This is a genomic window from Achromobacter aloeverae (genome assembly GCF_004121055.1).
GTDB lineage: Bacteria > Pseudomonadota > Gammaproteobacteria > Burkholderiales > Burkholderiaceae_B > Bordetella_C > Bordetella_C aloeverae.
Genome location: NZ_PYAL01000004.1, coordinates 1 through 57,377, shown reverse-complemented (window position 1 = coordinate 57,377; position 57,377 = coordinate 1). Strand labels below are relative to the sequence as shown.

The following is a 57,377-nucleotide window of genomic DNA, read 5'->3' as shown; positions in this document are numbered from 1 at the left end:
CGATCCGGACAGGCCGGCGCCAGGGAGGCTTGCGGGCGCCAGCGCCGGAAACGGCAAGCGTCTACTCGGAATCGATGCTGATCGTGATGGACCGCGTCGGCAAGGGGAAGTTGTACTGCGCCAACATATCCATCAAGCCACGGTTCAGTCGAGCCGAGTCGGAGACGACCATCCGTGTACGGCTTTGGATCTTGACGCGCACGCCCTGCGTATCCCCTTCGGCCGGTGGCGCCGGCGCCACGACCAGGAACCGGTCAGGCTCGTCGCGCTGCACCACGCCGGCGTCGACCAGGTCCCTCAAGCAGCGGTTCATCGAGGAGACGCTCAATTCCGCCCCCGCGTCCGCCAGGCGCTGGGCCAGGTCCTCGCGGCTGGTCGGCGTCCCCTCGGCCCGCATCAAGGCGACAAGCACTTCGATACGGCCGTACGTGGGCCGGACTCGCGCAGCGCGGAGCCTCTTCTGTATGCCGGGGAAAATGGTCTCGCGTTGCATGGAGGCGCTCTAAGGCAGGAAAGCCTCCTAACTTCGCACTAAATCCGTCAAATCCTTGTCAAACAAACTTCCTCCCCGCAAGGCGCAATCCAGGCACAGGCGAGGATCGTGCGCGGATCGAAGCCGGTGACACTTTACGATCGCAGGAGCACGTCAAGATATATGAGCGGATATTGGGCAACGTAGCGACCTCCCCGCCGTAGGGCCTACGCTGCCTGCTTGTGCTCTTTCAGCCACTCACGCAAGGCATCGTTCATCCGCGATTGCCACCCTGGCCCTTCAGCTCTGAAAGCGTCCACCACATCCTGGTCGTAGCGCACCGTCAGTTGAATTTTTGGGCGTTCCGCGCGAGGGCGTCCCGCCCGCTTCATCTGCTTGAAGTCGGCTTCGCTTAGTTCGTAGGTATCCGGATCAGCCGCAATGCCACGATCAATGGCCAAATCTTCGTCCGGAGTGGGGATGATCGTCCCAGATTTAAGCTTCGGCATAGCGTTTCACCTCTCGTTCATTCGCCTTGCGCAAACTGATGATGCGACACTCGCCGGCGCGGGTCACATAGACCACAACATACAGTCGTGGGCCGATGTAGCCTATAGAAACCATACGTCGCTCGCCATAATCACGACGCAGGTCCTCGCATGTCAGTGCACCCTCCCATTCGAATTCCCTCGCTTCCCTCAACGAGACACCATGTTTGCGCTGGTTGCTGATGTCCTTAACGGGATCGAATGAGAGCTCCATCCGAATATTGTAGCTACAAAAATACAGGATGCCAAGGATCTCGCTGCTGCACTTTCCCTACTGCACCGCCCAACCTACTTGAGGGGGACCACCACTTCCTATGGATAGCCTGTATGTCAACTAGCCACCGCCGTGACATGGCAGGCCATCGCCGTGGCGCCGACCAATTTACCCGGAAATAGCGCTGAAATTCTCCTGCGAAAGCGGCGCGGCAATCCGGTATGTGAAGCACTTCGTCGACACCGACGGCGTACGCCGGCACATCCAGCAGAGAAAGCCGTGCCCCCGTCCGGCCATGACCTTGCCCTGCCGGATATCCTTCGCCCTCACCGATGGCCTAGATATCAGCTGCGTCTCGCCGCTGACAGGTAATGCAGGATGGCGAGCAAACCACAGCGCGGAACAACCATGGGAAGCCCAAGCCGGCCCCTTCGGACGAGAGGCGAATGACGAAGTCGCTATCCGGCCCGCTTAGCGCCACGCACCGAGCGCTCAGGTTGGCACATTTTTGGGCAACAGCATTTGAGCCTGCTTGAACAGTCGGTCGCCGCGCTCGGTCCAGTCACTCCAGTCTACGACCAGTCCGGCTAGACTCGGTTCTGACATGGTGAGAGTTACGGCATAGGAAAGTCCTCCGCGAGCAGGCGACGTCCTTCAAAGATCAAATTTTTGTTCGCGTCCGGTGCCGCCCCCCGTACCGACGCCCCTCATCCGTCGTAGTAGGTCTCGAAGCAGCACGACATTCGCGGCGGCTCTGCCTTTCACATCGGCAAATTGTCCCGCATCTTGTCCCGCTTTGGGGGCACATTTCCCGGAAGCGGGACGCGAAGTATTCCGCCGATGCGCCAGATACCTCGGCGGGCGTCGTGATGATGACATGCCCACTATCGATGAAGGCATCCAACACGCGACGAACGGCCTTCCGAGCTGCCTCCCGGCCTGCGTCGGTGAGCGGCCGGCCGCCTGTGGCATAGCGAACCAACTCGACAACGCGAAACGATCGCTCCGAGTAGCAGTCCATCAACTCCAGAACCTGGTGCGCGTACTGGGAGCGCCGCGCCGCGCATCGCCCCGCTCGCTCATGAATACCGTTTGCAGGGCCGCGCGCGGCCCTGCAAGGGCCGTGCTCCGATCTACTTATATTTGTCCAGCTTCGTTTCAGGACCATCCTTCACCACGGCCTGCGCCTTGCCATAGCTCTCGATCAGGCACTTGTACTCGGGGCAGACATGGTCCGCCAGGATTTCGGCGAAGCGGGATCCTTCGGGCCGATTCCAGGTTCTCATCAGCTCGGCGACAATCGCGAATGTATCGGTGGGAATGGCGCCAGCCTGCGTGACACGAGCGATACTGGTGTCGGTAGCCAACTTGCTCCAGTTGCCGGAGGCATCCACCACGCAATAGACCTTGTACCCGGCTTGTACGGCACTGACCGCGGGGAATGTCATGCAGACGCTCGTCAGCGTCCCCGCGATGATGAGCGTCTTGCGGCCCGTCTTTTCGATCGCCTGGACGAAGGGGGGATTGTCCCAGGCATTGATCTGGCCGGTGCGCGGCACGTAGACGGCATGGGGCGCGTACTGGTGTACTTCGGGAATCAAAGGGCCGTTAGGGCCATCCGGCACCGAGGCCGTGGTTATGACGGGGATATTCAGCAGCGTCGCCGTCTTCGCGATCGCGGTGACGTAGTTGCGAAGATCGGGAATCGGTAGATCCCGCACCGTGTTGAAGAGTCCGCTCTGGTGATCAATGAGCAAGATCACTGAATCATCTGGGTCCAGCATCCCGTTCGTAGAGGCCATGTCTCACTCCTTTCGTGTCATGATCAGCCCCGCTACCGTCATCAACGCGATCACGGCGCGAGGTGCGGAAACGATAGTGGACCCGGCATCCTCGGACAAGGAAGGGGATGCACTAGGGAGGAGTCACTAATGGGGGCGCTAAGGGGGGGGGGCGCTAAGGGGAGGCACTCACGGGGGAGGCACTTTCTACCCCGGACGCTGCGTAAGGCGATGGCGTAACGGGATGAAGAGAGAGATGGTGGGTTGTGCGAGACTCGAACTCGCGACCAACGGATTAAAAGTCCGCTGCTCTACCGACTGAGCTAACAACCCGACCGAAGCCCGCGATTATGACCGAAGGCTGGTCGGGTTGTCAATTAGCGCGGGCTACGCGTGGCGCGTACCATCGAAGCCCTGGTCCGCCCGCGCCTTACCACGCAGCGACAACCGAGTCCTTGTACTTCTTGGCGATGAAGTCCTTGACGGCCTGCGAGTGATAGGCGGCGACCAGCTTGGCGAATTCCGGACGATTCTTGTCCTTTTCCCGCACCACCAGCACATTGGCATAAGGGGAATCGGCCGATTCCTGCACGAGGGAGTCTTGCTTGGGATTCAGGCCAGCCTGCATGGCGAAGTTGGTGTTGATCACCGACGCGTCGGTGTCATCCAGCGAACGGGGCAGCTGGGCGGCGTCCAGTTCGATGAAGCGGATCTTCTTCGGATTTTCCACCACATCCAGGGGCGTCGCCTTCAGGCCAGCGGTCGGGTTGACCTTGATCAGGCCCTGGCTCTGCAACAACAGCAAGGCGCGACCGCCATTGGTGGGATCGTTCGGCAGGCCGATGCGGGCGCCTTCCTTCAGGTCGGCCAGGCTCTTGACCTTCTTGCTGTAGATCCCCATCGGGAAAATCACGGTCTTGGCAATGCTCACCAGCTTGTAGCCCCGATCGGCGTTGGCATTGTCCAGGTAAGGCTGGTGCTGGTAGCTGTTGGCATCCAGGTCGCCCGAGGCCAGCGCGACGTTAGGCTGGACGTAATCCGAAAATTCGATGATCTGCACATTCAGCCCCTGCTTGGCGGCCTCCTGCTTGACCACCTCGAAAATCTCGGCGTGAGGGCCGGCGGTGACGCCCACCTTGAGCGGCTTGTCCTGGGCCTGGGCGGCGGGCAACACGAAGGTGGCGCCCAGGGCGACCGTGGCCAGCACTTTGAGAAGGGTCGATTTCATTTGCACTATTCCTGTAGCCGGATCGGCTCGTCTGGATGAAAAAAACAAAAGCCGTCGCTCCCGGATCACGGGCGGCTTCCCTGAATATTCCGCTGGGTCAGCGATGGGACATGCGCCGAACCAGCCAATCGCCGAAACTCTGGATGACCTGGACCAGCAGCACCAGCACCACGACCACGGCCAGCATGACTTCCGGCAGGAAGCGCTGGTAACCGTAGCGGATGCCCATGTCGCCCAGCCCGCCGCCGCCGATGGCGCCAGCCATGGCGGAATAACCGATCAGGCTGACCACGGTGACGATGGTGGCCGCGACCAGGCCAGGCAGGGCCTCCGGCAGCAAGACCTTCAAAATGATCTGCAAGGGCGAGGCGCCCATCGCGCGCGCGGCGGTGATCAGGCCCGGATCCACCTCACGCATGGCGTTTTCGGCGATGCGGGCCATGAACGGAATGGCGGCGACCGACAAGGGCACGATGGCGGCCGTGGTGCCGATGGACGTCTGCGCGACCCAGCGCGTGAACGGGATGATGGCCACCATCAGGATGACGAAAGGCACCGAGCGCGTGGCATTGACGATCACCGCCAGCACGCGGTTGACCGGCAGGTTCTGCAGCATGGCGTCGCGCCCGGTGACGATCAGCGCGACGCCCAGCGGCACGCCCAGCAGCACGGCGAAACCGCTGGAGACGCCCACCATCAGGAGGGTCTCAAGCAGCGAGGAAAGCAGAAGATCGATCAGTTGCGGACTCATGGGCAATTTCTTGTACGGTGATTTCACGCGCGGCCAGCGTCGCCACGACTTGCTTCAAGGCCGCCGGCAGGCCTTGCGCCAGGATGAAGAGGGTGCCGACGGCGACGCCCTGTACGTCATCGACCCGCGCTTGAACGATATGCAGGTCCAGGTCGAACTGGCGCGACAGTTGCGACAGCAGCGCGCCGCCATCGTCCGCACCGCTGAGCGACAGGCGCAGCAACTGCACCGGGGCGTCAGGCTTGCGCGCCAGGGCGTCCTTCATGCGCTGGCGCACGGCCTGCAGGCTGGCGTCGCTCAGGTCGGCCGCGGTAGCGGCCGACACCATGGCGCGCGTCACGTCGTGACGCGGCGCGGCGAACACGTCCAGCGTGCGCCCCATTTCGATGATCTGCCCCTGCGACAGCACGGCCACGCGGTCGCAGACCTCGCGCACCACTTCCATCTGGTGGGTGATCATCACCACGGTGATGCCGGTCTTGCGGTTGATGTCGCGCAATAGGGCCAGGATGTTATGCGTGGTTTCCGGGTCCAGCGCCGATGTTGCCTCGTCGCTGAGCAAGACGTCCGGCGCGTTGGCCAGCGCCCGCGCAATGCCGACCCGCTGCTTCTGCCCGCCGCTGATCTGGCTGGGATAACGGTCGCGCAAGTGCTCCAGACCGACCAGCGCCAACAAGCGCTCGACACGGGCCGGGATCTCGGCCTTGGCGACGCCGGCGATTTCCAGCGGCAAGGCCACGTTGCCATAGACCGTGCGCCGCGCCAGCAGGTTGAATCCCTGGAACACCATCCCGATACGGCGGCGCTGCTGGCGCAACTGCACTTCGGAAAGTCCGGTCAGCGCCTGGCCGCCGATCGAGATCGTGCCTTCGTCCGGCCGCTCCAGCAAATTGATGCATTGGACCAAGGTGCTCTTGCCGGCCCCGCTGGGGCCGATGATTCCAAAAACCTCGCCTTGGGCAATGTCCAGGCTGATGCCGCGCAGGGCCTCGAAGCGGCCATGCGGCGTGGCATAGGTTTTATGGAGATTTTCGATATGAATCATGACGCGACATTCTGGACGATGGCCGTTCTACATAGAACGACTGTTTCTGCTATTTTTTATTACTTTCAATTATATAGAGGCGAAGCAAAAGAAAACGCCATGGCCCTTCGCGGGAAGGAACCATGGCGCGGCGTGAAATGACGTCAGCGTGCGCGCGAAATACGGACTTCGGCGCCGCGGCGCTTGACTTCCAGCCCTTCGGAGGGAAGGATGCGCAGGCCTTCCAGGCCCTTGATGTAGCTGGATCCCTGCATCTGCATGACACGGATCTTGTTGCGCATCACCACGGGGTTGTGCACGGGCATGCCGAACATCCAGACCTCGTCCAGGATACGGGCCGAATTGAATTCGCCCGTATGCTGGGCGGCGGGTCCCAGGCACAGCATATGGCCTTCACGTCCGAACACCGGATATTGGCCCAGGCCGCATTCGACGGTCCAGACACTGCCGCCTTCGTAACGATGGCCGGTATTCAGATCCCACCAGGCTTCGCCCTTGGGCAAATAAACCTGCACCTGCTGGCCCGGTCGTACGATGGGCGCCACCAGCAGGGCCGGTCCCAGCAGGTACTGCAGGTCCCAGTCATGCGCTTGCGGGTCGTTGGGGAAGGACATCGCCATCGAGCGCTGCACGGGCAGGCCGGTACGGGCGGCGTCCTCGATGGCGCCCAGGACATAAGGCACCAGGCGGTAGCGCCATTGCAGCCAGGTCCGGGCATGCGCCAGCGTTTCCTCGCCGAAGGCCCAGGGCAGCAGGCGGTCCACGCCTTCCAGACAGAAATTGGCGGAGAACACCCCGAACGTCAACCAACGCAAGTAGAGTTCCGGCGTCATGGCCTCGTGCGGCGCGGTGGCGGAACCCACGTTGTGCATCTGCACCGGAATGCCGCTGGCGCCGATGGACAGGGCCGTGCGCAGGCTGTGCTGCAACCCGTCCCAATCGTTGCTGACCGCGGGCCCCGTCTGCCACGGCAGGCGCTGCGCGCCCGGGAACAGGTCGGCACCAGGCGCCACGCCCTCGGGCGGCACCTTGAGGCCAGCCACGGCGTCATACAGCGCACGCCGCGCCAACAGCGGGTAGATGGTCCGCAGGGCCGGCCCCGACTCGCCGCCGCGCGCGGTCACGTTATCGGGAATGTCCGGCTGGGCATCGCCCGCCGGCGCATCAAGGCCATCCTCGATCAGTTGGCGATGACGCTCCACCCATAGCGAATAGGCGTCGCGATGGGTCAGGTCCAGCAGGCCGAAAGGCTTGCCGCCCGACGCCGGCGTGCCGTCGAAAACCTGGGCGCCGCCTTCGTCCTTGAGCAGCAGCCAGCCGCGATCCTCCAGTTCCTCGAACAGCGGCGTGTGCAAGAGGACGCCCGGGAAGCCGGACGCGCAGACATGCACATTGTGCTTGTGGAACAACGCGAGCATCTGCTTGGCATCGGGGAACCGCGTCGCGTCCCATTCCAGCAGCGGCTTGTCGGCCTGGAAAGACCAGGCCGCCGGTTGCGCCAGCGCCACCGCGTCCAGCGGCAGTTGCTGCTCGCGAAGGCGTTCGATCAGGGCGGCGGTCTGCGTCGGCATCTCGCCGTCGGCCTGGCGCAGCCAGACCCCCATCGCCCACAGCACGGGCTGGCCGGCCCGTCCGGTCAACGCGGTGTATTGATTGAGCACTTCGCCAGGTTCGCCGGCGAACAGGAACAGGTCCAGGACGGTATCGTCGACCGTCACGATGTATGCGTCGTCGGCCGGCGCCACGCCCGGGGCATGCTGCACGCGGCGTATGGTATTGACGTAGACGCCCCACCCCGCCGGACTCCACGCCAGCGGCAGGGCGCGATGCTCGGGATCGTCGGAAACGACGTCCTCGCCACGCCGGTCGAGGTCGCCCGGGGTTTCTCCCAGGCCATAGACGCGGTCCTGGGCGCCCAACGCGAAACCGGCGGTCCAGACCGCCTCGTTGGCCTCGTCCAGCGCGTTGTAGCCGAAACCGGGCGTATGTTCGTTGAGCGCCGACTCAAGAACGCGCTGCTCGCCCTTGAACAGCGTCACCCGGACCGGGTCGTTATGCACCTCGAGCGCCGTATCGCCCTGCGCAATGCGCCAGCCCGCAGCGTCGCCCAAGGGCGCGACGGTGGCTTCGCCCACCGCCTCCTGGCGCGCCAGTAACATTTCCGCGACCGCGCGTGCGCGTGGCGTCAGTTTGTCATCGGCAAATTGATGGGCGTAGCCGAAACGCAGGCGGAATACACCAGGCGCATGCGCCTCGACCACCAGGCGCAGACCGTCGCCCGCGTCGAAATCGATACGGCTGGGGCGGGCAGTCAGCAACTCGACCGTCTCGAGTTGGTTAGTGTGGGCAAAGTCGTACTTGGACGGCACAGAGCATCCCCCGCTGAAGCCAAAAAAGCACCAAAAGGCGCTATTTTGACGGATTTATCCGCTGAAATAAACTCGGCTCACTTTTTGGGGCCGTATGAAGGGCCCGACAGGCGCGCGTAAGTATGCGCCTGACAGGGAAAGCGGGCACTTATTTTGCGCGGGCGGTGAATGGCGCGACGCAAACAGGAAGCGAAATCGCAGGCAAATTGGCAGGCAAAAGCCGCCAATTTCATTTAACTATCAACAACGCATCCGTAGTGTGTCCTCTTAGCGGGGCTCGATCTCGGCCAGGAGGTCCGACTCCAGCGGCACAGGCTCACCGCAGACCAGGGCCGCCACGACGTCGCCGGCCAGCGCGCTCCAGCTCAGTCCCCGGGAGGCATAGCCTGTCGCCAGGAACAGGCCCGGCGCGTCCGGGACGGGTCCGACGGCCGGGAGGCGCCCGGGCAGGACGGCCCGCCAGCCCGCCCATCCGGGCAGAGGCGCTGCCTTGGCCGCATCCGCACGCAATGAGGACGCCAGCGCCGATAGCGCGGCCGCCGGCGCGCCGCCCAGCAAGGAGGCCGCCTTGGACAGGCAGACTTCCTGCCCCGCCGCCGTGATTTCGGCTGTCGCCGCGCCATGGACGTAAGTGCTACCCGCGACGCAGGCGCCCGCTACCGCGGGCAGCAGATATCCTTCCCCGCCGACGATGCAGCGCGGGCCGCCCTCCAGGCGGGCCGCCTCGATGCTGGCTACCTCGCCCGCCAGCGCGTGCATCCGGGCCAGGCGAGGCAGGCGTTCCAGCAAACCGCTGGCGGCCAACAGGGCCGGCGTGCCAGCGGCGTTGGCCAGGACCACGCCCGAAGCCGCCGGCAAGGCCCCGCCATCGGTCTCGGCTATCCACCCGCCCGCCCCTGGCCGCAGACGCAGGACGCGCGCGAAGGTCCGGCCGATGCCGGGCATGTCCATCAACGCATCGATCAGCGCTTGCGGTTGCACCAGCAGGCCATCGCCGAAATACAGCCCGCCGCGCGAGACCGGCAGGCCGGCAAGCCGCGCGGCCTCCGCGGCGTCGACGGCGCGCACCCATTCCGAAGGAAAACCCAAGGCCGCCAGCATCGCCACGTTGGCGGCATGCGCGTCTACGTCCGCATCCCTGTCCGTTGACGTGCCGCGTCCGGTGGCGGGTCCGGTGCCGCGTCCGCGATCGCGCGTCAACTGCAGGGTGCCGCAGCGCAAGGGCACGGCCGGCGCAGGCAGGTCCAGCCACCGAGCCAGGGCGCGCTGGCTGCCGGCGCGCGACAGCCGCGCGCGGGTGTTGTCGTCGCGCGAGACCAAGGGCGTCAATGCCGCCGCCACATGGCCGCCATGCGGCGTCAGGGCCCCATGCGACGCATCGACCACCGTCACGGCGACACCGCGCAGCGCCAGCGCGTGCGCGACGCCAGCGCCGGCCAGGCCCGCGCCTACCACAAGCACATGGCCGGTCGGCGCCGGCGCCCGCGGGGCATCGCCTTCTCCCCCGCCGGTCCAGCGCGCCGTCACCATATGCGTCTTGCCGCCGAACCCCGCCTCCCGGGTTACCTCGAATCCCGCCTCCCGCAAGGCGCGACGCACCGCGCCCGCGCTGCACCAGGTAGCGGCGGTCGCGCCGGGCAAGGCATGGGCCGCCAAAGCCTGCAGCAGCGCGGGGGTCCACATGGCGGGATTGCGCGCGGGCGCGAAACCGTCGAGGAAGAACGCGTCCGCACCGAAGCGCATGCGGGGCACGCAGGCCGCCGCATCGCCGAACACCAGGGTCAGCGTCACGTTTCCCTGCTCGAAATCCAGTCGATGCACGCCAGGCAGCAAGGGCGGCCATTGCCGCAGCAGCGCATCGGCCAGCGGCCGCGTGTCGTCAGCGCCGGCGTGCGCGCGCAGCTGGCGCTCCAGATCGTCGCGCCGCCAGGGATGGGCCTCGAACGACACCATGTGCAAACGGCGCGAGCGCGCGGGATCCGCGCGCCATGCCCGCCACAGGCCGAGGAAATTCAGGCCCAGGCCGAAACCGGTCTCGCAGACGGTGTAAGCGTCTCGCCCCCGCCAACGGCCAGGCAGGCCGTTGCCGCGCAGGAACACGTAATCGATCTGCCCCCACGGCCCGTGCGGCGAATGGTAGACATCGCCATAGCGTTCGCTATACGGGAGGCCGCGCGCGTCGGTGGCGGGCTCGGCGGGGATCAGCGGCTGGTAGGAAAACAACGAAGACATCGGTTGGTTGACCTCGCAATACGCGGCATGCCTATTGCGTTGAACTCGAAAGCGTAGAATCGGAGGTGATGTGGCCGGCAGATTACACCCTCTGGAGGATCCGGCGCACAGAACACCGCGGCGCTTGTACGCGGGATAAATACCGGCACACTGCCCCCTACGAACAAAGGTCACACCGCATGCCTAATACCAGCCAGACTCCGTCGACGGAAGCACCTCTCGACCTGGGCGCGGCGCTGGATGCCGCGGTGACGGCGGCCCACGCCGGCGCCGCCATCCTGCAATCGTATTCGCATCACCGCGCCGATCTCGTGATCGACCGCAAGGCCCGCAACGACCTGGTCTCGCAAGCAGATCGCGAGGCCGAGGAGGCGGTCATCCAGGAACTGCGCGAGCGCACGCCGCAATTCGGCATCGTCGCCGAGGAAACCGGCGGCAAGGTGGCCGGCCGCGCGACCTGGTATATCGATCCCCTGGACGGCACCACCAACTTCCTGCACGGCATCCCGCACTATGCCGTGTCGATCGCGCTGATCGCCCATGCGGGCACGCAGGTCGCCGCCGGCACCACGGTGGACGTGGACACGCCGGTGGTGGCCGCGATCTACGACCCCAGCCGCGAGGAGCTGTTCAACGCCGTCTACGGCATCGGCGCCTGGCTCAATGGTCATCGCATCCACTGCTCGCGCACGCAAACGCTGGACGACGCGGTCCTGGCCACCGGCTTCCCCTTCCGGGACTTCTCCTTCGCCGACCAATACATGCCCACGCTGCACCATGCCATCAACCACACGCGCGGCGTGCGGCGGCTGGGCGCGGCGGCACTGGACCTGGCGTGGACAGCCGCCGGGCGTTTCGACGGCTACTGGGAAATGGGCCTGGCGCCGTGGGACGTGGCGGCCGGCACGCTGATCCTGCGGGAAGCGGGCGGCGTGGCCGAGGACATGTACGGCGTGGACCCGTGGCCCATAGGCGGCTACGTGGTGTCGGGCAATCCGCATATCGCCCAGGCCTTGAAGGGCATGCTGGCGCCCCACATCACGGCGCCGCCCGCCAAGAAAGGCTGAACCGGCGCGATGGCCGGACGGCGCCCACCTCGCCTACGGCTCCTCGCGCGGCTCCCGTAATTCGCGGCGCAGGATCTTGCCGACATTGCTCTTGGGCAGGTCATCCCGAAACTCCACCGTGCGCGGACACTTGTACCCGGTCAGCCGCGCGCGGCACCACTCCTTCACCTGGGTCTCGGTCACCGCCGCGTCCTCGCGCACCACGAAGGCCTTGACCACCTCGCCGGAATGGACGTCGTCCACGCCCACGGCGGCCACCTCCCGCACGCCCGGCAGGGCGGCGATGGCGTCTTCGACCTCATTCGGATAGACCTTGAAGCCGGAGACGATGATCATGTCCTTCTTGCGGTCGACGATGCGGACGTAGCCCTGTTCGTCCATGACACCGATGTCGCCGGTGCGGAAAAAACCGTCCTCGGTCATGACCGCCCGCGTGTCGTCGGGCCGGCGCCAATAGCCCCGCATCACCTGCGGTCCGCGGATGCAGACCTCGCCCCGTTCGCCATACCCCAGGGGCTGGCCAGCGTCGTCGAGGATGGCGATGTCGGTCGAGGGCACCGGCAAGCCGATGCTGCCGGAGTAGCCGAGGGAATCGGTCGGATTGACGGCGGCCACCGGCGCGGTCTCCGACAGGCCGTAGCCTTCGATCACAGGCCGGCCCGTCATCTTCATCCATCGTTCCGCCACCGCGCCCTGCACGGCCATGCCGCCGCCGAACGTCAGCCGCAGGGCGGAGAAATCCAGGGCGGCGAACGACGGGTTGTGCGACAGCGCGTTGAACAGCGTATTGACGCCCGGGAAGATATTCACCGGCGTGCGGCGCCAGGCTTGCACCAGCGCCGGCTGGTCGCGCGGGTCGAGTATCAGCAGGTTGCGCATCCCCGCGTGCATGCCGTAGAGGCCGCATACCGTCATGGCGAAGACGTGATAAAGGGGCAAGGCGCTGATGATGGTCAGCTGCCCGGCGATGTCATGCAGGGCAGGCCAGGCCACCGCCTCGGTCTGCAGGATGTTGCTGGCCAGGTTGCGATGGGTCAGCATCGCGCCCTTGGGAACGCCGGTGGTGCCGCCCGTATATTGCAGCACGGCCAGGTGGTCCATCGACAGCACCGGCGGCGTGAAGCCGGCGCGCTGCCCGGCGCGCAGCACCGCCGCGAACGTGCGGGCGTCGGGAATGCGCCAGGGCGGCACCACCTTCTTGACGTGGCGCGCCACGACGTTGACCAGCGTCTCCTTCACGCCCCCCAGCAAATCGCCGATCGCCACCACGACCACGTGGCGTGGCGCATTTTTCGCGCGGGCCTCCTGCACGACGTGCGCGAAGCGCTCCAGCACCACGATGACCTCGGCGCCGCTGTCCTCCAGCTGCCGCCGCAGTTCCGGGGGCTTGTAGAGCGGATTGACGTTGACCACCACCAGGCCGGCCCGCAGCACGCCCAGCATGCACGCCAGGTAGGCGGGCACGTTGGGCATCATCAGGGCGACCCGGCTGCCCGGCGCCAGACCCAGCGATTGCAGCCATCCCGCGAAATGGCGCGCGTGCCGGTCCAATCGTCCGTAGCTGATGTCCGTCCCCAGCGCCGTGCAGGCGACGCGGCTGGCATAGCGGTCGCAGGCGCGGTCCAGCAGGTCGACCAGCGACACGTAGCCGTCGGCGGAAATATCCGCGGGCACCCCTTGCGGATAGTGGCTGAGCCATGGACGGAGCATGGTGTTAGTCTCCATTTAGTATGTTTTGGGTTTGATGATACGCTCAGACATCCGCGATCGTCCTGCCCTGCGCGCCTCGCCTGGCCGCCACGCCGCGCATCCGGGCCCCCGGGCGAGATCGCCTTCCCTTACCGGCGCGCGCCTGCCGGCACCGCCCGCGGCCGCGACCGTCCGGCACGCGCCCTTATGGTGTCTTATGAATCTGCTCGAACCCATCCTCGACTGGCAAGCCGAAATCGCCGCCATCCGCCGCGACCTGCACGCACACCCTGAACTGGCATACGAAGAACACCGCACGGCAGACGTGGTCGCCGCCCAGCTCGAAGCCTGGGGCATTCCTGTCCATCGCGGCCTGGCGGGAACCGGCGTGGTCGGCACCATCACGGGCCGTGTCGACAATGGCCGCGCCGTCGGGCTGCGGGCCGACATGGACGCGCTGCCCATGCAGGAAGCCAACACCTTCGACCACGCCAGCCGCAACCCGGGCAAGATGCACGCCTGCGGCCATGACGGCCACACCGCCATGCTGCTTGCCGCGGCGCGCTACCTGGCCGAGCGGCGCGACTTCGACGGCACCGTCTATGTGATCTTCCAGCCGGCCGAGGAAAACGGCGGCGGCGCCCAGCGCATGGTCGCCGAGGGCCTTTTCGAAAAATTCCCCATGGAAGCGGTGTTCGGGATGCACAACTGGCCCGGCATGAAGGTCGGGACGTTCGGCCTGACCGCGGGTCCCATCATGGCGTCGAGCAACGAATTCATCATCAACATCACCGGCAAGGGTACCCATGCGGGCATGCCGAACCTGGGCATCGACCCGGTGATGACCGCGGTCCAGGTGGCGCAGTCGCTGCAGACCATCATTACGCGCAACCGCAATCCGCTGGAAGCCGCGGTGCTCAGCATCACGCAGATACACACCGGCAGCGCCGACAACGTGGTGCCCACCGAGGCCGTCATGCGTGGGACCGTGCGCACGTTCACCCTGGAAACGCTGGACATGATCGAACGCCGCATGCGGGAGATCATCGAGCATACCTGCGCCGCCATGGATTGCCGGGCCGAGTTCATTTTTTCGCGCAACTACCCGCCAACCATCAACCATCCCGAGCATGCCGCCTTCTGCGCCGAGGTCATGCGGGGACTGGTCGGCGCGGAGAACGTGAATGCCAACGTCCAGCCCACCATGGGCGCGGAGGACTTTGCCTTCATGCTGCAGGCCAAGCCTGGGGCCTATGTCTGGATCGGCAACGGCGATGGCGGACACCGCGACGCCGGGCACGGCCTGGGACCCTGCATGCTGCATAACGGCAGCTATGACTTCAATGACGACCTGTTGCCGCTGGGCGGAAGTTATTGGGTGGAAGTGGCGCGGCAGTGGCTGGGACGGGAACGGCCGCGTTGAGCGGGTTGCCGGCGCTCAGGCCACCGCCACGCCCGCCGCGCGCCGGCACAGTTCCAGGAACAGCACGGCGGCGCGGGCGGGGGCGCCCGCATGGGGCAGCAGGATGCTGAGGGTGCGCGCGAGGCCTTCAGCGCCTACTCCGGTGCCTGCTCCGGTGCTTTCTGCTGTGCCTTCTCCAGTGCCGATGCGCAGGGCGCTGAGGGAGCCGTCCTCGTGCCGCATGGACATGGCCGACACGAAACCCACGCCCAGTCCGGCCCGCACCGCCTGCTTCACACCTTCCACGCCCGCCAGCTCCAGCGCGACTTCCGGCGCCAGGCCGGCTTGGGCGAACGCCTGCTCCACCAGGCGTCGCACGCCCGATCCTGGCTCCCGCATCACCAGGGAATAGCGGGCCAGTTGGGCCAGGCTGGCCGAGCGCCCGCCGCCCAGCGGATGGTCGGCGCGCACCACGGCCACCACTTCGTCCCGCCGCCAGGGGTGGGCCTGGGTATCGGCGGGCAGGCCGGCGGGCACCTCGCCTTCGATGAACGCCATGTCCAGGAGGGGCAGCCGTTGGACGATCTGGGCGGTATTGCCATCGGAGAGATGCAGGGTCACGGCCGGATAGCGCTGGCGAAATTCGGCGACCAGGGCGGGCAGCAGGTAGCTGGCGGGGGTCGTGCTGGCGCCCAGGCGCAGCGTGCCCGAGGCAACGTTGCGCCAATCGTCGCGAACGGCGCGCGCCTGGCCATAGGCCTGGCGCAGGAGCCGGGCCTGCTCGGCCAGCCGCTCGCCGGCGCTGGTCAGCACCACGCCGTGGCCGCGGCGCCGGTATAGCGGTTCGCCGAACCATTCCTGCAAGGCGCGCAATTGCCCCGACACCGCGGGCTGCGACAGGTGCAGCAGCTCGCCGGCCCGGCTGATGTTGCCGGCGTCCGCGACGTAGGCGAAGGTCAAAAGCTGTTCAGGCGTCATGTGCGTCTCGATAAGCAGGTCAGAAAACGACGTCCGCTATTTATTCAGTAATACCCGGCCCCGGCCGATACCGCGCCGCACCGCCCCCGGCGCGCTACCGCGCCAGCCCACTGCGCCGGGCACGGCCCCGCCGCGCTACCGCGCCAGCCCACTGCGCCGGGCACGGCCCCGCCGCGCTACCGCGCCAGCCCGCTGCGCCGGGCACAGCCCCGGCGCGCTACCGCGCCAGCCCGCTGCGCCGGGCATAGCCCCGCCGCGCTACCGTGCCAGCCCACTGCGCCGGGTACAGCCCCGGCGCGCGCTACCGCGCCAGCCCGCTGCGCCGGGCACAGCCCCGCCGCGCTACCGTGCCAGCCCGCTGCACCGGGCACAGCCCCGGGCACGCTACCGCGCCAGCCCACTGCGCCGGACACAGCCGCGGCGCGCTACCGTGCCAGCCCGCTGCGCCGGGCACAGCCCCCGCGCGCTACCGCGCCGCCCCGCTGCGCCGGGCGCAGCCCCGGGCGCGCGCTGCCGCGCCGGCCTGCTGCGCCGGGCGGCCCCGGCGCGCTCGACGGGCCTCGGCACCGCCACCAAGACATCGGAGTCCGTCCATGATATCGGAAACACTGATATTACATATTCAATAATGCCATTTTTCAAATATCGATGAGCGTTTTAATATTTCTCGTAGTTATTAATTTATATAGAAACCATGTCATCCACCGCGCTTCCCCTCCCCTCCCCCTGGCGCGACAAGCTCAACGGGGTGCTGTTCGTAGGCCTGATGGCCGCCGCCGTCGTCCAGCTGGCCGACCTGCCCGCCATCCGCGGCCTGGGCTTCTCCCCCCTGGTCGTGGGCATCGTCTGCGGCATGGTCTACGGCAACTTCCTGCGCGGCACCATGCCGGCGGACTGGGGCGTGGGCGTCAACTTCACCGCCCGCAAGCTGCTGCGCATCGCGGTGGCGTTCTACGGCCTGAACATCAGCATCCAGCAGATCGCCGCCGTCGGCCTGCCCGGCCTGGCGGTATCGGTGGCGGTAGTGGTCGGCACCCTGGTCCTGGGCACCGTCATCGGCCAACGCCTGCTGGGACTGGACCGCGACACGGCCATGCTGACCTCGGCCGGCAGCGCCATCTGCGGCGCCGCCGCCGTCCTGGCCTTCGAACCGACGCTGCGCGCGCAACCGCACAAGAGCGCGGTGGCGGTGGCCACGGTGGTGCTGTTCGGCACGCTGTCCATGTTCCTCTATCCGGTCTTCTACCGCGCCGGCTGGCTGCACTTCGACACCCAGGCGCTGGGCATCTATATCGGCGGCACGGTGCACGAAGTGGCCCAGGTCGTCGGCGCGGCCAGCAATATCGACCCCGCGACCACCGAAGTCGCCACCATCGTAAAGATGACCCGCGTGGCCCTGCTGGTGCCGGTGCTCCTGGTCCTGGGCCTGTGGCTGCGCGGCAGCCGCGCCAGCGCCGACGGCGCGCCCGCCGCCAAGCTGCCGGTCCCCTGGTTCGCCATCGGCTTCCTGGCGCTGGCCATCGTCAACTCCCTGCACATCCTGCCCGACGCCGTCATTACCGTGGCCAAGCGCCTGGACATCTTCGCCCTGACCATGGCCATGACCGCCTTGGGCATCGAGACCCGCTTCAGCCAGATCCGCAAGGCCGGCCCGCGGGTCATGGCCCTGGGCCTGATCATCTACGCCTGGCTGATTTTCGGCGGCTACGCCATCGTCAAGCTGGCAACCTGACGCCTGGGCGCGACGTCCGGCGGCAGGTCCCTGTCCGCCACAAACGCAAGCGCGTTTTTCCTGCATAATCGGCCGGTTCTCAGCCAGGAACCGGCCTTATGACTTCCAGCAAATCCCAACACTCGAATACCCTGCCCAAGGACCGCGAACCGGTTCTTCGCGTCATGCCCTTGCCGGCTGACGCCAACGTGCACGGGGACGTATTCGGCGGATGGATCATGGCCCAGGTGGACATCGCCGGCTCCATCCCGGCCGCCCAGCGCGCCGCCGGGCGCGTCGCCACGGTGTCGGTCAACTCTTTCGTCTTCAAGCAACCCGTATTCGTGGGCGATGTCTGCAGCTTCTATGCGGAAATCGTCAAGACCGGCACCACCTCGGTGACCGTCTCCGTCGAGGTCTATGCACAACGTCGGCGCCTGGACGCCGAGGTCGTCAAGGTCACGGAGGCCACCCTGGTCTACGTCGCCACCGACGATGCCCGTCGCAGCCGCCCCCTGCCCGCACTCTGACGGACGCCACGCATGACGGAAACCGTCGCGACCAAGCCAGCACCCGTCCGTCCCGCGCCGCGGCGCCTCGACCCCGAGGACGCCCAGCATGCGCTGGCCGAGGTGCATGAGCTGCTGCGCCGCCAGGAGGTGGTCGCCAACCTCGTCCACCGCCAGGAGGAGGGCGACGACAAGGCAGGCCTGGTCGAACAACTGGTGCAGCGCCAGCACGAAGCCGAGCTCAAGACCCTGGTCGACGGCCTGCATCCGGCCGATATCGCCTTCATCCTGGAATCGCTGCCCAAGGACGAGCGGCAGAACGTCTGGCGCCTGGTCAGCCCCGAACACGATGCCGACGTCCTGCTGGAAGTCGAGGACTGGGTCCGCGAATCGCTGATCGAGGCCATGGACCGGCAGGACCTGGTCGCCGCCACGGGCAACCTGGACGCCGACGAGCTGGCCGACCTCGCCCCAGACCTGCCGCCCGACGTGGTGGCCGAGGTGCAGAAGGGCTTGACGGAGGAAGAGCGCGCCCAATTGCTGGAGGCCCTGGGCTACCCGGAAGATAGCGTCGGCGCCATCATGGACTTCGAAATGGTCCGCGTGCGCGAGGACGTGACGCTGGAGGTGGTGCTGCGCTACCTGCGCCGCCTGCACGAACTGCCCGACCATACCGACCAGATCTTCGTGGTCGACCGACAGGACAAGCTGCAAGGCATCCTGCCCTTGTCCACGCTGCTGGTGAGCGAGCCGGAAACCGACGTACGCGAGGTCATGACCACCGACTACCTGTCGTTGGCGCCGCTGGACTCCGATGCCGATGCGGCCGGCGCCTTCGAACGCTACGACCTGGTCTCGGCCCCGGTGGTGGACGAACAGGGCCGCCTGATCGGCCGTGTCACCATCGCCGAGGTCGTCGACGTGATCCGCGAGGACTCGCAGGAGCAGGACCTGTCGCGCGCCGGCCTGCAGGAAGAAGACATCTTCGCGCCGGTCAGGATGGCCTTGCGCAACCGCGCGCCCTGGCTGCTGTTCAACCTCTGCACGGCCGCCACCGCTTCCTTCGTCGCCTCGCGGTTCGAGGACACCGTCAGCCACATCGTCATCCTGGCCTTCCTGATGTCCATCGTCGCCGGCATCGGCGGCAACTCGGGCAACCAGACCATGACCATGATCATCCGCGCCCTGGCGGTCGGGCGCATCACGGGGCGCAACCTGTGGCAGCTGGTCAAGCGCGAGCTGCTGGTGACATTCCTCGTCGGGCTGTGCGGCAGCGTGGTGGCGGCCGGCTTCGCCTGGGGCATTTCGCATTCGGTCTCCATCGCCCTTGTCATGATGGCCGCGATGATCTGCAATATGCTGGTGGGCGCCTCCGTGGGCGTGCTGGTCCCCATGCTGCGGGCCCGCTTCGGGAAGGATCCGGCCATCGGGTCGTCGGTGCTGCTGACATTCGCCACCGACTCGCTCGGGTTTTTCATCTTCCTGGGATTGGCCACCGTCTTTCTGTTGTGAAACCGCCACCTCAACAATTAGTTTCCCTAAAGTACGGGCTCGTCTAGCCAGATTCGACAATTTCCTCACACGCCAGTCATCAAACTGGAACGTTGTCATCCGCATGACATACAAGAGGAGGTTCGATCTTGTCCAGGAAAACAATCGTTCATCGCGCGCGGCTTCAAGTCGCCGCCCTGGCGCTGGCCACGGCCGGTACCGCCCTGCCGGCAGCGGCCCAGGCCTGCGACAGCATGCCAAGCTGGATCCAGTTCGCCTGCAACAGGGCGGACCAGATCTGGAGCACGGGCAACGACGACCTCTATGTCACAGGCTACGCCTGGCACAATCGATCGGCCTATTCCGCCGACAAGATCAAGAGTTTTCGCGAAGAGTCCTGGGGCGGCGGCTACGGGCGCAGCCTCTACGACTCCGATGGCGACTGGCATGGCCTGTACGGCATGGCCTTCCTCGACTCGCACGGTCACGTGGAACCCATCGCGGGCTACGGCTACCAGTCCATCGGACGCGTCGGCAACAACCTGCGCTTCGGCATCGGGTACACCGTTTTCCTGACGGCGCGCCCGGACATCTTCCACTACATCCCCTTCCCTGGCGTACTGCCGCTGGCTTCGATCGGCTACGACAAGGCGACCTTCTACGCCACCTATATTCCTGGCGGCAGCGGGAACGGCAACGTATTGTTCATGTTCGGGAAGTGGTCCTTCTGATTTCCAGGCAGGGCACCGGAATCAGCAGGCAGGGGCCAGGCGGCGCACCAGGGCGCCCAGCCGGCAATCCTCGATGCCGTTGGCGCGCAGCGCCTTGTCGGTCTCCACGACATATTCCAGGCAGGCGCCCGACCGGCCGACCGCGGTCCGGATGGCAGCCATGCGGCTTTCCTCGGTGAGTTCGCCCGCGTAGTTGGCGCAGCCACGATTGAGCACGAAGACCAGTCCGCTGACGCAGCCTGCATCGCCATGGCAGTTCAGCCAGCGCGGCGTGTAGGCCCCGTCTATCATTTCGCGCTCCCAGAGGGCGGCGAAGGCCACCGGAACGTCGGCGGCGGCCACGCGAAAAGCGACGCCCCGGCAGCAGCCGCCGCGGTCCAGTCCGAAGACCAGCCCGGGCGTTTCACGGGAACCGCGGTGGTGATGGGACCACAGGCAGAGGGACCGGTGGTAGCCCTTGACGGTGGTGATGCGGCGCTCCTGCCAGGCAAAGCCCGGGCGCCAGATCAGCGAACCGTAAGCGAAAACCCAGAGGTCGTCGGTGCCATTCCAGTGTCGCAAGACACTGTCCAAAGAATCGTGCTCCGGCATTTGCGCCTGGACGCACGGCAACTCAGAGACTACCGCCGACATAATGAATAAGCCTATCCGTTTGCCCGTTCGCTCCGTTCGGGTCAGTGCCTATGCTAAACCTCGGGATGGGAAAAAGGATCGCACGATGACGATGGCGTGACCGCCTGAAATAAAAATCGCGTTCTCGTTGCTGCGTCACAACGAAAAATTTTGCTCGCGGGCCCGACGACCATTGGAATTCCCGGCCAACGGATGGATGGCCGGCGGCTATCTGGGCGACAATGCCCGCATGTCCCCTGTCACCCGCCACCCAACGCTGTCGCACTGGGGCGCCTATACCGCGCTGGTGCAGGACGGCCGCCTGGTCGCCTGCGAGCCTTTCCCGCACGATCCGGCGCCCTCCAGCCTGATACACGCGATGCCCGCCATGGTCCATTCCCCGCTGCGCGTGCGGCGACCGGCGGTGCGCGAGGGCTGGCTGCGCAACCGCGACACCAGCGGCCGGGGCAGCGACCGCTATGTGGAGATAAGCTGGGAGCGAGCATTGCGGCTGGTGCACGAGGAGCTCCAGCGCGTGCGCGCCCAATACGGCCCCCATGGCGTATTCGGCGGATCCTATGGCTGGGCCTCGGCCGGACGGGTGCACAGCGCGATCACCCAGACCCATCGCTTCCTCCATGCCGGCGGAGGTTGCGTCGAGCAGGCAGGCAATTACAGCTGGGGGGCCGCGCAATTCCTGCTGCCCCATGTCATCGGCACCTACAAACCGCTGACGGGACGGGTCACCGACTGGAACAGCGTTTCGCGCCACACCGAACTGCTGGTGGCCTTCGGCGGCATGCCCTTGCGGAATGCGCAGATGGTCGCCGGGGGCGCCGGCGCCCACACCACGGAACACTGGTTGCGCCGTACGGCGGAACGCGGCGCGCGCTTCGTCATCGTCTCGCCCACTCGCGGCGACGTGCCGCCGTGGCTGGACGCGGACTGGATACCCATCCGCCCCAATACGGACGCGGCCATGATGATCGCCATGGCCCATACCCTGCTGGCGGAGTCCCGGCACGACGAGACCTTCCTGCACACGCACTGCACAGGTTACGCCGCCTATGCCGCCTATCTGCGCGGCGACCACGACGGCCAGCCCAAGGACGCCGATTGGGCGCAAGCGATCTGCGGCGTGCCGGCCGCCACCATCCGCGCGCTGGCGCGGACAGCGGCCGGCTGCCGGACCCTGATCAACTGCACCTGGTCGCTGCAACGGGCCCATCGGGGCGAACAGCCGTACTGGGCCAGCATCGCCCTGGCCGCCATGCTGGGGCAGATCGGCCTGCCGGGCGGCGGCTTCTCCTTCGGCACGGGATCGATCAACAGCGCCTCCAACCCCCGCCCCGACGTCGCCGGACCCGACATGCCGGAACTGCGCAATCCGGCGCCACGTGCCATTCCAGTGGCCCGGATCGCCGACATGCTGCTGGCGCCCGGCGCCGAATACCAGTTCAACGGCCGTACCGGCATCTATCCGGACGTTCGCCTGGTTTACTGGGCGGGCGGCAATCCCTTCCATCACCACCAGGACCTGAACCGCCTGGCGCGCGCGTGGCGCAAGCCCGAAACCATCGTCGTGCACGAAAGCTGGTGGACGCCGACCGCCAAGCGCGCCGATATCGTCCTGCCCGCCACCACCACGCTCGAACGCAGGGACATCGGCGGCTCCACGCGCGACCGCTATGTCTTCGCCATGCACCAGGCCCTGCCGCCCCAGGGCGAAAGCCGCAACGACTTCGACATCTATCGCGAACTGGCGGCGATGGGCGGCTTCGAAGCCACCTTCACCGAAGGCCGCGACGAGATGGCCTGGATACGCCATGTCTATGCCAGCATGGCCGAGCGCTGGCGCAAGGGCCCGATCGCCATGCCGGAACCGCCGTCCTTCGACCAGTTCTGGCAACAGGGGTATCTCGAACTGCCACGGACCGAACGCGATTTCATCCTGTTCGAGGATTTCCGGCAGGACCCGGCCGCGCATCCGCTACAGACGCCTTCCGGCCGCATCGAACTCTATTCGGAAAAGGTCGCCGGCTTCGGCTATGAAGACTGCCCCCCGCACCCATGCTGGCTGCCGCCGGCGGAGTGGCTGGGCGCGCCGGCGGCGCGGCAATGGCCCTTGCACCTGATCACCAGCCAGCCGGCCGACCGCCTGCATTCACAGCTCGACCCCGCGCCGCAATCCCGTCGCCACAAGATCCGGGACCGCGAACCCGTGCGTATCAACCCGGACGACGCGGCCGGCCGCGGCATCAAGGATGGCATGCTGGTTCGTGTGTTCAATGCGCGGGGCGCCTGCCTGGCCGGCGCCGTACTGGACATCGGTGTAAGCCCTGGCGTGCTGGTCATGTCGACCGGCGCCTGGTTCGATCCGGGCGAGGCGGTCGAGCGGCACGGCAACCCCAATGTGCTGACGCTGGACATCGGCACGTCTCAACTCTCGCAGGGCACCAGCGCCTTGTCGGCCCTGGTCGATGTCGAACCCTGGACCGGGCCGGTGCCGGACATGCGGGCCTATGAGTCGCCCGTGGTTTCGAGGGGCGAGGATCCGAGGGGCGAGATCTGGGCAGGTGAAGCCCCGATGGACGGAGCTTGAGGGATAAGACTACAGCGGATAAGACTACGGCGGATAAGACTACGGCGGATAAGACTACGACGGGTCAGATCCCGATATCCAGGGTGTAGTGGCTGCCCGCCCGGTTTTCCAGCGTCAGCGCCACCAGTCCCGCCTGGCTCGCGGCGGCATCGGTCGCCACGTGCAAGCGCACATTGCCCAGCAAGACATCCCAACCGTCTCCGGCCGCCTCGACCGGCACGTCCGCCACGCGCGCGATGGCCGTCGCCGTGTCGCGGGCATCGGGCGAGCGCGCATCGATGCGCGTCACCGACGTGGCGCCATTCGCGTGGGCCATCAGCGCCGGCGTCCAGACGTATTCGGGCGTGACATGGCGGCAGAAGTACATCCGGATGCCGGGCACGGGCTGTTCGGCGAAGCGCACGGTGTGGAACTGCGCCTCGACCTCCTGGCCTTCGAATTGCGCGCTGCGCTTGAGGACCTGCACCGGATTGACGGCATAGCCGGCATCACGCAGGCGCTCGTACGTCGCCTGCGCGTCGTTGGTGCGCAGGACCAGGGCTTCCAGGCCCAGCGGCGAATCCGCGATTTCCTTGCGTGCCGGCGGCTTGCCCGGCGGCCAGCCCAGCAGTTCGATATACGCGCTTTCCAGCACGATCAGGCGATTCCACGACCCCAGGTTGTGCACCGCCGTCTCGCTGAGCGTATAGCCCTGGCGCTCGAAGTGCGGCGCCAGGTCTTGCAGGCGATCGCGCACCATGATCACGGCATGATCGAACTCGGTACGTCCCACCGCATGCAGCATGGCGCTCTCCTCCGACACGTCCAGGGCGGCGCTGGTCAGACCAACTTGCCGTGGCACTGCTTGTACTTCTTGCCGCTGCCGCAGGGGCAGGGATCGTTGCGTCCCACCTTGGGCAGCGCATTGCGCTGGGGCGCCTGGCCTTGCGGCTGGCCGTCCTGGTTGGCCAGGGCCTCGTCATAGTCGGAATGGTGGTACTGCACGTTCTGCACATGCGGCTGGGCGGCTTCCGCCTCGGCCTCGGCGACCTGCTCCTGCGACTGGATGCGCACGGTCATCAGCACGCGCACGACGTCGTCGCGAATACGGTCCAGCATGCCCGAGAACAGTTCGAAGGCCTCGCGCTTGTACTCCTGCTTGGGGTTCTTCTGCGCATAGCCGCGCAGATGGATGCCCTGGCGCAGGAAATCCAGCGAAGACAAGTGTTCGCGCCAATGCTGGTCGATCGCCTGCAGCATGATCGAACGCTCGAACTGGGCCCAGGCTTCCGCGCCTACCTGCGTCGCCTTGGCGCGATAGATATCGCGCGCCGCCTGCAGCACGCGCTCGTGCAAGTCTTCGTCGGTCAGGTTGGGTTCTTTTTCCAGCATCTCGGTCAACGGCAGTTCGATCTGCCAGTCGCCTTCCAGCGTGCGCTGCAGGCCCGGGATGTCCCACTGCTCCTCGACCGATTCCGCCGGCACGAACTTGCGGAACATTTCGGTCACGGCGGCGTCGCGCAGGTTCTCCACGGTGTCGCTGACCGAGCTTGCTTCCAGCACGTCATTGCGCTGGGAATAAAGCACCTTGCGCTGGTCGTTGGCGACGTCGTCGTATTCCAGCAATTGCTTGCGGATGTCGAAGTTGCGTCCTTCCACCTTGCGCTGCGCGGTCTCGATGGAACGCGTCACCATGCCGGCCTCGATGGGCTCGCCCTCGGGCAGCTTCAGGCGTTCCATGATGGCGCGGACACGGTCGCCCGCGAAAATGCGCATCAGCGGATCTTCCAGCGACAGGTAGAAGCGCGAGGAGCCCGGGTCGCCCTGGCGTCCGGCACGGCCGCGCAGCTGGTTATCGATACGGCGCGACTCGTGGCGCTCCGTGCCGATGATGCGCAGGCCGCCGGCCGCCTTGACCTGGTCGTTCATCGGCTTCCATTCGGCGCGTATCCTGGCGATGCGCGCTTCCTTTTCCGCCTCGTCCAGGCTGGCATCGGCGCGCACCAGGTCGACCTGCTTGTCGACGCTGCCGCCCAGCACGATGTCGGTACCGCGGCCCGCCATGTTGGTGGCGATGGTGATATGGCCGGGCTTGCCGGCCTCGGCCACGATCTCCGCTTCACGCGCGTGCTGCTTGGCGTTGAGCACTTCGTGCTTGAGCTTGGCGCGCTGGAGCAGGCCGGACAGCAGCTCGGAGTTCTCGATGCTGGTGGTGCCCACCAGCACGGGCTGGCCGCGCTGGTGGCAGTCGCGGATGTCTTCCAGGATGGCGTTGTACTTTTCCTGGTGGGTCTTGAAGACCTGGTCGTTCTGGTCCTTGCGGACCATGGGCTTGTTGGTCGGGATGATGACCGTTTCCAGCCCGTAGATTTCCTGGAATTCGTAGGCTTCCGTGTCGGCCGTGCCGGTCATGCCCGACAGCTTGTCGTACATGCGGAAGTAGTTCTGGAAGGTAATCGACGCCAGCGTCTGGTTTTCGTGCTGGATCTTGACGCCTTCCTTGGCCTCGACCGCCTGGTGCAGACCATCGGACCAGCGGCGGCCCACCATCAGGCGGCCGGTGAATTCGTCGACGATGACCACTTCGCCGTCCTGCACCACGTACTGCTGGTCGCGGAAGAACAGCGTGTTGGCGCGCAGGGCGACCATCAGGTGATGCATGAGCGCGATATGGCGCGGGTCGTACAGGGACTCGCCCTCGGGCAGCAGGGCCAGGCGGCTCAGGATCTGCTCGGCATGCTCATGGCCCGCCTCGGACAGGTAGACCTGCTGGCTCTTTTCGTCGACCCAGTAATCGCCTTCCGGTTCCGGTTCCTGCGGCTTGGGCTCGGACGCCATGCGCGTCAGCAAGGGCGGCACCGCGTTCATGCGGATATAGAGTTCGGTGTGGTCCTCGGCCTGGCCGGAGATGATCAGCGGCGTGCGCGCCTCGTCGATCAGGATGGAGTCCACTTCGTCGACGATGGCGTAGGCCAGCTCGCGCTGGCGACGATCCTCGACGCGGTACTCCATGTTGTCGCGCAGGTAGTCGAAGCCGAACTCGTTATTGGTGCCGTACGTGATGTCGGCGGCGTAGGCCGCCTTCTTCTCTTCGTTGGGCTGCTGCGGCACCACCACGCCGGTGGACATGCCCAGGAAACGATACAGGCGGCCCATCCACTCCGCGTCGCGGCGGGCCAGGTAGTCGTTGACGGTCACGACGTGCACGCCACGGCCGGACAGCGCGTTCAGGTATACCGGCAGCGTCGCCATCAGCGTCTTGCCTTCACCGGTGCGCATTTCGGCGATCTTGCCGTTGTGCAGCGTGATGCCGCCCAACATCTGCACGTCGAAATGGCGCATGCCGAAGACCCGCTTGCCCGCCTCGCGAACGACAGCGAAGGCTTCCGGCAAAAGGTCGTCCAGCGTGGCGCCTTCCTTGTAGCGCTTGCGGAACTCGTCGGTCTTGGCGGCCAGCGCTTCGTCCGACAGCGCGGCGATGCCCGACTCCAGTCCGTTGATCTGGCTGACGATCTTGCGATATTGCTTCAGCAACCTGTCGTTGCGACTGCCGATGAGTTTCTTGAGCAGAAAAAGCATGCGTATTGGGGCCGCGCGCCAAGCCTCCCGGTAATGGGATGCCCGTCGTGCGGCGATCTTTTAGTTGATGGAGCGGACGCGTCCGCTGGCAAACGATCGAGTGTAACGCACCTGGGGATGAAGCCCCGGGTGGTGTGACAGGAATGTCACGCCCTTGACGGCGTGACCGTCACATTCAGCCGCCCGTGGGGGACGGCGCCGTTGCCAGGGCCGGCGGCGCGGTGGCCGGCGGACCGATGAAGAGCTTGGGATCGAGCGGCTGGCCGGCCAGCCGCACTTCGAAATGCAGGTGCGAACCGGTGGAGCGCCCGGAAGAGCCGACGCGCGCGACGATCTGGCCCCGCTCGACCACGTCGCCTTTCTTGACCAGCAGTTCCGACGCATGCGCATAGCGCGTGGACATGCCGTCGCCGTGATCGATTTCCAGCATATTGCCGTAGCCGCTTTCGGGGCCGGCCTCGGTCACCACGCCGCCCGCGGCGGCCGCGATGGGGGTCCCGCGCGGCGCGGGAAAATCCACGCCTTCGTGCATGGCGTAACGGCCCGTCACCGGATTGCGACGCCAGCCATAGGAAGAGCTCAAATAGGTATAGCCGTCCAGCGGCATGGACGTCGGCAGCCGGGCCAGGTCGCCGGAACGGCGCGTCAAGGCGGCGTCCAGCATGTCCATCGTGCTGGATTGCGCGGATGCGTGGGCCAGCAGGGCATCGAGCTGGCGCCCAAGCGCCTGGGCCGAGCCGGGATCCAGCGACGGCGGCTCCCTGTCGGTGAAGTTGTCATCCATGACCTCATCGGCCTGCGGATCGGCCGGCTGCGCCATGGCCTGGGCGTCGCCGCGCGCCGGCTGCTTGTTCCCCTGCTCCGGGGCCGCCTGAGGGTCGGCCAGGGTCACCCCCGCCGCCACGGCCAGCCGCCGACTGAGGGCGTCCATGCCGATCAGCTTGGCCTGCAGGGCGCCGACGCGCCCCGCCAGCATGTTCAGGTTATCGCGGACGAAGGCGGCATTGCGCATGGCCTGCTCGGAAGCCAGCGGGATGACGTCGCCGCCGGCGTGGGGGGCCGACAGGTTGCGATACATGGACGCCCCGTAGGCGCCTATCATCGCGGCCAGCGCCAGCAGGGTACCCAGCACCAACGCAAGGCGCCCCCCGCCCAGGGTCAAATGCCCGTCCGAATCGCCGCGGGCATGCATAATGACTATCTTCAAAGCTCGCTATCCTTTCTAGTCCGGCATGAGAAAGACTCCCTACCGTCGTCCGCGTTCCGCGCCGGGGCGCCAGCAGGCTACCGCCCTGGGATGGCTGGGGCATGACAACCATGCCGCCAGCATGCTGGCCACCGCCCGGCTGCACATGCAGATACAAGCCGCCGTGGCCAAGATCCTACCGCCGGCGCTGGGCGAAGTGTGCCGTGTGGCACGCCTTGAAACTAATAAGTTGCAACTGGCCGTACCAAGCGCCGCGCACGCGGCCAAGCTGCGCCAGATGGCGCCGCGGGTTGCCCAGGCACTGACGGCCGCCGGCTGGCAACTGGACGAAATCTCCGTCAAGGTGCAGGCCGGCCTGATGCCCCCGCCCGCGCCGCCCCCGCCACGCGAGGCCGCGCCGCTGGATGACCAGGCGCTGGAGGCGTTCGACACGCTGCGGAAGAACCTGCGGCCAGGCAAGCTGGCCGATGCCGTGGCGCGCCTGCTCAGGCATCACAAGCCCACGTCGGAGTCCTAGGGGCCGGCGCGGGCGCCGTTACGGCAGGAAGCAGCCGGTCCGAAACGGTCCGAATCAGGCCAAATCGGCCCGAAGTCGGTCCGAAAATCGGCCCGAAGTCGACCCGAAAGCAGCTCGGATCAGGCCATTTTCCACTCGTAGCGGAAGGCCTTGGGCGCCGCCGCCTGCGACTCGTAGGTCACCAGTTCCCAGCTTTCCTGCTGGGCCAGCAGCGCGCGCGCCAGCTGGTTGTTCATGTAGTGGCCGGACTTGCACGCCACGTAGCGCGCCACCAGGGGCTTGCCAAGCAGGTACAGGTCGCCGATGGCGTCCAGGATCTTGTGCTTGACGAACTCATCGTCATAGCGCAATCCGTCGCTGTTCAACACGCGGAATTCGTCCATGACGATCGCGTTGTCCAGGCTGCCGCCCCGGGCCAGGCCCATGGACCGCAGCGTTTCGACTTCATTGACGAAGCCGAAGGTACGGGCACGCGCGATTTCGCGCGTGTAGGAATGGGTGGCGAAGTCGATCTCGGCGAAATTCGCCGTCGAATCGATGGCCGGATGACTGAAGTCGATGGAAAAGGCCAGCGCGAAGCCGTCGTGCGGCTCCAGGCGCGCCCACTTCTCGTTGCGTCCTTCACCCTCGCGTACCTCGATGGGCTTGAGCACGCGGATGAACTGCTTGGGCGCGTTCTGTTCCACGATGCCGGCCGAGCGCAGCAGGTAGACGAACGTCGCCGCGCTGCCGTCCATGATGGGCACTTCTTCGGCGGTCAGGTCCACGTGCAGGTTGTCGATGCCCAGGCCGGCCAGGGCCGACATCAGATGCTCGACGGTGGAAACCCGTACGTTGCCCTGTTGCAGCACCGACGCCATGCGCGTATCGCCGACCCCGGTCGCTTGCGCCGGCAGATCGACGACCTCGGGCAGGTCGATGCGATGGAAAACAATCCCCGTATTCGGCGCAGCAGGACGCAGGGTGAGCTCCACCCGGCGGCCGGAGTGGACGCCCACGCCGGTCGTCTTGACCAGATTTTGAATGCTGCGCTGACGGAACATGGGAATGAATCTTGTTTTTTGAGAGTAGCCGGCTGAATGCCCGCAAAAGCCAACTTAACCCTGGGAGTGTAACTCTATTGCAACGCAGCGACAAACGAGACGAAGGTATACGTCCCTGGTTATCCAGCGTCGGCGGTTATTCCCCTCCGGCCCGCGCTGGGGTATCGCGGGCCGGAGAACAGGGAGTTGGAGCCGTCGGATGACCCTAAGCTCAGTCCGCCTGCTTGCGCAGGAAAGCCGGAATGTCGAAGTGGTCCATGCCCGAGCTTTCCAGGGCACGCACCTGGGCCGACGCCTGGCTGCGCGGGTTGCGCATCACCGACGGCATGTCCAGATTGCGATAGTCGCCCTGGGCAGCGCCGCCGTTGTGCTGCATCCCGCCCATGGGCAGGTTGTCGGTGCCGGTGCGCAGCACTTCAGCCGTGCTCTGGACCAGTTGCGGACGGCTGGCCGCGCGGCCCAGGCCGGTGGCGACCACGGTCACACGCAGGTTTTCACCCATCGACTCGTCGTAGGCGGTGCCGAAGATCACGGTGGCGTCGTCCGAGGCGTAGCCGCGGATCGTTTCCATGATTTCGCGCGTTTCGCGCATCTTCAGCGAACGGCTGGCGGTGATGTTCACCAGCACGCCACGGGCGCCATGCAGGTCGATGCCTTCCAGCAGCGGGCAGGCGATGGCGTGTTCGGCGGCGACGCGGGCGCGGTCGGCGCCGGCGGCGGTGGCCGTGCCCATCATGGCCTGGCCCTGCTCGCCCATGATCGTCTTGACGTCTTCGAAGTCGACGTTGACGTTGCCTTCGACGTTGATGATTTCGGCGATGCCGGCGCAGGCGTTGTGCAGGATGTCGTCGGCCGACTTGAAGCAGTCTTCCTGCGTCGCATCCTCGTCCATCAGGTCGTACAGGTTTTCGTTCAGCACCACGATCAGCGAGTGCACGTGCTTGGCCAGCTCGTTGATGCCGTCTTCGGCCATCTTCAAGCGCTTGTTGCCTTCGAACTGGAACGGCTTGGTGACGACACCCACCGTCAGGATACCCAGCTCCTTGGCCACTTCCGCCACGACCGGCCCCGCGCCCGTGCCCGTGCCGCCGCCCATGCCCGCGGTGATGAACACCATGTGGGCGCCATTGAGCGCGGCGCGGATTTCCTCGCGCGCGGTTTCGGCCGAGGCACGCCCCTGCTCCGGCTTGGCGCCGGCGCCCAGGCCGGTACGGCCCAGACGAATCTGCACCGGCGCGTTGGTCGCGGCCAGTGCCTGGGCGTCGGTATTCGCGCAGATGAAGTCCACGCCGTTAACGCCGTTACGGATCATATGCGCCACGGCGTTGCCGCCGGCGCCCCCAACACCAACCACCTTGATAACGGTGCCTTTGGTGCTGTTATCAAGCATTTCAAAGTTCATCATGATTGACGACTCCCTCAAGTCTTAAACGCAAATCACAAGAAATTTCCCCGATGCCGCATTCTTTGTGAATCGCCTCAAAGCCGATGCCGGTCCTGGTGACCCGCAACGGGTTTGAAGCGCCTCCGTCAGCGCGCCGTTCACCCGCCTGGCGCGCCCCGGATACCGGCGACAGCCCGGTACCCTTTCTTACTGCTCACTCGTCCTACGCAAACCACGAAAATACAAATGCCTCGAAGTCTGCTACCAACTTCAAATTGCTGCCACTACTAAATGATGCGAACTACTAAATACTTCCCAAAAAATTCGATCCCCAAGCCCACCACACCGCACCACCCCAACTAAAGAACTCCACCGCGATCGAGGCACAGCGGATCCGGGTCCCCCGGTCCGCCAGTGCGCCCCCCTGGGGGGGAAGGCGCGCAGCGCCTTCGGGGGGGGGTCAGTTCATAAACCACTCTTTCATGCGCGTCAGCAAGCTCTTGAAATTCCCGGTCTGCGCGGCCACCTTGCGGCCCCGCACGCGCTGCATGCGAGCTTCCTGCAACAAGCCCATGACCGTCGAGAAGCGCGGATTGCGCATGACATCGGCCAGGCTGCCCTCGTATTCCGGCACCGCCACGCGTACCGGCTTCAGGAACACGTCCTCGGCCAGTTCCACCATGCCCGGCAGTTGCGCCGACCCGCCCGTCAGGACCACGCCCGACGCCAGCAGGTCTTCATAGCCGGAATCCCGCACCACTTGCTGCACCAGCGTGAACAACTCTTCGATGCGCGGCTCGATAACGGCACCAAGCGCCTGCCTCTTAACCAGCCGCGGCCCACGATCGCCCAGGCCCGGCACCTCGACGGTTTCGTCGGGACTGGCCAGCACCTGCTTGGCCACGCCATAACGCAGCTTGATTTCCTCGGCGTCCGGCGTGGGCGTACGCAGCATGGCCGCGATATCGTTGGTGATCTGGTCCCCGGCGATCGGGATCACGGCCGTATGGCGAATCGCGCCACCCGTGAAAATCGCCACATCGGTGGTCCCCCCGCCGATGTCCACCAGGACGACGCCCAACTCCTTTTCATCCGCGGTCAGGCACGCAAGGCTGGACGCCAACGGTTGCAAAATAAGGTCTTGCACTTCCAGGCCGCAGCGGCGCACGCACTTGACGATGTTCTGCGCCGCGCTCACCGCGCCCGTCACGATATGGACCCGCACTTCCAGGCGCAGGCCACTCATGCCGATGGGTTCACGTATGTCCTCCTGGCCGTCGACGATGAACTCCTGCGTCAGCACGTGCAGCACCTGCTGATCCGTCGGGATGTTCACCGCCTTGGCGGTCTCGATGACGCGGGCCACGTCCGTGGAGGTCACTTCCTTGTCCTTGACGGCCACCATGCCGCTGGAATTGAAGCTGCGGATGTGGCTGCCGGCAATGCCCGTGTAGACGTCGCGTATCTTGCAATCCGCCATCAACTCCGCTTCCTCCAGCGCACGCTGGATCGAGTTGACGGTGGTTTCGATATTGACCACGACGCCCTTGCGCATGCCGCGGGACTCGTGCTGGCCCAGGCCCAGCACCTCGAAGCGGTTCTCCGGCAGGATCTCGGCGACCACGGCCACCACCTTGCTGGTGCCGATATCGAGGGCGACGATTAGGTCCTTGATGTCACGGGTCATGTTGTCAACGCTTTTTCGGGATGGGTTTCGATTTCGGTTTTTCGGGTTCGGGGAGCGGCGCCAGCGCCAAGGCAAAGCCATTGGGATAACGCAGATCGGCTTGCAATACCGTACGGCCCTCCAGTTTCGACATCAAGGCCGGCCAAGCCTGCACAAAACGTTGAATGCGCGCCGCGAAAGGCAAGGCGCCCGGCGGCCCGTTCGGATCCGGCGCGTCCGCGCCCGGATCCCGCCCCAGGTCCAGCAGCAGGCCGTTGGACAACTTGGCCCGCCAGGCATACCGCGCGCTCAAGTCCAGTTCCTGCACCCGCATATCCAGCGGCGCGAACCAGCGCGCCAGTTCGGCATAGCGCTGCACCACGAGGCTTTCGCTGCCATCCGGCCCGGAAAAATGCGGCAGCGCGTCCTCGTCGTCCAGCTCGCCCGTATTGGCCGTGAACGATTCGCCCCAGGTGTTGATCATCTGGTTCTCGTTCCACAGCGCCAGCGGCTGCTGCTCCTCGATACGCACACGCAGCGTGTTGGGCCAGATCCGGCGCACGGTCGCATGGCGCACCCAGGGCACGGACTCGAACAGCTCGCGCGCGCTGTCCAGGTTGACCGTAAAGAAGTTGCCCACCATCTCGCCGGCTATCGTGGCCCGCACGCTGGCCGGCGACACATAGTGCAGCTGCGAATCCGGCATGGGCTCCAGTTCGATGGCAGCCAGGTTGAAATACGGCCGCTTGGCCAGCCACACGACCCCACCGGCCAGCATGGCCAGTACCGCGCACACGGCCAGCGTGTTCGCGATGAGGTTGGTGAGTCGGGCGTCGTTCCACACGGATCTTCCAGGTCAAGCGTTACGGGCCGGGGCGCGCACCTTGCAGGCCGCCTCGGAAAGAATGGACACACACAGCTCGGGATAGCTCATGCCGGCGGCCTGGGCCGCCTTGGGCACCAGCGAATGGCTGGTCATGCCTGGGGACGTATTCATCTCGATCAGCCAGGGGCGGCCCTGCTTGTCCAGCATCAGGTCCACGCGGCCCCAGCCTTCGCAGCCCAGCGCACGGTACGCCGCCACGCTCAGGCGCTGGACTTCGCGCGCCAGGTCGGCCGGCAGGTCGGCCGGGCAGAAGTACTGCGTGTCGTCCGAGAAATACTTGTGCTCGTAGTCGTAGTTGCCGTCCGGCGCGACGATTTCGATCACCGGCAGGGCTCGCGCCGCGCGGCCGCTGCCCAGCAGGGCCACCGTCAATTCGCGCCCGGTGATGAATTGCTCGGCCAGCACCTCCGCGTCGAAGCGCGCGGCCAGCGCGTAGGCTTCCTTCATGTCGGAATAGCCGCGCACCTTGGTGATGCCGACGGTCGATCCCTCATGCGGCGGCTTGATCATCAATGGCAGGCCAAGGCGGTCGGGCACCAGGCGCAGCTCCGTGTCGCCGCCCAGGACCTCGAAAGCCGGCGTCGGCAGGTCATGGTGGAGCCAGACGCGCTTGGTCATCACCTTGTCCATGGCCAGCGCGGACGCGGCCGCGCCGCTGCCGGTATAGGGGATCCCGAGCAACTCCAGGGCGCCCTGGATCGTGCCGTCCTCGCCATAGCGGCCGTGCAGGGCGATGAATACGCGGTCGAAACCGGCTTGTTCGAGCTCCGCGAAGGTCTGGCGGCCGGTATCGAACAGATGGGCGTCGACGCCGGCGCTGCGCAGCGCCTCGTGCACGCCGGCGCCGGACATGAGGGACACTTCACGTTCGGCCGAGCGGCCGCCGTACAACACGCCGACCTTGCCGAATTGTTGGGGGGCAATGGTCATGCCAATTCTCCAATTTGCGCGGGCACGCGGCTGATCGAGCCGGCGCCCATGACGATGACGACGTCGCCGTCGCGCACGAAATCCAATGCAGCGGCGGGGAGTTCCGCCACGTCCTCGACGAATACAGGCTCTACCTTGCCGGCTACGCGCAGGGCGCGCGCGAGGGCGCGGCCATCGGCGGCCACCAGGGGCGCCTCGCCGGCGGCGTAGACCTCGGTCAACAGCACCGCGTCCGCGGTGCCGAGCACGCGCACGAAGTCCTCGAAGCAGTCGCGGGTGCGGGTGTAGCGGTGCGGCTGGAAGGCCAGCACGATACGCCGGCGCGGCCAGGCGCCACGCGCCGCGGCCAGCGTGGCGGCCATCTCGACCGGATGATGGCCGTAGTCGTCGATCACGGTGAAGGTACCGCCGCCGTGCGCGGCCGGCACGGCGAACTCGCCCACTTGCGTGAAGCGGCGGCCGACGCCATGGAAGGACTCCAGCGCCCCCCGGATGGCCTCGTCGTCGACGCCCAGCTCGGACGCGACGGCGATGGCCGCCAGCGCGTTGCGCACGTTGTGCAGGCCGGGCAGGTTCAGGGCCACCGACAGCGGCGGCAGCGCCTGCTTGCGGGCCCGCCGCGTCACGTCGAACAGCATGCGCGTGCCGTCGGCGCGGACATTGTGCCCGGCCACCTGCGCGTCGCCGTCCAGGCCATAGGTGGTGACGGGCCGCGAGACGAAGGGGATGATCTCCCGGACGTTGGCGTCGTCGGCGCACAATACGGCGGTGCCGTAGAAGGGCAGCTTTTGGGTGAACTCGATGAAGGCGCTCTTCAGCCGCGCCACGTCGTGCCCATAGGTGTCCATGTGATCGGCGTCGATATTCGTGACGACCGCCATCACGGGCAGCAGGTTCAGGAACGAGGCGTCCGACTCGTCCGCCTCGACCACGATGTAGTCGCCCTGCCCCAACCGGGCATTGGCGCCGGCGGAATTCAGGCGGCCACCGATCACGAAGGTCGGATCCAGGCCGCCGGCCGCCAGCACGCTGGTCACCAGGCTGGTGGTGGTGGTCTTGCCGTGGGTGCCGGCAATGGCGATGCCGCGCTTCAGGCGCATCAGTTCGGCCAGCATGACCGCGCGCGGAACCACCGGGATGCGCGCGGCGCGCGCGGCGATGACTTCCGGATTGTCGCCGGCCACGGCGGTGGACGTGACGATGGCGTCGGCGCCTTCGATGTTGGCGGCGGCATGGCCGATGGCGATGCTCACGCCCAGGCCCGCCAGCCGGCGCGTGACGGCCGACTCGTTGAGGTCGGATCCGCTGATGCGATAGCCCAGGTTCAGCAGGATCTCGGCGATGCCGCTCATGCCCGCGCCGCCGACGCCGACGAAATGGATATGTTGGATACGGTGTTTCATGTTGCGCGCCTCGCTGCCTGCTCGCAGGCGTCGGCGATGTGCTGGGCGGCGGCCGGCAGCGCGCGTGCGCGCGCCTGGACGGCCACCGCCCGGAGTTCTTCGCGATTGCGTTCGCCCAGCCACTGCGCCAGCCATTGCGGCGTCATTTCGGCCTGGCGGCGCATCCAGCCGGCGCCGGCGTCGCTCAGGTAGCGCGCATTGGCGGTCTGGTGATCGTCGATGGCATTGGGCAAGGGAATGAACAGCGCGGCCACGCCGGCGGCGGCCACTTCGGCCACCGTCATCGCGCCCGCCCGGCAGACCACGACATCGGCGCTGCCCAGCGCGCCGGCCATGTCCTCGATGAAGGCGCGGCAGTCGGCCTGCACGCCGGCCTGCGCGTAGGCCTGCTTCAAGGCCTCGATATGCAGTTCGCCGGCCTGGTGCGTGACCGCCGGCCGCTGCGCCGCGGGCAGCAGGGCCAGGGCTTGCGGCAATACGGTGTTCAAGGCCTGGGCGCCCAGGCTGCCGCCCACCACCAGCAGTCGCAGCGGGCCGTCGCGGTCCGCATAGCGCTGTTCGGGCGCCGGCAGCGCGCAGACTTCGCGGCGCACCGGATTCCCCATCACCTCGCCCTGCGGCAAAACGCCGGGGAAACCCGTGAGCACGCGCCTGGCCATCCGCGCCAGCGTCCGATTGGCCGTGCCGGCCACGGCGTTTTGTTCATGCACCACCAGCGGCACGCGTCGCATGGCCGCGGCGACGCCGCCCGGGAAGGCCACGTAGCCGCCCATGCCCAGCACGACGTCGGGCCGCAACGTGGACAGGTACCGCAAGGCCAGCCGCAGCGCCGATGTCAGGCGGAACGGCAGTTGCAGCATGGCCTTGACGCCGCGTCCGCGCAGGCCCTGGAAGCGCATGGGCATCATCTCGATGCCGCGCGGCGGCACCAGCTTGCCCTCCATGCGGTCCGGATTGCCCAGCCACAGCACGCGCCAGCCGCGTTCACGCAGCACGTCGGCGACGGCGAGGCCCGGCATGATGTGGCCGCCGGTGCCGCCCGCCATGATCAGCGCGGTGCGGGGGGTTGCGGCCTGCCCGGCGCGCGCGGAGCGGCTGGGAGCATTCATACCCGCCCTCCCCGCATCATCGTGCGATTTTCGAAATCGACGCGCAGCAGCATGGCCAGCGCCAGCAGGTTCATCACTACGCCCGAGCCGCCGTAGCTCACCAGCGGCAGCGTCAGGCCCTTGGTGGGCAGCAGCCCCAGGCACACGCCCATGTTGATGAAGGCCTGCACGCCGAACCAGATGCCCACGCCCTGCGACAGCATGCCGGCGAAGGTGCGCTCCATGGCGACGGCCTGGCGGCCGATCTCGAAAGCGCGCTGCACGATGATGGCGAACAGCACGATCACCAGCGTGACGCCGACGAAACCCAGTTCCTCGCCGATCACGGCCATGATGAAGTCGGTGTGCGCTTCCGGCAGGTAGTGCAGTTTCTCCACGCTGGCGCCCAGGCCGACGCCCAGCCACTCGCCCCGGCCCAGCGCGATCAACGAATGCGACAGCTGGTAGGCGCTGCCGTAGGCATTGTCCTGGTTCCAGGGATCCATGTAGGCGAACAGGCGCGCGCGCCGCCAGGGCGACAGCCAGATCAGCATCAGGAAGGTGCTGACCAGCACGCCCAGCAGGCTGCTGAAGTACTTGCCGTTGATGCCGCCCAGGAACAGGATGCCGATGGCGATGGCCACGATCACCATGAAAGCGCCGAGGTCCGGTTCCAGCAGCAGCAGCATGCCGACGCCGCCCAGGGCGCAAGCCATGGGAACGAAGCCGCGCAGGAAGTTTTGCATGTGCTCCTGCTTGCGCACCGTGTAGTCGGCGGCGTAGAGCAGCGCCGCGACCTTCATCAATTCGGACGGCTGGAAATTCAGCGGGCCCAGCGGAATCCAGCGGTGCGCGCCATTGACCTCGCGGCCGATGCCCGGCACGAGCACCGCCAGCAAGAGGACCAAAGCCAGCATGAACAGCGGCACCGCCAGACGCTGCCACATACGGATGGGCAAGGTCAGCGTGATGGCCGCGACCACCAGGCCGGTCGTGACGAAGGCCCCGTGGCGCACCACGAAATAATATTGGCCATACGAGGCGTAGCGCGGTCCGTCGGCCAGCGCGATGGAAGCCGAGTACACCATCAGCAGACCCAGCGCCAGCAAGGTCGACGAGGCGATCACCAGGGGCATGTCGAAGGACCGCATGCGCGTGCGGCCGGGGCGCACCGCGTTGACGCTGGCCGTGAGGTCGGCAAACAGGCTCATGCGACCTCCCCTTGGTCCAGGGCCAGTTCCTGCACCTCGTCGGCGTAGACCTGGCCGCGGTGCACGTAGCTGCGGAACATGTCCATGCTGGCGCAGGCGGGCGACAGCAGCACGGCGTCGCCCGGCTGGGCCAGGCCATGCGCCTGGCGCACCGCGTCGCGCATGTCCTTGGCGTGGACGCAGGCAACGCCGGTCGATTCCAGCACGCGGCCGATTTCCGGGCCGTCCTTGCCGATAAGCACCACCGCGCGCCCATGGCGCGTCACCGGCGCCACCAGCGGCGAGAAATCCTGGCCCTTGCCCAGGCCGCCCGCGATCAGCACCACCTGCTGGCCCAGGCCGTCCAGCGCGGCGACCGTGGCGCCTACGTTGGTACCCTTGCTGTCATTGATATAGTCGACGCCGCCGATGCTGCGCACGAACTCGACGCGCAGCGGCTCGCCCTCGTACTCGCGGGCCGCGCGCAGCAAGGGCGCCCAGCCCAGGTCCAGGGCGCGCGCCAGCGCGAAGGCGGCCAGCGTATTGGTCGCATTGTGCAGGCCGCGGATCAGCAGCGCATCCACCGGCATCAGGCGCGACAGGCGGCCCTGCGGACGGCTGGGCGGCGGCGCATCCTTCTTGCGGCGCGTGGGCGCGGCCACCGGGATATCGAAATCGCTGGGCTCGCAGGCCGTCAGCCATGCCACGCCGCTGGCGTGGTCCAGGCCCAGGTCGCCGACCAGGCCAGGCGCGTCGCGGCCGATGGTCCGTACGTTCAAGCCCTCGACGCGCTCGACCATGGCCACGGTGACCGGGTCGTCGCGATTGATGATGGCAATGCGGGCCATGCCCAGCAGGCGCGCCTTCGCGGCCGCGTAGGCCTGCATGTCGCCATGCCAGTCCAGGTGATCCTGGGTGACGTTCAGGACCACGGCGGCATCGGCCGACAGGGTATGCGTGGTGTGCAGCTGGAAACTGGACAGCTCCAGCACCCAGACCTGCGGCAGGTCGTCCTCGTCCAGCGCATCCATGAGCGCGGCCAGCGCGGCCGGGCTGATGTTGCCCGCGGCGCGCGCGCTCAATCCCGCGGCTTCGACCAGGTGGCGCGTCAATGCGGTGACCGTGGTCTTGCCATTGGTGCCGGTGACGGCCACCACCCGCGGACGGTAGTCACGGCTCTCGGCCAGCGCCGCCAGCGCGCGGGCGAACAATTCGATTTCACCGATGACTTCGATGCCGCGCGCGGCGGCGGCCTCGATCAGCGTGAGCGCGGGCGCCTGGTTGGGCGCCAGGCCGGGACTGATCACCACCTGGGTGACGCCATCGAGCAAGCTGGCGTCGAAGCTGTCCTGGCCCAGCTGATACTCGACCTCGCCGCCCTGCCCGGCCAGCGCCTGGCGCAAGACGTCCAGGCCGTCCGGTTCGGCGCGCGTATCGGCCACGCGCAGCCGCGCGCCGCTGCGCGCGCACCAGCGCGCGGCGGCGATGCCGGTCTCGCCCAATCCGAGGATCAGGACCAGAGCCGGCGCGGGGGCGGTGATATCCGGTACGCTCATCGCAACTTGAGGGTGGAAAGGCCGATCAACACCAGCATCATGCTGATGATCCAGAAGCGCACGACGACCTGGGTTTCCTTCCAGCCGCCGACTTCGAAGTGGTGATGCAGGGGCGCCATGCGGAAAATCCGCCGCCCCTCGCCATATTTACGTTTGGTGTATTTGAACCAGGTGACCTGGATCATCACCGACAGGGTCTCCACCACGAACACGCCGCCCATGATGAAGAGCACGATCTCCTGCCGCGCGATCACCGCGACGGTGCCCAGCGCGCCGCCCAGCGCCAGGGCGCCGACGTCGCCCATGAACACCTGGGCCGGATAAGCGTTGAACCAGAGAAAGGCCAGTCCCGCCCCGCCCAGCGCGGCGCACAGCACGATCAATTCCGATGCGCCCGGCACATAGGGGAACAGCAGGTACTTGGAATAATCGGCGCGGCCGATGACGTAGGAGAAGATGCCCAGCGCGCTGCCCACCATGACGGTGGGCATGATGGCCAGGCCATCCAGGCCGTCGGTAAGGTTGACCGCGTTGCTGGTGCCGACGATGACGAACCACGTCAGCGCCACGAAACCCAGCACGCCCAGGGGATAGCTTACCGTCTTGAAGAACGGCACGATCAGGTCGGCACGGGTCGGCAGCGGCATGGTGAAACCGCTGACCACCCAGGCGCGGAACAAGGGCCAGAGCTCGGTATTGGCCGGCGCCGACACGGCGAAGGCCAGGTAGACCGCCGCCACCAGGCCGATGATGGCCTGCCAGAAAAACTTCTGCCGCGCCGGCATGCCTTCCGGATCGCGGTGCACGACCTTGCGATAGTCATCCACCCAGCCGATCGCGCCGAAGCCGAACGTCACCAACAGGACCACCCAGATAAAGCGATTGCTCCAATCGCACCACAGCAACACGCTGATGCCGATGGAAATCAGGATCAGTGCGCCGCCCATGGTCGGGGTGCCGGTCTTCACCAGGTGGGTTTGCGGACCGTAGGCCCGCACCGCCTGGCCGATCTTCATCGCCGTCAGCTTGCGGATCACGCGCGGCCCCGCCATCAGGCCGATGATCAACGCCGTTGCGCACGCCAGCACCGCGCGCAGCGTGATGTACTCAAACACGCCGAACGTACGGATATCGTCAGACAGCCAGCGGGCAATCTCAAGCAGCATGCTTGTCCTCCCGCGCCGGAGGCACATGACTGCCTTCACTCGAATACAACTTCACAACCCGCTCCATGCGCATAAAGCGCGAACCCTTTACCAATACAGCAGCGGGCCGCAAGGCCCGCGTCGCCGCCACGATGTCCTCGACCGTATCGCACGCTGTGCCGCCCGGCCCGAAGGCCGCGGCGGACGCCCGCGCGGCGGCGCCCAGCGTGAACAGGGCGTCGATCCCCCGCTCGCGCGCATAGGCCCCGACCTCCTCGTGCATAGCCGGTCCGTTGGCGCCTACTTCGCCCATGTCACCCAGTACCAGGACGCGCGGCGCCGGCAGTCGGGCCAGCACATCGATCGCGGCGCGGACCGAGTCAGGATTGGCATTGTAGGTGTCGTCGACCAGCACGGTTCCGTCACCCATTTGCTGGCGCTGCATCCGCCCCTTTACCGCGCTGAAATTCGCCAGGGCGCGGCAGGCTGCTTCCAGGGGTGCGCCCGCGGCCAGGCCGCAGGCCACCGCCGCCAGGGCATTGCGCAGGTTGTGCAAACCGGGGACAGGCAGGGTCAGCGCCGCGGTTCCGGCGGGGGTGACCAACCGGCAGCGCGTGGCAAGCGCATCGCCTTCTATCGCTTCGGCGTAGACGTCCAGGCCGGCCTGCAGGCCGAAGCGCAAGACACGCGGCGTCGCCGCCAGCTCGTCCCAGACGCGCGTATGCGGGTCGTCGCCGGGATAGACGGCATACCCCGCCTCCGGCAGCGTCGCCAGCACCGCGCCGTTCTCGCGCGCAACGGCCTCGACCGTGTGCATGAACTCCTGGTGCTCGCGCTGCGCGTTGGTGACCAGGCCCACGGTAGGCGCGGCCATGGCCGCCAGCGCGGCGATTTCGCCGGGATGGTTCATGCCCAGCTCGATCACGGCGGCGCGATGCTGCGGCCGCAGGCGCAGCAGCGTCAACGGCACGCCAATATCGTTGTTGAAATTGCCCGCGGTCGCCAGGCGCTGGTCCTCGCCCAGCCACTCCGCGAGAATGGCGGCGATCATTTCCTTGGTGGTGGTCTTGCCATTGCTGCCGGTCACGCCAACCACCGGCAGGTCGAAGCGCGCCCGCCAGGCCGCGCCGATGCGGCACAACGCGGCGCGCGTGTCGCCCACCACCCACAGCGGCAAGGGTGCGCCGGCAACGGCATGCGCCACGACGGCAGCCCGGGCGCCGGCCTGATGGGCCTGCGCCAGGTAGTCATGGCCATCGAAGTTCTCGCCGGCCAGCGCGACGAACACCTGCCCTTCGGTCAACGTGCGCGTATCGGACGACACCCCTACGGCCTGCGGCAGCGACAAGGCCAGGGCGCCCCAGGCACGATCGTCGAAGGGCAGGCGTTGCCCGGCGATTTCCTGGTAGGTCTCATGTCCCTTGCCAGCCAGCAACAGCACGTCCGCGGCACCGGCGGACCACACTGCCTGCATGATCGCGCGCGCGCGATCCGCCTGCACGGTCACGCTGCGCGCCGCGGGCATGCCGGCCAGGATCTGGTCGATGATCGTATCGGGGTCTTCGCTGCGCGGATTGTCGCTGGTCACGTAGACGCCGTCCGCGTCAGCGGCCGCGATCCCGCCCATCAACGGACGCTTGCCCGGATCGCGGTCACCGCCGCAGCCGAACAGGCACAGCAGGCGTCCGCCGCGCGCTTGCGCCACGGGCCGCAATGCGGCGAGCGCGCGCGCCAGGGCATCCGGCGTATGGGAATAATCAACGACGACCAACGGTCCTGCCGCGGCCAAGGCCTGCGGCGCGTCGACGACTTCCATGCGTCCGGGCACGGACGTCGCGGCAGCCAGTTCGCGCGCCACATCGGCCAGCGTGCCGCCTAGCGCGGTCAGGACCCCGGCCACCAGCAGCAGGTTCTCGACGTTGTGGCGGCCCAGCAGGCCAGTCATGATCTGGGCTTCGCCCTGCGCGGTGGCGAGCGTGAAAATCTGCCCGCTGGCGGTCGCGCTCAAGCCCTGGGCGCGGATGTCGGCGTCGTGTTCCAGTCCATAGGACAGGGCCAACCCCGCGGGCAGGCGCGCCAGCAGCCGCTGGCCGGCCGCATCGTCCGCGTTGATGACCGCCCGCGCCAGGCCAGGCCAGTCGAACAGGCGCGACTTCGCCGCCTCGTAGGCGGCCATCGACCCGTGGTAGTCCAGATGATCGCGCGTCAGGTTGGTGAAGGCCGCCACGCCGATGCGCACGCCATCCAGGCGTCCCTGCTCGATTCCGATGGACGAGGCCTCCATGGCGACGCAGCTGGCGCCGTGATCGCGCATCACCGCCAGTTGCCGGTGCACGGCCAGCACGTCGGGCGTGGTCAGTTGCCCCGCCAGCGCCTGTCCGCCGGGCAGCGTGGCGCCCAGGGTTCCCAGGGCGCCGCAGGGCCGGCCGCTATGGGACAGGGCGCGAGCGAGCCACTGGACCGTGGACGTCTTGCCGTTGGTGCCGGTGACCGCGATGACGGTCAACGCCGCGGACGGCTCGCCATACCAGATATCGGCCACGCGACCCAATTGGGCGCGCAAGTCGGTCACCAGCAGCACGGGCACGGCAAGGCCGGCAATCGCTGCCCGCGCCTTTTCCTGTCCGGCCGCCTCGCACACCACGGCCGCGGCGCCCTGCCGCACGGCTTGCTCTATATATAGACGGCCGTCGGTGGTGCCGCCCGGGCAGGCGATGAACACGTCGCCGGCGCCTACCTCGCGCGAGTCCAGCCGGAGGTCGGCCTGGGCGGCCTGGCCGGTCCGGGCGATCGGGGCCTCCACCCGCGCGCGCAGCCACTGCACGATATCGGCAGCCGTCATGCGGGTATCGGTATCGGCCATGGCGTTCATCGCAGGGGCTCCTGCAGCCCGGCCACCACGGTGGACTGGAAGGGCGCGTCGGGTTGCACGCCCAGCAGGCGCAGGCTGCCGCCCATCAGCGTGGAGAACACCGGCGCGGCGATGGCGCCGCCGTAGTAACCGCCCGTCTGCGGCTCGTCGATGGTGACGGCGATCACAAGGCGGGGGTTGGACACCGGGGCGAAACCGACGAAGGAGCTGCGATAGCGCGAACGGCTGTACTTTCCGTCCACGATCTTACGCGCGGTGCCGCTCTTGCCGGCCACGCGGTAACCCTGCACCTGCGCCAGCTTGGCGCCATCCGGGCCCGCCGCGGCTTCGAGGAAAGAGCGGATCATGCCCGCGATCTTGGGCGTGTAGACCTTGACGCTGGTCGGTTCGCTATCGCGCTTGACCAGCGTCAGCGACACCATGTCGCCACTGCGCGCGAACACCGTATAGGCGCGCGCCATCTGCAACAGCGACACGGACAGGCCATAGCCGTAGGCCATGGTCGCCTTCTCGATCAGGCGCCAGCGCTCCCACGGCCGCACGCGGCCCGGCGCCGCGCCGGGAAAGCCCAGTTGCGGCGCCTGGCCCAGGCCCAGCTCGGTGAACTTGTCCCACATCTCGCGGGCCTGCAGCGTTTCCGAAATCATCGTCATGCCGATATTGCTCGACTTCAGCAAGACGCCGGCGACGTTCAAGGTGCCGTTGCGGCTGACATCGCTGATGGTCGAGCCCTGATAGCGGAACTGGCCATTGCCCGTTTCGAACTGCGTATTGGTCGTGATCCGGCCCAGCTCCAGGGCCAGCGCGGCGGTGAACGGCTTCATGATCGAGCCGGGCTCGAACGTATCCGTAATCGCCTGGTTGCGCATGGACGCAACCTGGAAGGTGCTGCGGTCGTTGGGATCGTAGGTGGGCAGGCTGGCCAGGGACAGTATCTCGCCCGTGCGCGCGTCGACGATGACCGCGGCGGCGCCGCGGGCGTGGTGCAGGTCGATGGCATCCTTCAAGGTCTTGCTGACCAGGTATTGCAGGCGCGTATCGATGGACAGGTGTATGTCCTTGCCGTCGACCGGCATGGTCACGGCCTGGACGTCCTCGATGACACGGCCCAGGCGATCCTTGATCACCCGCCGCGAGCCCGCGCGGCCTTGCAAGGCCTGGTTGAACGCCAGTTCGATGCCTTCCTGGCCCTGGTCTTCCACGTTGGTGAAGCCGACCACGTGCGCCATCACCGAACCGTCCGGATAGTAGCGACGCGTCTCGGGCTGCTGGTGGATGCCGGGCATGGCGAGCTGCTTGATCTTGTCCGCCACGTCCATCGGCACCTGGCGCTTCAGGTAGACGAAGTTCTTGTCTTCGTTCTTCAGGCGCTCGGTCAGTTCCGGGACGGTGGTGTCGAGCAGCTTGGCAAGGGTAGCCGTCTGGGCCGGCGTGGCGGTATTCGCGTCTTCCGGAATCGCCCAGATCGCGCGCGCGGGCACGCTGGAGGCCAGCACGACATTGTTGCGGTCGAGAATCTTGCCGCGCGTCGCGGCCAGCGTCAGCGTGCGCTCGTAGCGGCGTTCGCCTTGCTGTTGAAGGAAATCGGTGCTGACGCCTTGCAGATAGAGCGCGCGGCCGGCCAGGGTGGCGAAGCCGCAGAACAGCAGGATAAGAACCAGCCGGGCGCGCCACGTCGGCAACTGGCCGCGCAGCACGGGATTGTCGAAGAACGGCAAGCGCTTCATTGCGCCCCCCCGTTGACCGGAACCGGTTGCTGGTTGAGATAGATCGTCCGGTCGGGGACGATGGAAACCATTTTAAGATCGTCGCGCGCGGCACGATCGACGCGCGCGCTGCGCGCCAGTTCGGCCCGGTCCAGTTGCAGGCGGCGCCAGTCGTTTTCCAGGTCGCGCGCCTGCGCCTGGGCGCGGTCGACATCGACGAACAATTGGCGCGACTGATAGCGCGAGGTCACCAGGGAGATCGCGCAGAGCATCAGCACCACGGCCAGGACCAGGCTCAACCTGCCCATCAGCGCCTCCCCTTGCCGGCGCCGCGCGCGGGCGCCGGCGCGAGCCCCGGCACCAGCGCGGCGACCCCGCCGGCGGGCAAGGGCGCGTCGGTGCGCTCGGCGACACGAAGGATGGCGGAGCGGGCGCGCGGATTGCCCGCGACTTCCTCGTCATCGGCCAGGACGCGCCCCAGGGAATGCATGATGGCGGGCGGCAGCTCATCTTCGCGCAGCGGCAGGCGGCGCATCGTCTCGCTGGCCGGGCGGGCCGCGGCGGCGATGCACTGCTTGACCATCCGGTCTTCCAGCGAATGAAAGCTGATCACCGCCAACCTCCCCTTCGGCGCAAGCAGCGCTAGAGCTGCCGCGAGGGCGCGAGCGAGCTCCTCGAGTTCCCGATTGATGTAAATCCGTAGAGCTTGAAAGGTGCGTGTGGCCGGATGCTGACCCTTTTCGCGCGTGCGGACGGCGCCTGCGACGAGCTCGGCGAGTTCGAGCGTGGTGCGTAGTGGCGCTGTTGCGCGGCGAACTGCAATCGTTTTTGCAATCTGAAAAGCAAACCGTTCTTCGCCATAATCCGCTATGACCTCCCGCATCTCATCCACGCTGGCCTGCGCCAGCCATTCCGCGACCGTGGGGCCGCGCGTCGTATCCATGCGCATGTCCAGCGGGCCTTCGCGCATGAAAGAAAAACCCCGCCCTGCATCGTCGAGCTGGGGGGACGAAACGCCCAGATCCAGCATGACGCCATCTATCCGTTCGATGCCCAGCGCCGCCAGCTCCTGAGGCATCGTCGCGAAACCACCGTGCACCACCGTCACGCGGGCATCGCGGGCGGCCAATTCGCGCGCCACCCCGATGGCGGTGGGGTCCTTGTCGAACACCACCACCCGCGCTTGCGGCGCCAGCCGGGCCAGCAAGGCCCGGGTATGGCCGCCGCGGCCGAACGTGCCGTCGACGTACACCCCCGCCAGCCGGGGGTCCGCGGCGCGGTCGGGCTCGTCCGCGCGAGCGGCGTCGCGACGGCCGAAACGCGGCAATAACAGCGCGTCCACCGTCGGCGCCAGCAGCACGGGCCGATGTTCGAATTCCATAGCCCGCGTCAGAAAGAAAACTGGTTGAGAACGTCCGGCATGCCCTGCGCCAGATCCTCCGCCTCGCGGCGGGCCAGGGCAGCCGCATCCCACAGCTCGAAGTGCGCACCCATGCCGAGCATCATCACTTCGCGCGTCATGCCGGCCGCATTGCGCAATTCCGGCGCGATCAAAATGCGGCCCGATCCGTCCAGCTCCACATCCTGCGCATTTCCCAGCAGCAGCCGTTGCAGCGCGCGCGCCGACATGGGCAGGGCGGCGATCGTTTCACGCCGCTTTTCCCATTCCTGGCGGGGATACATCAACAGGCAGCCGTCCGGATGGCGGGTCAGGGTGAGGCGACCTTCCGCCTGGGCCAACAGGGCGTCGCGATGCCGGGTCGGGATAGACACCCGACCCTTCGCATCCAGCGTTAACGCGCTGCTTCCCTGGAACACCCCGTCCCTCCCACTTAATTGCACAAAAACCTACTTTTTCCCACTCTACGGGATGGTTAAAGCGCGGTCAAGCAGGCCGACACAATTTTTTCAATCACAACAAGGACTTAGGCGAACTTGGCAAAACTCAAAAAAGAAAACCCCCTGATAAATCAGGGGGTTGTCGCTAGAACTCAAAGTCCTACATGAGACTTCGGTGCTAAAAGGTAACTTCCTCGCCTTACTTGTGTCGATTTCAGCCGAAAGCAAGGCAAGACGAATCTATGGGCCGGATTCTGTACACCGGACGCGAGTCCGATGGGCAATCATTCCTCTGGCCCGGCCATTGCTGGCCGGATCTAGCCATCTACCCGCATGCTCGAACGGGCCGCCCTTCCCGGTCCGAGGACCGTGCGCATGCCTATTTGATGTTGCTCCGGGTAGAGGTTGCCGCGTTTCACCCTGCGATGCCACCGGCCGTTGCCGGCCGGCGCGACACGGAGTGGCCGTGCCTGTGCGGAAGTTGCCTCCCGCCCGCTTCGCAGACTCGTCTCTGTGGCCCTGTTCCTCGCCGTGCCGGTGTTGCCACCGGACCGACGGACGGCCGTTAGCCGTTACCCTGCCCTATGGAGTCCGGACCTTCCTCGAAGCGCGTGCGCGCCCCGCGATTGCCCGATTCGTCTTGCGGACGAGATTGTACCTCCTGAAGGAAAACCGCCGGGCTGCGCTGGGCAGCCCGGCGGTTTTGGGCAGGGGTAGCCGTGACTGACGACGCGGCTTGCGAGGTGGCCTACGAGGTGGCCAACAAGGTGGCCACCGACGTGGCTTACGACGCGGCGGCGCTCGTGTCCAGCGTGTTGCTCAGGTCGCCCTGGTCCACGCCATTGGCCTTCAGGCCCTCGCGACGAGTGGCCAGGCCCGGCAGCTCGGGCAACTCCCAGCGGCGCGTGATGAAGCGCAGGATGGACGTGGTGTCGTACATGGTGTGGTCCACGTAGCCCTTGCGCACCGTGGGTCCGATGACCATGGCGGGAATGCGCGAACCCGGGCCGAAGCGGTCGCCCTTGGGCGGCGCGACGTGATCCCAGAGACCGCCGTTTTCGTCATACGTCACGATGACCAGCATGTGCGCCCACTGCGGGCTCTTCTCCAGGGCGGAGATGACGTCGGCGATGTGCTGGTCGCCACGCAGCACGTCGGCATAGCCGTTGTGCTCGTTCAGGTTGCCGACCGGCTTGTAGAACGACACGGGAGGCAGCTTGCCGGCCTTGATGTCGGCGATGAATTGCTCGCCGTTCACGCCGGCATCCTTCAAGTGCTCCGCGCGATCGGCGATGCCGGCCGCCGTGGTCGGGTCGAAGCGCTTGAAGTAGTTGAAGGGCTGGTGATGGAACTGGAAGTTCACGAAGGGCGTCACGCCGTCCGCCTGGTAGGCGGCCGTGTACGTGTAGTCGGAACCGGCCCAACCCGCCGGACTGGTGGCGCGGGCCGTCTGGAAAGCCCAGCCGCCCGAGTACCACGCCCACTCGACGTTCTTGTTGGTCAGGTAGTCGCCGATGTTCGGGCCGGTCTGCGGCGGCAGCGTGGTCGCGGCCGTCGGGTCGGCCAGCACGCCTTCCGTGACGCCAGCGGCGTCGGCGGCCGGCTTGTTGCCGCTGGGCTGGTACGGGGGCTGCATCGTATTGACCGCATAGCCGTCCGGCGTCAGCTGCGCGCCGTTGGACTTGAAGATCGACGTGGCCGGACCGGACAGCGCCGATGCGGCGCCGGCGGCGGCGGTGTTCACCGACAGGTGATAGCCCTGCGGGCCGTCGTCCAGGATGGCAACGTGCGAATTGAGCGTGGCCGAATTGGCGGGCGTGACGGGATCCACCGGCGCGGCGGCCGCGATAAGGTACTGGTGGTTCAGGAAGGAACCGCCGAAGGCGCCCATGAAGAAGTGGTCGGCCATCGTGTATTTCTGCGCCACCTTCCACAGCGGCAGCTTGCTGGCGTTGCCGGTGAAGTGGCCCATCACCAGGCCGCCGCCGCTGTCCGCCCAGGCGGCGAACATATTGTTCTTGCCGCCGTTGATCTGCATCTGGTTCTGGTAGAAGTTGTGCCACATGTCCGCGTTGACCGCGTTGATGTCCACGCCCGGATACGTCTCGTTTATCGAGAACGGCGCGTTGGTCATGCCGGTGGTCGACGTCTGCGCGACGATGGGCACGGTCGTGTCGAACTGCAGGCCCGCGGGCGTGAGGCCGGCCCAGACGGGAGGCAGCGAGGTCAGCACGGTGGTGCCGTCGCGATCGACCTGCTTCTCGTAGGTGGCGGTGGCCAGCGGGCTGTCGGTGCCGGGAAAATCGCTGTAGAGGTTATCGAAGCTGCGGTTTTCCGCGTAGATCACCACCACGTTCTGGATGTTGTCCACTGCCTTGGAGACCAGCTCTTCTTGCGTGGGGGCGGGGGCGGACGCGGCGGGCGTGGAGGGCGTCGTCGTCGACGGGGTATCGTCGTCGTCGCTGCCACCACCGCCACAGGCGACCAGTCCGGCGGCCAACGCCGCGGCCACCAGGGGCGCGACGATCTTGTGCGTGCTCTTCATGAAATGCTTTCCTCTTTCTTGTCGTGGGAAGTAACCGGTGTCCGGACACCGAGCGCCGCATATGTTGGGGTTACACCATGTGAACTTCGTGAACCGCCGCTGAACACAATCTGAATCCGCGCAGAAAGATCAAGGCCAGCCGCCAGGGGCGTTCAGACGCTCGTCAACCGGCTTCAGCAAACCTGAAATATTCGATGTTTACGCTGCGGACCGAGGCCCGGGCGCAAGCGCGGCCGCGGCTTCCCCGGGCGCAAGCGCGGCCGCAGCTTCCTATTGCACCTTCCTGTTGAACCTTCCTGTTGAATTCCGCCCGGCCCTCACCGCGCCCCCTTGCTTCCACGACATGCCCTTGCCCCTGCGTCCATCCGATCGTCCCACCGTCTCGATTCCTGCCGGCCAACTGCGCTTGCGCGGCGTGCTATGCACCCTCGTCGCCACCGTGCTGGCGATCGGCATCAGCAGCGCGCTCGCGTTATGGGGCGAGCGCAGCAACGCAACGGCCGCCGACGCCCAGCAGGACGTCTACGAGAAATTCCCGGAGCCGCCACGAACTTACGATCGGGCCTATGCGCGCCAGCGGGCGGCCGACATGGCGGCGCTGGGCGCCGTGCTGTTCACGGATACCGCGTTGTCCGCGTCCGGCAAGCAGTCATGCGCCAGCTGCCACAGTCCCCAGAACCATTACGGGCCGCCGAACGACCTGTCGGTGCAACTGGGCGGACCGGACATGCAGCACGCCGGCGTGCGCGCCGTGCCGTCGCTCATGTACCTGCAGACGGTCCCGCCCTTCTCGGAACACTTCATCGACAGCGAAGAAGAGGGCGACAACAGCACCGATGCGGGGCCAACGGGCGGCCTGACGTGGGATGGCCGCGTGGACCGCGCCGCCGCCCAGGCGCGCATTCCCTTGCTCGACCCCCAGGAAATGGCCAATCCCGATATCGCCACGGTCGTCGAACATGTACGGGCGGGCCCCAATGCCGACCGGCTGCGCAAGCTGTTCGGCGGTCACGTGTTCGACACGGACGAAAAGGCCTTCGACGCCATCACGCAGACGCTGGAGTACTACCAGAGCCAGCCGGAACTGTTCGCGCCTTATTCGAGCAAGCTGGACGCCGCGATGCGCGGCCTCGCCAGGCTGAACGACCAGGAAACCCGCGGCATGCGCCTGTTCGCGGCCGAGGACAAGGGCAATTGCGCGAGCTGCCATCGCTTCGCCGTGCCGGGCCAGTTGCCCCTGTTCAATGACTTCGGGCTGATCGCCCTTGGCTTGCCACGCAACGCCGCCATTGCGGCCAACAGGAACCCGTCGTACTACGACGAAGGGCTGTGCGGTCCCATGCGCAAGGACCTGGCCGACCACCCCGAGTATTGCGGCCTGTTCCGCTCCCCCACGCTGCGCAACGTGGCGACGCGCAAGGTGTTCTTCCACAATGGCGTATTCCATGACCTGCGCCAGGTCGTCGAATGGTATGTGACCCGCGACACCAACCCGGAAAAGTGGTATCCCCGCAAGCCGGACGGCACGATCGAGAAGTTCGACGACCTGCCGGAGCGCTTCCACGAGAACGTGAACATGGATCCTCCGTTCGGCGGCAAGCCTGGCGACAAGCCCGCGTTGTCGCCGGAAGAGATCGACGACGTGGTGGCTTTCCTCGGCACGCTGACCGACGGCTACTACGATCCGGTCAAGCAGCGCGCCGCCGCCCAGAATACGACGGCCAAGGCCGCGGCCGCCGGCGGGACAGCCGCGACCGAAGGCGCTGCCGCATCCCCCGCCCCGGCCGCGGGCCACTGACCCCGGCGAAGGCAGCGGTCCCGGCTTCCTGCGACAATAGCGGTTTGCACAGACTCGCCTTGCCGCTCATGGCTCCGACCACCCTAATCACTTTTACCGACGTCCAGCTGGCCTTCGGCCATCATCCGCTGCTGGACCATGCCGATTTCTCCATCCAGGCCGGCGAACGCATCGGCCTGATCGGCCGCAACGGCGCCGGCAAGTCGTCGATGCTGCGCCTGCTCGACGGCCGTACCCAGCCTGACGACGGCGACGTCGCGCGCGCCTCCGGGCTGCGCGTCGCCACGGTGGAGCAGGAGCCCGAGCTCGACGAATCGATGACGGTGTTCGATGTCGTCAACAGTACGGACGAGGATCACGAAGACTGGCAACGCGGCTCGCGCGTGCGTTCCTTGCTGGAGCGCCTGGGCCTGCCCACCGACGCGCTTATCGGCGGCCTGTCCGGCGGCACGCGCAAGCGCGTCGCGCTGGCCCGCGCGCTGGCCGGCAATCCCGACCTGCTGCTGCTGGACGAACCCACCAACCACCTGGACTTCGACGGCATCGCCTGGCTGGAAGACCTGCTGCGCGGCTGGAAGGGCAGCGCCGTCATCATCACGCACGATCGGCGTTTTCTCGACGCCATCGCCACGCGCATCGTCGAGCTCGATCGCGGCCGCCTGCTCAGCTTCCCCGGTAATTTTTCACAATGGCAGGAACGCAAGGCGCAATGGCTGGAATCGGAGCGGCTGGAACAGGCCCGCTTCGACAAACTGCTCGCGCAGGAAGAAGTCTGGATCCGCAAGGGCGTGGAAGCGCGCCGCACACGCAACGAAGGCCGCGTGCGGCGCCTCGAACGGCTGCGCGTCGAGCGCGCCGAACGACGCGAACGCCAGGGCAACGTCAACCTGGCGCTGGCCGAAGGCCAGCGCTCCGGCAAGCTGGTCGCGGAACTGGAACACGTCACCAAGGCCTTCGACGGCCGCATCGTGGTCAATGACTACTCCACGACGCTGCTGCGCGGCGATCGCATCGGCATCATCGGCCCGAATGGCGCGGGCAAGACCACGCTGCTGAAGCTGATGCTGGGCCGCCTCCAGCCCGACAGCGGCAGCGTGCGCATGGGCACCAATGTCGAAGTCGCGTACTTCGACCAGATGCGCGCCCAACTCAACGAAACCGATACGCTGGCCGATGTCATCAGCCCGGGCAGCGAATGGGTGGAGATCGGCGGCACGCGCAAGCATGTCATGAGCTACCTGGGCGACTTCCTGTTCTCGCCCGCGCGCGCCGGCTCCCCCGTCAGCAGCCTGTCCGGCGGCGAGCGCGCGCGCCTGCTGCTGGCGCGCCTGTTCGCCCGGCCGGCCAACGTCCTGGTGCTGGACGAGCCGACCAACGACCTGGACATCGAAACGCTGGAACTGCTGGAGGCCCTGCTGCAGGAATACACGGGCACCGTCCTGCTGGTCAGCCACGATCGCGAGTTCCTGAACAACGTCGTGACGCAAACCATCGCCAACGACGGCCCCGGCATCTGGAACGACTATGTCGGCGGCTACGACGACTGGCTGGCGCAACGCCGCGTCATCGCGCCGGCGACCGCGCCTGCCGCCTCGGCGCCGGCGGCGGACGAAGAAAAGCCCGCGCCCGCGGCGGCCAGGCCCAAGCCGACCAAGGTGTCCCGCCTGAGCAGCTGGGAAACGCGGGAACTGGAAGGCCTGCCCGATGCCATCGCCGCGCTGGAGGCGGAACAGGAAGGCCTGTCCGGCAAGCTCGCCGACGGCTCGCTATACCGCGACGCGCCGGACGAGGTGGCGCGCATCAACGCGCGGATCAGCGAGATAGAAAAGGAACTGGAGGCGAAGTTCGAGCGCTGGGAAGCGCTCGAAGCCCGCCGCGACGCCAGCTGAAGCGCGGGCGGTACAGCCCCCTGGGCCGCTTACGCCTGCACCCGCCAGTCCAGCGTCTCGCCGGCCGCCAAGGGCACCAGCGTGGTAGCGCCGTACGGCAGTTCTTCCGGAATGGTGTAAGGCTTGCGGACCAGCGTCAGCGTGCCGGTATTGCGCGGCAGCCCATAGAACGCCGGCCCATGGTGGCTGGCGAAGCCTTCCAGCTTGTCCAGCGCGCCTGCGGCATCGAAGGCCTGCGCATACAGCGACATTGCGTGCAAGGCGCTGTAGCAGCCGGCGCACCCGCAGGCATGTTCCTTCAAGCCGCGCGCGTGCGGCGCGCTGTCGGTGCCCAGGAAGAACCGCGGGCTGCCGCTGACCGCGGCTTCCACCAGCGCCAACCGGTGCGTTTCGCGCTTGAGGATGGGCAGGCAGTAGTAATGCGGCCGCACGCCGCCGGTGAAGATGGCGTTGCGGTTGTACAGCAGATGCTGCGGCGTGATGGTCGCCGCGACCGGCCCTTCCGCATCGCGCACGTAATGCGCGCCTTCCTTGGTGGTGATGTGCTCGAAGACCACCTTCAGTTCGGGAAAGGCCTTGCGCAAGGGCAGCATCACGCGGTCGATGAACAGGGCCTCGCGATCGAATACATCGGTGGTCGGGTCGGTGACCTCGCCGTGCACCAGCAAGGGCATGCCTTGCTTCTGCAGCGCCTCCAGGGCCGGGCGGCATTTCCCGAGCAGGTCCGTGACGCCGGCCGCCGAGTTCGTGGTGGCGCCGGCCGGATACAGCTTCACGGCGTGCACCAGGCCCGATGCGCTGGCCCGCACGATTTCCTCCGCCGACGTGTTGTCGGTCAGGTAGAGCGTCATCAACGGCTGGAAGTGATCTTCGTCCATGCCCGCCTTGGCCAGCGCGGCCAGGATGCGGCCGCGATACGCCACCGCCTGCTCGGTGGTGGTCACCGGCGGCCTCAGGTTGGGCATGATGATGGCGCGTGCGAACTGGCGTGCGGTATCGGGAACGACGGCGTCCAGCGCCTCGCCGTCGCGCAGGTGCAGATGCCAGTCGTCGGGGCGCGTGATGGTCAGGAGCGCGGGCGTGGAAGTAGTCATAAGGGTCGAGCGTTCTTCAATACGGCCGCGCATGGCGGTCCGTGGGTTCAGGTCCTGCACCGACTAAGGCGCGGCATCGAGGACGGCGACAACGGTCCCGGGACGGAACCAGGAAAAAAGCTTACTCCGGTAGCGGCATCCCGCGCTCGGCCAACGCGCAGAACATTGCGCTGCCCAGCGGGATCACCGCGTCGTTGAAGTCGAAGTGGGAATTATGCAGCGTGCAGCCGGACTCGGCGCCGCCTTGCCCCAGGCGGAAGTAGGCGCCGGGCCGTGCCTGCAACATGAACGAGAAATCCTCGGATCCCATGGAGGGCACCAGGTCGCGCACCACGTTCTCCCTGCCTATCATCTCGGTGGCGATATCGGCGACCAGGTTGGCATGCTGCGGCGTGTTCAGCGTGGCGGGATAGATGCGCTCATAGTGCACCTCGGCCGTCGCGCCAAAGGCGCCGGCGATCGAGGAGGCCAATTCCGTCATGCGCTTTTCCAGCAGTTCCTGCACTGTCTTGCGAAACGTGCGCACGGTGCCGACCAGCTTGGCCTCGCGGGGAATCACGCTCATTGCGCCAGGGTGTCCCGCCTGCATCGACCCTATGGACAACACGGCCGAATCCAGCGGATTGACGTTGCGCGACACGATGGTCTGCAAGGCCGTGATCAGGTGGCCCGCGACCACCACGGGATCGATGGTCTGGTAAGGATGCGCGCCGTGCCCGCCACGGCCGTTGATGACGATCTCGAAGCGGTCGGCCGCAGCCATCATGGGTCCGGGGTTGATGCCCACCGTGCCGGGCGGCAGGCCTGGCCAGTTGTGCAGGGCGTAGATGGCGTCGCAAGGAAAGGTATCGAACAAGCCATCTTCCATCATGGCCTTGGCGCCGCCGCGGCCTTCCTCCGCGGGCTGGAAAATCAATACCGCGGTGCCGTCGAAGTTGCGGGTCTGCGCCAGGTAGCGCGCGGCCCCCAGCAGCATGGTCGTATGACCATCATGGCCGCAGCCGTGCATCAGGCCGTCCTTGGTCGAACGATGGCCGAAATGATTGTCCTCGGTCATCGGCAAGGCATCCATGTCGGCGCGCAGGCCTATCATGCGGCCGCTGTCGCACTGCTTGCCACGGATCACGCCCACCACGCCTGTTTTGCCGATTCCCCGATGCACTTCGATACCCAGGGCCGCCAGGCCGCCCGCCACGATGCCCGACGTGCGCACCTCTTCAAAGCCCAATTCGGGATGTGCATGCAAATCCCTGCGTATCGCGGTCAATTCATCGTGAAAAAGCCGGATCGATTCCAGTGCTGAACGTGGGTACATGGAGGAAGGTTACAGAAAGCCGAGTTGTAAAGATTCGGAGGTGATTTTAGTTGCTACAGACAATAAATGCCTTTGTCTTTAGTGCCTAGACACGTTATGCTCCGGCCGCAGGATCAATTTTCCAACACTCAGAGAAGGAGAGCCGGATTATGGCCACCCCCTCCAAAACCGCCACTGCCCGCAAGCCGAATGCCGCGTTCATGAAGCCGCTGACGCCCAGCGCGGACTTGGCTGCCGTCATCGGCCCCGAGGCTGTGCCGCGTACCGAGGTCACCAAGAAGATCTGGGAATACATCAAGAAGCACAACCTGCAAGATGCCAGCAACAAGCGCAATATCAACGCTGACGACAAGCTGCGTCCGTTGTTTGGCAAGGACCAGGTGTCGATGTTCGAACTGACCAAGCTGGTCAATGCGCACCTGAAGTAATCGCTGGGCGATATCAGCAGGAGGCGTGCGCTGCATGCTGCCCGTTGCGCAGCTGCGGCACCCCTGCCGAACAGAATAAAAAAAATGGCTGGCGTCCGCGCCAGCCATTTTTCTTTTGTTCCACGGCGCGCAGCGCGCGCTGTGCCGCTATCAGGCGTAGACCGCCGGGCCCCGTCCTTCGAGCAGGGCCAGCCAGCCCTTGATCAGGCGATAGAGCACCCACACCATGGTGGCGGCTACCCCCAGCCAACCCAGGAAGATCAGGGTCGCAATGGCGCTGATGGCGAGCCACAGAAGCGACCACCAGAACGTGCGCAACAACCAGTCGAAGTGGCCCGCGTAGAAGGTACCGGCCGTATCGGCACGCTTGACGTACATCAGGACGACGCTGGCGACGGTCGCCATGCAAAGCACGCCGCCAGTCAGGAAACCTAGCGCGAACAAGCCGTAGGCGACATGCGTCAGCGTACGCAGATCGAGGCCGTTGGAAGTGACAGGGATCTGGGGTTCACTCACGATGCTGCTCCTTCTAAATAGTGCCGGACTATGTTACCCCACATCGAAATGCACGCGCGCCTCGTCCGGGCCGCGTGCCGGCCTGCGTTGTTATTTGCTGACGATCATGCAAGAAACGCTTGCATCGTCAGGCTTTATCAATGAACGAGGCCCGCCAAGGTTCAGCCTGGCGGGCCTTGTTTTCGCGTCTCGTGCGTGTCATGGGCGGATTCCGTCCGCCCAAAGACAAACCCCCGCTGGGTTACCAGCGGGGGTTTGAGGATAAGAGCCTGACGATGACCTACTTTCACAGACGTCCGTCCACTATCATCGGCGCAAAGTCGTTTCACTGTCCTGTTCGGGATGGGAAGGAGTGGGACCAACTCGCTAT

General features: G+C 66.5%; 46 protein-coding genes, 1 tRNA gene, 1 rRNA gene and 1 other RNA gene. 12 read left to right on the top strand and 37 right to left on the bottom strand.

The genetic code is table 11. The features are described 5' to 3' along the window. Positions 1 to 61: 61 nt before the first annotated feature. From C7R54_RS14315 to C7R54_RS14305, 3 genes are all read right to left on the bottom strand, one after another. Entirely contained in the window at positions 62 to 493 is a 432-nt protein-coding gene (locus tag C7R54_RS14315; protein WP_129151127.1) for a hypothetical protein, read from the bottom strand. A 206-nt stretch (positions 494 to 699) separates the two neighbouring features. Next, the gene (locus C7R54_RS14310; protein WP_129151126.1) at positions 700 to 981 is read right to left on the bottom strand and encodes a BrnA antitoxin family protein; all 282 of its coding nucleotides are present in this window, start codon (positions 979 to 981) and stop codon (positions 700 to 702) included. Next, positions 968 to 1,234 carry a BrnT family toxin gene (locus C7R54_RS14305; protein WP_129151125.1) on the bottom strand — a complete coding sequence of 89 codons (267 nt, stop codon included), beginning with the start codon at positions 1,232 to 1,234 and terminating at the stop codon, positions 968 to 970. Before C7R54_RS14305 ends, C7R54_RS14310 begins: the two co-directional genes overlap by 14 nt. Positions 1,235 to 1,400: 166 nt before the next feature. Between C7R54_RS14305 and rdgC the strand changes: the two genes are divergently transcribed. Further along, complete coding sequence (rdgC, locus tag C7R54_RS29495; protein ID WP_129151556.1) at positions 1,401 to 1,709, top strand: recombination-associated protein RdgC; 309 nt, start codon at positions 1,401 to 1,403, stop codon at positions 1,707 to 1,709. Positions 1,710 to 2,367: 658 nt separating this feature from the next. On the opposite strand, the gene C7R54_RS14295 is transcribed toward rdgC, so the two are convergent. The 7 genes from C7R54_RS14295 to mnmC all read right to left on the bottom strand — a co-directional run bounded on the left by C7R54_RS14295 (position 2,368) and on the right by mnmC (position 10,640). Further along, positions 2,368 to 3,036, bottom strand: a complete 669-nt coding sequence (locus C7R54_RS14295; RefSeq protein ID WP_129151124.1) for an isochorismatase family protein — start codon at positions 3,034 to 3,036, stop codon at positions 2,368 to 2,370. Between the two features lie 236 nt (positions 3,037 to 3,272). Continuing rightward, a tRNA-Lys gene (locus tag C7R54_RS14290) sits at positions 3,273 to 3,348 on the bottom strand. Positions 3,349 to 3,445: 97 nt separating this feature from the next. After that, positions 3,446 to 4,243: a MetQ/NlpA family ABC transporter substrate-binding protein gene (locus C7R54_RS14285; protein WP_129151123.1), complete on the bottom strand. Its 798-nt coding sequence runs from the start codon at positions 4,241 to 4,243 to the stop codon at positions 3,446 to 3,448. Between the two features lie 97 nt (positions 4,244 to 4,340). Next, the gene (locus C7R54_RS14280) at positions 4,341 to 4,994 is read right to left on the bottom strand and encodes a methionine ABC transporter permease (protein ID WP_129151122.1); all 654 of its coding nucleotides are present in this window, start codon (positions 4,992 to 4,994) and stop codon (positions 4,341 to 4,343) included. Further along, a complete protein-coding gene (locus C7R54_RS14275) occupies positions 4,951 to 6,039 on the bottom strand; it encodes a methionine ABC transporter ATP-binding protein (protein WP_129151121.1) in 1,089 nt (362 codons plus the stop codon). Before C7R54_RS14275 ends, C7R54_RS14280 begins: the two co-directional genes overlap by 44 nt. 143 nt (positions 6,040 to 6,182) lie before the next feature. Next, positions 6,183 to 8,408, bottom strand: coding sequence for a glycoside hydrolase family 31 protein (locus C7R54_RS14270; RefSeq protein ID WP_129151120.1), 2,226 nt, complete (start codon positions 8,406 to 8,408; stop codon positions 6,183 to 6,185). Positions 8,409 to 8,675: 267 nt separating this feature from the next. Then, positions 8,676 to 10,640, bottom strand: coding sequence for a bifunctional tRNA (5-methylaminomethyl-2-thiouridine)(34)-methyltransferase MnmC2/FAD-dependent 5-carboxymethylaminomethyl-2-thiouridine(34) oxidoreductase MnmC1 (gene mnmC, locus C7R54_RS14265; protein ID WP_129151119.1), 1,965 nt, complete (start codon positions 10,638 to 10,640; stop codon positions 8,676 to 8,678). Positions 10,641 to 10,819: 179 nt separating this feature from the next. Here mnmC and C7R54_RS14260 point away from each other — a divergent pair, with 179 nt between their 5' ends. Beyond that, positions 10,820 to 11,707 (top strand): inositol monophosphatase family protein, encoded by an 888-nt coding sequence (locus tag C7R54_RS14260; RefSeq protein ID WP_129151118.1) that lies wholly within the window; start codon positions 10,820 to 10,822, stop codon positions 11,705 to 11,707. A 33-nt stretch (positions 11,708 to 11,740) separates the two neighbouring features. On the opposite strand, the gene C7R54_RS14255 is transcribed toward C7R54_RS14260, so the two are convergent. Next, positions 11,741 to 13,417 (bottom strand): AMP-binding protein, encoded by a 1,677-nt coding sequence (locus C7R54_RS14255; RefSeq protein ID WP_129151117.1) that lies wholly within the window; start codon positions 13,415 to 13,417, stop codon positions 11,741 to 11,743. 196 nt (positions 13,418 to 13,613) lie between these two features. On the opposite strand from C7R54_RS14255, the gene C7R54_RS14250 reads away from it, so the two are divergent. Next, the gene (locus C7R54_RS14250; RefSeq protein WP_129151116.1) at positions 13,614 to 14,819 is read left to right on the top strand and encodes a M20 aminoacylase family protein; all 1,206 of its coding nucleotides are present in this window, start codon (positions 13,614 to 13,616) and stop codon (positions 14,817 to 14,819) included. A 15-nt stretch (positions 14,820 to 14,834) separates the two neighbouring features. Here C7R54_RS14250 and C7R54_RS14245 read toward each other — a convergent pair whose 3' ends face one another. After that, positions 14,835 to 15,776, bottom strand: coding sequence for a LysR family transcriptional regulator (locus tag C7R54_RS14245; RefSeq protein WP_129151115.1), 942 nt, complete (start codon positions 15,774 to 15,776; stop codon positions 14,835 to 14,837). Between the two features lie 694 nt (positions 15,777 to 16,470). Between C7R54_RS14245 and C7R54_RS14240 the strand changes: the two genes are divergently transcribed. From C7R54_RS14240 to pagP, 4 genes are all read left to right on the top strand, one after another. Beyond that, complete coding sequence (locus C7R54_RS14240) at positions 16,471 to 17,508, top strand: YeiH family protein (protein ID WP_129151114.1); 1,038 nt, start codon at positions 16,471 to 16,473, stop codon at positions 17,506 to 17,508. A 98-nt stretch (positions 17,509 to 17,606) separates the two neighbouring features. Then, entirely contained in the window at positions 17,607 to 18,017 is a 411-nt protein-coding gene (locus C7R54_RS14235; protein WP_129151113.1) for an acyl-CoA thioesterase, read from the top strand. Between the two features lie 12 nt (positions 18,018 to 18,029). Further along, positions 18,030 to 19,508 carry a magnesium transporter gene (gene mgtE, locus C7R54_RS14230; RefSeq protein ID WP_129151112.1) on the top strand — a complete coding sequence of 493 codons (1,479 nt, stop codon included), beginning with the start codon at positions 18,030 to 18,032 and terminating at the stop codon, positions 19,506 to 19,508. 176 nt (positions 19,509 to 19,684) lie between these two features. After that, the gene (pagP, locus tag C7R54_RS14225) at positions 19,685 to 20,218 is read left to right on the top strand and encodes a lipid IV(A) palmitoyltransferase PagP (RefSeq protein ID WP_129151555.1); all 534 of its coding nucleotides are present in this window, start codon (positions 19,685 to 19,687) and stop codon (positions 20,216 to 20,218) included. 21 nt (positions 20,219 to 20,239) lie between these two features. Here pagP and C7R54_RS14220 read toward each other — a convergent pair whose 3' ends face one another. Continuing rightward, on the bottom strand, positions 20,240 to 20,809 hold the full coding sequence (locus tag C7R54_RS14220) for a gamma-glutamylcyclotransferase (RefSeq protein WP_240039526.1): 570 nt from the start codon (positions 20,807 to 20,809) through the stop codon (positions 20,240 to 20,242). Positions 20,810 to 21,080: 271 nt separating this feature from the next. On the opposite strand from C7R54_RS14220, the gene C7R54_RS14215 reads away from it, so the two are divergent. After that, positions 21,081 to 23,432, top strand: a complete 2,352-nt coding sequence (locus C7R54_RS14215) for a molybdopterin-dependent oxidoreductase (RefSeq protein WP_129151110.1) — start codon at positions 21,081 to 21,083, stop codon at positions 23,430 to 23,432. A gap of 64 nt (positions 23,433 to 23,496) precedes the next feature. Here the strand turns inward: C7R54_RS14215 and C7R54_RS14210 are convergent, their stop codons facing one another. The 3 genes from C7R54_RS14210 to C7R54_RS14200 form a co-directional block, all read right to left on the bottom strand. Further along, entirely contained in the window at positions 23,497 to 24,216 is a 720-nt protein-coding gene (locus tag C7R54_RS14210; RefSeq protein ID WP_129151554.1) for a VOC family protein, read from the bottom strand. Between the two features lie 35 nt (positions 24,217 to 24,251). Further along, positions 24,252 to 26,990 carry a preprotein translocase subunit SecA gene (gene secA, locus C7R54_RS14205; RefSeq protein WP_129151109.1) on the bottom strand — a complete coding sequence of 913 codons (2,739 nt, stop codon included), beginning with the start codon at positions 26,988 to 26,990 and terminating at the stop codon, positions 24,252 to 24,254. A gap of 175 nt (positions 26,991 to 27,165) precedes the next feature. After that, the gene (locus C7R54_RS14200; protein WP_129151553.1) at positions 27,166 to 28,182 is read right to left on the bottom strand and encodes a M23 family metallopeptidase; all 1,017 of its coding nucleotides are present in this window, start codon (positions 28,180 to 28,182) and stop codon (positions 27,166 to 27,168) included. A 40-nt stretch (positions 28,183 to 28,222) separates the two neighbouring features. On the opposite strand from C7R54_RS14200, the gene C7R54_RS14195 reads away from it, so the two are divergent. Next, positions 28,223 to 28,714: a flagellar hook-length control protein FliK gene (locus C7R54_RS14195; RefSeq protein ID WP_129151108.1), complete on the top strand. Its 492-nt coding sequence runs from the start codon at positions 28,223 to 28,225 to the stop codon at positions 28,712 to 28,714. A 119-nt stretch (positions 28,715 to 28,833) separates the two neighbouring features. Here the strand turns inward: C7R54_RS14195 and lpxC are convergent, their stop codons facing one another. The 17 genes from lpxC to acpA form a co-directional block, all read right to left on the bottom strand. After that, entirely contained in the window at positions 28,834 to 29,757 is a 924-nt protein-coding gene (lpxC, locus tag C7R54_RS14190) for a UDP-3-O-acyl-N-acetylglucosamine deacetylase (protein WP_129151107.1), read from the bottom strand. A 211-nt stretch (positions 29,758 to 29,968) separates the two neighbouring features. Next, entirely contained in the window at positions 29,969 to 31,162 is a 1,194-nt protein-coding gene (gene ftsZ / locus C7R54_RS14185; RefSeq protein WP_129151106.1) for a cell division protein FtsZ, read from the bottom strand. A gap of 439 nt (positions 31,163 to 31,601) precedes the next feature. Continuing rightward, entirely contained in the window at positions 31,602 to 32,828 is a 1,227-nt protein-coding gene (gene ftsA / locus C7R54_RS14180; protein ID WP_094851864.1) for a cell division protein FtsA, read from the bottom strand. A gap of 4 nt (positions 32,829 to 32,832) precedes the next feature. Next, complete coding sequence (locus C7R54_RS14175; RefSeq protein ID WP_129151105.1) at positions 32,833 to 33,651, bottom strand: cell division protein FtsQ/DivIB; 819 nt, start codon at positions 33,649 to 33,651, stop codon at positions 32,833 to 32,835. Between the two features lie 12 nt (positions 33,652 to 33,663). Further along, positions 33,664 to 34,623 carry a D-alanine--D-alanine ligase gene (locus C7R54_RS14170; protein ID WP_129151104.1) on the bottom strand — a complete coding sequence of 320 codons (960 nt, stop codon included), beginning with the start codon at positions 34,621 to 34,623 and terminating at the stop codon, positions 33,664 to 33,666. Continuing rightward, on the bottom strand, positions 34,620 to 36,026 hold the full coding sequence (gene murC / locus C7R54_RS14165; RefSeq protein WP_129151103.1) for a UDP-N-acetylmuramate--L-alanine ligase: 1,407 nt from the start codon (positions 36,024 to 36,026) through the stop codon (positions 34,620 to 34,622). Before murC ends, C7R54_RS14170 begins: the two co-directional genes overlap by 4 nt. Then, a complete protein-coding gene (murG, locus tag C7R54_RS14160) occupies positions 36,023 to 37,135 on the bottom strand; it encodes an undecaprenyldiphospho-muramoylpentapeptide beta-N-acetylglucosaminyltransferase (protein ID WP_129151102.1) in 1,113 nt (370 codons plus the stop codon). Before murG ends, murC begins: the two co-directional genes overlap by 4 nt. Next, complete coding sequence (gene ftsW, locus C7R54_RS14155) at positions 37,132 to 38,325, bottom strand: putative lipid II flippase FtsW (RefSeq protein ID WP_129151101.1); 1,194 nt, start codon at positions 38,323 to 38,325, stop codon at positions 37,132 to 37,134. The genes murG and ftsW overlap by 4 nt, the downstream gene beginning before the upstream one ends. Beyond that, entirely contained in the window at positions 38,322 to 39,860 is a 1,539-nt protein-coding gene (gene murD, locus C7R54_RS14150; RefSeq protein ID WP_129151100.1) for a UDP-N-acetylmuramoyl-L-alanine--D-glutamate ligase, read from the bottom strand. Before murD ends, ftsW begins: the two co-directional genes overlap by 4 nt. Then, positions 39,857 to 41,026 (bottom strand): phospho-N-acetylmuramoyl-pentapeptide-transferase, encoded by a 1,170-nt coding sequence (mraY, locus tag C7R54_RS14145; protein WP_129151099.1) that lies wholly within the window; start codon positions 41,024 to 41,026, stop codon positions 39,857 to 39,859. Before mraY ends, murD begins: the two co-directional genes overlap by 4 nt. Continuing rightward, positions 41,016 to 43,877, bottom strand: coding sequence for a bifunctional UDP-N-acetylmuramoyl-L-alanyl-D-glutamate--2,6-diaminopimelate ligase MurE/UDP-N-acetylmuramoyl-tripeptide--D-alanyl-D-alanine ligase MurF (gene murF / locus C7R54_RS14140; RefSeq protein ID WP_129151098.1), 2,862 nt, complete (start codon positions 43,875 to 43,877; stop codon positions 41,016 to 41,018). The genes mraY and murF overlap by 11 nt, the downstream gene beginning before the upstream one ends. Next, positions 43,874 to 45,604, bottom strand: a complete 1,731-nt coding sequence (locus C7R54_RS14135; RefSeq protein WP_129151097.1) for a peptidoglycan D,D-transpeptidase FtsI family protein — start codon at positions 45,602 to 45,604, stop codon at positions 43,874 to 43,876. Before C7R54_RS14135 ends, murF begins: the two co-directional genes overlap by 4 nt. Continuing rightward, a complete protein-coding gene (gene ftsL / locus C7R54_RS14130; RefSeq protein WP_129151096.1) occupies positions 45,601 to 45,891 on the bottom strand; it encodes a cell division protein FtsL in 291 nt (96 codons plus the stop codon). Before ftsL ends, C7R54_RS14135 begins: the two co-directional genes overlap by 4 nt. After that, a complete protein-coding gene (gene rsmH / locus C7R54_RS14125) occupies positions 45,891 to 46,964 on the bottom strand; it encodes a 16S rRNA (cytosine(1402)-N(4))-methyltransferase RsmH (protein WP_129151095.1) in 1,074 nt (357 codons plus the stop codon). The genes ftsL and rsmH overlap by 1 nt, the downstream gene beginning before the upstream one ends. Before the next feature lie 8 nt (positions 46,965 to 46,972). After that, positions 46,973 to 47,401 carry a division/cell wall cluster transcriptional repressor MraZ gene (gene mraZ, locus C7R54_RS14120; RefSeq protein WP_129151094.1) on the bottom strand — a complete coding sequence of 143 codons (429 nt, stop codon included), beginning with the start codon at positions 47,399 to 47,401 and terminating at the stop codon, positions 46,973 to 46,975. Positions 47,402 to 47,649: 248 nt separating this feature from the next. Then, positions 47,650 to 48,064, bottom strand: an RNA gene (gene rnpB, locus C7R54_RS14115) — RNase P RNA component class A. A 142-nt stretch (positions 48,065 to 48,206) separates the two neighbouring features. Beyond that, positions 48,207 to 49,967 (bottom strand): acid phosphatase, encoded by a 1,761-nt coding sequence (gene acpA, locus C7R54_RS14110; protein WP_129151093.1) that lies wholly within the window; start codon positions 49,965 to 49,967, stop codon positions 48,207 to 48,209. A 343-nt stretch (positions 49,968 to 50,310) separates the two neighbouring features. Here acpA and C7R54_RS14105 point away from each other — a divergent pair, with 343 nt between their 5' ends. Together C7R54_RS14105 and C7R54_RS14100 are read left to right on the top strand one after the other, a co-directional pair. Then, positions 50,311 to 51,765: a cytochrome-c peroxidase gene (locus tag C7R54_RS14105; protein ID WP_129151552.1), complete on the top strand. Its 1,455-nt coding sequence runs from the start codon at positions 50,311 to 50,313 to the stop codon at positions 51,763 to 51,765. 68 nt (positions 51,766 to 51,833) lie between these two features. Beyond that, entirely contained in the window at positions 51,834 to 53,654 is a 1,821-nt protein-coding gene (locus tag C7R54_RS14100; RefSeq protein ID WP_129151092.1) for an ATP-binding cassette domain-containing protein, read from the top strand. A gap of 29 nt (positions 53,655 to 53,683) precedes the next feature. Here C7R54_RS14100 and pyrC read toward each other — a convergent pair whose 3' ends face one another. After that, a complete protein-coding gene (gene pyrC / locus C7R54_RS14095) occupies positions 53,684 to 54,748 on the bottom strand; it encodes a dihydroorotase (RefSeq protein WP_129151091.1) in 1,065 nt (354 codons plus the stop codon). Between the two features lie 121 nt (positions 54,749 to 54,869). Then, on the bottom strand, positions 54,870 to 56,063 hold the full coding sequence (locus tag C7R54_RS14090) for a M20 aminoacylase family protein (protein WP_129151090.1): 1,194 nt from the start codon (positions 56,061 to 56,063) through the stop codon (positions 54,870 to 54,872). Positions 56,064 to 56,212: 149 nt separating this feature from the next. On the opposite strand from C7R54_RS14090, the gene C7R54_RS14085 reads away from it, so the two are divergent. Beyond that, positions 56,213 to 56,491: an SWIB/MDM2 domain-containing protein gene (locus tag C7R54_RS14085; protein WP_088599477.1), complete on the top strand. Its 279-nt coding sequence runs from the start codon at positions 56,213 to 56,215 to the stop codon at positions 56,489 to 56,491. A gap of 150 nt (positions 56,492 to 56,641) precedes the next feature. Here C7R54_RS14085 and C7R54_RS14080 read toward each other — a convergent pair whose 3' ends face one another. Together C7R54_RS14080 and rrf are read right to left on the bottom strand one after the other, a co-directional pair. Further along, positions 56,642 to 57,007 (bottom strand): DUF4870 family protein, encoded by a 366-nt coding sequence (locus tag C7R54_RS14080; protein ID WP_129151089.1) that lies wholly within the window; start codon positions 57,005 to 57,007, stop codon positions 56,642 to 56,644. Between the two features lie 267 nt (positions 57,008 to 57,274). Then, positions 57,275 to 57,377 (bottom strand): 5S ribosomal RNA (gene rrf / locus C7R54_RS14075); the annotation flags it as partial.

What these genes read in the sequence shown, in the direction of transcription:
- C7R54_RS14315 (WP_129151127.1), bottom strand. Translation starts at nt 493, where the DNA reads ATGCAACGCGAGACCATTTTCCCCGGCATACAGAAGAGGCTCCGCGCT.
- C7R54_RS14310 (WP_129151126.1), bottom strand. Translation starts at nt 981, where the DNA reads ATGCCGAAGCTTAAATCTGGGACGATCATCCCCACTCCGGACGAAGAT.
- C7R54_RS14305 (WP_129151125.1), bottom strand. Translation starts at nt 1,234, where the DNA reads ATGGAGCTCTCATTCGATCCCGTTAAGGACATCAGCAACCAGCGCAAA.
- C7R54_RS14295 (WP_129151124.1), bottom strand. Translation starts at nt 3,036, where the DNA reads ATGGCCTCTACGAACGGGATGCTGGACCCAGATGATTCAGTGATCTTG.
- C7R54_RS14285 (WP_129151123.1), bottom strand. Translation starts at nt 4,243, where the DNA reads ATGAAATCGACCCTTCTCAAAGTGCTGGCCACGGTCGCCCTGGGCGCC.
- C7R54_RS14280 (WP_129151122.1), bottom strand. Translation starts at nt 4,994, where the DNA reads ATGAGTCCGCAACTGATCGATCTTCTGCTTTCCTCGCTGCTTGAGACC.
- C7R54_RS14275 (WP_129151121.1), bottom strand. Translation starts at nt 6,039, where the DNA reads ATGATTCATATCGAAAATCTCCATAAAACCTATGCCACGCCGCATGGC.
- mnmC (WP_129151119.1), bottom strand. Translation starts at nt 10,640, where the DNA reads ATGTCTTCGTTGTTTTCCTACCAGCCGCTGATCCCCGCCGAGCCCGCC.
- C7R54_RS14260 (WP_129151118.1), top strand. Translation starts at nt 10,820, where the DNA reads ATGCCTAATACCAGCCAGACTCCGTCGACGGAAGCACCTCTCGACCTG.
- C7R54_RS14255 (WP_129151117.1), bottom strand. Translation starts at nt 13,417, where the DNA reads ATGCTCCGTCCATGGCTCAGCCACTATCCGCAAGGGGTGCCCGCGGAT.
- C7R54_RS14250 (WP_129151116.1), top strand. Translation starts at nt 13,614, where the DNA reads ATGAATCTGCTCGAACCCATCCTCGACTGGCAAGCCGAAATCGCCGCC.
- C7R54_RS14245 (WP_129151115.1), bottom strand. Translation starts at nt 15,776, where the DNA reads ATGACGCCTGAACAGCTTTTGACCTTCGCCTACGTCGCGGACGCCGGC.
- C7R54_RS14240 (WP_129151114.1), top strand. Translation starts at nt 16,471, where the DNA reads ATGTCATCCACCGCGCTTCCCCTCCCCTCCCCCTGGCGCGACAAGCTC.
- C7R54_RS14235 (WP_129151113.1), top strand. Translation starts at nt 17,607, where the DNA reads ATGACTTCCAGCAAATCCCAACACTCGAATACCCTGCCCAAGGACCGC.
- mgtE (WP_129151112.1), top strand. Translation starts at nt 18,030, where the DNA reads ATGACGGAAACCGTCGCGACCAAGCCAGCACCCGTCCGTCCCGCGCCG.
- C7R54_RS14220 (WP_240039526.1), bottom strand. Translation starts at nt 20,809, where the DNA reads ATGCCGGAGCACGATTCTTTGGACAGTGTCTTGCGACACTGGAATGGC.
- C7R54_RS14215 (WP_129151110.1), top strand. Translation starts at nt 21,081, where the DNA reads ATGTCCCCTGTCACCCGCCACCCAACGCTGTCGCACTGGGGCGCCTAT.
- C7R54_RS14210 (WP_129151554.1), bottom strand. Translation starts at nt 24,216, where the DNA reads ATGCTGCATGCGGTGGGACGTACCGAGTTCGATCATGCCGTGATCATG.
- secA (WP_129151109.1), bottom strand. Translation starts at nt 26,990, where the DNA reads ATGCTTTTTCTGCTCAAGAAACTCATCGGCAGTCGCAACGACAGGTTG.
- C7R54_RS14200 (WP_129151553.1), bottom strand. Translation starts at nt 28,182, where the DNA reads ATGCATGCCCGCGGCGATTCGGACGGGCATTTGACCCTGGGCGGGGGG.
- C7R54_RS14195 (WP_129151108.1), top strand. Translation starts at nt 28,223, where the DNA reads ATGAGAAAGACTCCCTACCGTCGTCCGCGTTCCGCGCCGGGGCGCCAG.
- lpxC (WP_129151107.1), bottom strand. Translation starts at nt 29,757, where the DNA reads ATGTTCCGTCAGCGCAGCATTCAAAATCTGGTCAAGACGACCGGCGTG.
- ftsZ (WP_129151106.1), bottom strand. Translation starts at nt 31,162, where the DNA reads ATGATGAACTTTGAAATGCTTGATAACAGCACCAAAGGCACCGTTATC.
- ftsA (WP_094851864.1), bottom strand. Translation starts at nt 32,828, where the DNA reads ATGACCCGTGACATCAAGGACCTAATCGTCGCCCTCGATATCGGCACC.
- C7R54_RS14170 (WP_129151104.1), bottom strand. Translation starts at nt 34,623, where the DNA reads ATGACCATTGCCCCCCAACAATTCGGCAAGGTCGGCGTGTTGTACGGC.
- murC (WP_129151103.1), bottom strand. Translation starts at nt 36,026, where the DNA reads ATGAAACACCGTATCCAACATATCCATTTCGTCGGCGTCGGCGGCGCG.
- murG (WP_129151102.1), bottom strand. Translation starts at nt 37,135, where the DNA reads ATGAATGCTCCCAGCCGCTCCGCGCGCGCCGGGCAGGCCGCAACCCCC.
- ftsW (WP_129151101.1), bottom strand. Translation starts at nt 38,325, where the DNA reads ATGAGCCTGTTTGCCGACCTCACGGCCAGCGTCAACGCGGTGCGCCCC.
- murD (WP_129151100.1), bottom strand. Translation starts at nt 39,860, where the DNA reads ATGAGCGTACCGGATATCACCGCCCCCGCGCCGGCTCTGGTCCTGATC.
- mraY (WP_129151099.1), bottom strand. Translation starts at nt 41,026, where the DNA reads ATGCTGCTTGAGATTGCCCGCTGGCTGTCTGACGATATCCGTACGTTC.
- murF (WP_129151098.1), bottom strand. Translation starts at nt 43,877, where the DNA reads ATGAACGCCATGGCCGATACCGATACCCGCATGACGGCTGCCGATATC.
- C7R54_RS14135 (WP_129151097.1), bottom strand. Translation starts at nt 45,604, where the DNA reads ATGAAGCGCTTGCCGTTCTTCGACAATCCCGTGCTGCGCGGCCAGTTG.
- ftsL (WP_129151096.1), bottom strand. Translation starts at nt 45,891, where the DNA reads ATGGGCAGGTTGAGCCTGGTCCTGGCCGTGGTGCTGATGCTCTGCGCG.
- rsmH (WP_129151095.1), bottom strand. Translation starts at nt 46,964, where the DNA reads ATGGAATTCGAACATCGGCCCGTGCTGCTGGCGCCGACGGTGGACGCG.
- acpA (WP_129151093.1), bottom strand. Translation starts at nt 49,967, where the DNA reads ATGAAGAGCACGCACAAGATCGTCGCGCCCCTGGTGGCCGCGGCGTTG.
- C7R54_RS14105 (WP_129151552.1), top strand. Translation starts at nt 50,311, where the DNA reads ATGCCCTTGCCCCTGCGTCCATCCGATCGTCCCACCGTCTCGATTCCT.
- C7R54_RS14100 (WP_129151092.1), top strand. Translation starts at nt 51,834, where the DNA reads ATGGCTCCGACCACCCTAATCACTTTTACCGACGTCCAGCTGGCCTTC.
- pyrC (WP_129151091.1), bottom strand. Translation starts at nt 54,748, where the DNA reads ATGACTACTTCCACGCCCGCGCTCCTGACCATCACGCGCCCCGACGAC.
- C7R54_RS14090 (WP_129151090.1), bottom strand. Translation starts at nt 56,063, where the DNA reads ATGTACCCACGTTCAGCACTGGAATCGATCCGGCTTTTTCACGATGAA.
- C7R54_RS14085 (WP_088599477.1), top strand. Translation starts at nt 56,213, where the DNA reads ATGGCCACCCCCTCCAAAACCGCCACTGCCCGCAAGCCGAATGCCGCG.